Annotated in this window: 56 protein-coding genes and 1 pseudogene (2 of these 57 cut by a window edge); 29 read left to right on the top strand and 28 right to left on the bottom strand. The window is 60.3% G+C overall.

Annotated elements, in window-relative coordinates; genetic code table 11:
- On the bottom strand, window positions 1-710 hold the 5' portion of the coding sequence (locus tag AC0L4F_RS17790) for a UTRA domain-containing protein (RefSeq protein ID WP_280520652.1). It extends 37 nt beyond the left edge of the window; only the first 710 of its 747 coding nucleotides appear in the window; it begins with the start codon at window positions 708-710; the stop codon falls past the left edge of the window.
- Window positions 711-774: 64 nt separating this feature from the next.
- Between AC0L4F_RS17790 and AC0L4F_RS17795 the strand changes: the two genes are divergently transcribed.
- Genes AC0L4F_RS17795 through AC0L4F_RS17805 form a run of 3 tightly spaced genes read left to right on the top strand, consistent with a single transcriptional unit; the run spans window position 775 to window position 3,340 of the window.
- Window positions 775-1,929, top strand: coding sequence for an LLM class flavin-dependent oxidoreductase (locus AC0L4F_RS17795; protein WP_244690715.1), 1,155 nt, complete (start codon window positions 775-777; stop codon window positions 1,927-1,929).
- Window positions 1,929-2,819, top strand: coding sequence for an aldo/keto reductase (locus AC0L4F_RS17800; protein WP_244690717.1), 891 nt, complete (start codon window positions 1,929-1,931; stop codon window positions 2,817-2,819). Before AC0L4F_RS17795 ends, AC0L4F_RS17800 begins: the two co-directional genes overlap by 1 nt.
- Window positions 2,819-3,340: a flavin reductase family protein gene (locus tag AC0L4F_RS17805; protein WP_244690719.1), complete on the top strand. Its 522-nt coding sequence runs from the start codon at window positions 2,819-2,821 to the stop codon at window positions 3,338-3,340. Before AC0L4F_RS17800 ends, AC0L4F_RS17805 begins: the two co-directional genes overlap by 1 nt.
- A 95-nt stretch (window positions 3,341-3,435) precedes the next feature.
- Here the strand turns inward: AC0L4F_RS17805 and AC0L4F_RS17810 are convergent, their stop codons facing one another.
- The 11 genes from AC0L4F_RS17810 to AC0L4F_RS17860 all read right to left on the bottom strand — a co-directional run bounded on the left by AC0L4F_RS17810 (window position 3,436) and on the right by AC0L4F_RS17860 (window position 15,840).
- Window positions 3,436-4,605, bottom strand: a complete 1,170-nt coding sequence (locus tag AC0L4F_RS17810; protein WP_244690721.1) for a mandelate racemase/muconate lactonizing enzyme family protein — start codon at window positions 4,603-4,605, stop codon at window positions 3,436-3,438.
- A gap of 12 nt (window positions 4,606-4,617) precedes the next feature.
- Window positions 4,618-6,045 (bottom strand): aldehyde dehydrogenase family protein, encoded by a 1,428-nt coding sequence (locus tag AC0L4F_RS17815; RefSeq protein WP_244690723.1) that lies wholly within the window; start codon window positions 6,043-6,045, stop codon window positions 4,618-4,620.
- Between the two features lie 128 nt (window positions 6,046-6,173).
- The gene (locus AC0L4F_RS17820; RefSeq protein ID WP_244690725.1) at window positions 6,174-6,953 is read right to left on the bottom strand and encodes an HpcH/HpaI aldolase family protein; all 780 of its coding nucleotides are present in this window, start codon (window positions 6,951-6,953) and stop codon (window positions 6,174-6,176) included.
- A 103-nt stretch (window positions 6,954-7,056) separates the two neighbouring features.
- Complete coding sequence (locus AC0L4F_RS17825; RefSeq protein ID WP_244690727.1) at window positions 7,057-7,800, bottom strand: SDR family NAD(P)-dependent oxidoreductase; 744 nt, start codon at window positions 7,798-7,800, stop codon at window positions 7,057-7,059.
- A complete protein-coding gene (locus tag AC0L4F_RS17830) occupies window positions 7,797-9,422 on the bottom strand; it encodes an SMP-30/gluconolactonase/LRE family protein (RefSeq protein ID WP_244690729.1) in 1,626 nt (541 codons plus the stop codon). Before AC0L4F_RS17830 ends, AC0L4F_RS17825 begins: the two co-directional genes overlap by 4 nt.
- A gap of 53 nt (window positions 9,423-9,475) precedes the next feature.
- Complete coding sequence (locus tag AC0L4F_RS17835) at window positions 9,476-10,597, bottom strand: ABC transporter ATP-binding protein (protein ID WP_244690731.1); 1,122 nt, start codon at window positions 10,595-10,597, stop codon at window positions 9,476-9,478.
- Between the two features lie 12 nt (window positions 10,598-10,609).
- Entirely contained in the window at window positions 10,610-11,443 is an 834-nt protein-coding gene (locus tag AC0L4F_RS17840) for a carbohydrate ABC transporter permease (RefSeq protein ID WP_244690733.1), read from the bottom strand.
- Window positions 11,444-11,456: 13 nt separating this feature from the next.
- Window positions 11,457-12,404: a carbohydrate ABC transporter permease gene (locus AC0L4F_RS17845; protein ID WP_244690735.1), complete on the bottom strand. Its 948-nt coding sequence runs from the start codon at window positions 12,402-12,404 to the stop codon at window positions 11,457-11,459.
- Between the two features lie 68 nt (window positions 12,405-12,472).
- On the bottom strand, window positions 12,473-13,735 hold the full coding sequence (locus AC0L4F_RS17850) for an ABC transporter substrate-binding protein (RefSeq protein ID WP_244690737.1): 1,263 nt from the start codon (window positions 13,733-13,735) through the stop codon (window positions 12,473-12,475).
- Between the two features lie 34 nt (window positions 13,736-13,769).
- A complete protein-coding gene (locus AC0L4F_RS17855) occupies window positions 13,770-14,942 on the bottom strand; it encodes a mandelate racemase/muconate lactonizing enzyme family protein (RefSeq protein WP_244690739.1) in 1,173 nt (390 codons plus the stop codon).
- Complete coding sequence (locus AC0L4F_RS17860; RefSeq protein WP_244690741.1) at window positions 14,935-15,840, bottom strand: dihydrodipicolinate synthase family protein; 906 nt, start codon at window positions 15,838-15,840, stop codon at window positions 14,935-14,937. Before AC0L4F_RS17860 ends, AC0L4F_RS17855 begins: the two co-directional genes overlap by 8 nt.
- A gap of 98 nt (window positions 15,841-15,938) precedes the next feature.
- On the opposite strand from AC0L4F_RS17860, the gene AC0L4F_RS17865 reads away from it, so the two are divergent.
- Genes AC0L4F_RS17865 through AC0L4F_RS17880 form a run of 4 tightly spaced genes read left to right on the top strand, consistent with a single transcriptional unit; the run spans window position 15,939 to window position 19,515 of the window.
- Window positions 15,939-16,847 (top strand): 2-dehydro-3-deoxygalactonokinase, encoded by a 909-nt coding sequence (locus AC0L4F_RS17865; protein ID WP_244690743.1) that lies wholly within the window; start codon window positions 15,939-15,941, stop codon window positions 16,845-16,847.
- Entirely contained in the window at window positions 16,844-17,191 is a 348-nt protein-coding gene (locus AC0L4F_RS17870; RefSeq protein WP_244690745.1) for a VOC family protein, read from the top strand. The genes AC0L4F_RS17865 and AC0L4F_RS17870 overlap by 4 nt, the downstream gene beginning before the upstream one ends.
- A 12-nt stretch (window positions 17,192-17,203) precedes the next feature.
- Window positions 17,204-18,088, top strand: coding sequence for a DMT family transporter (locus tag AC0L4F_RS17875; RefSeq protein ID WP_244690747.1), 885 nt, complete (start codon window positions 17,204-17,206; stop codon window positions 18,086-18,088).
- Window positions 18,085-19,515: a sulfatase family protein gene (locus AC0L4F_RS17880; protein WP_244690749.1), complete on the top strand. Its 1,431-nt coding sequence runs from the start codon at window positions 18,085-18,087 to the stop codon at window positions 19,513-19,515. The genes AC0L4F_RS17875 and AC0L4F_RS17880 overlap by 4 nt, the downstream gene beginning before the upstream one ends.
- 65 nt (window positions 19,516-19,580) lie before the next feature.
- Here the strand turns inward: AC0L4F_RS17880 and AC0L4F_RS17885 are convergent, their stop codons facing one another.
- From AC0L4F_RS17885 to AC0L4F_RS17925, 9 genes are all read right to left on the bottom strand, one after another.
- On the bottom strand, window positions 19,581-20,342 hold the full coding sequence (locus AC0L4F_RS17885; RefSeq protein ID WP_244690884.1) for an SDR family oxidoreductase: 762 nt from the start codon (window positions 20,340-20,342) through the stop codon (window positions 19,581-19,583).
- Window positions 20,343-20,344: 2 nt separating this feature from the next.
- Window positions 20,345-21,379: a zinc-dependent alcohol dehydrogenase gene (locus tag AC0L4F_RS17890; RefSeq protein WP_244690751.1), complete on the bottom strand. Its 1,035-nt coding sequence runs from the start codon at window positions 21,377-21,379 to the stop codon at window positions 20,345-20,347.
- Window positions 21,376-22,110 (bottom strand): mandelate racemase/muconate lactonizing enzyme family protein, encoded by a 735-nt coding sequence (locus AC0L4F_RS17895; protein WP_348524123.1) that lies wholly within the window; start codon window positions 22,108-22,110, stop codon window positions 21,376-21,378. The genes AC0L4F_RS17890 and AC0L4F_RS17895 overlap by 4 nt, the downstream gene beginning before the upstream one ends.
- On the bottom strand, window positions 22,047-22,478 hold the full coding sequence (locus AC0L4F_RS17900; protein ID WP_280520654.1) for an enolase-like domain-containing protein: 432 nt from the start codon (window positions 22,476-22,478) through the stop codon (window positions 22,047-22,049). Before AC0L4F_RS17900 ends, AC0L4F_RS17895 begins: the two co-directional genes overlap by 64 nt.
- Window positions 22,475-23,401 carry an ABC transporter permease gene (locus AC0L4F_RS17905; RefSeq protein ID WP_244690753.1) on the bottom strand — a complete coding sequence of 309 codons (927 nt, stop codon included), beginning with the start codon at window positions 23,399-23,401 and terminating at the stop codon, window positions 22,475-22,477. Before AC0L4F_RS17905 ends, AC0L4F_RS17900 begins: the two co-directional genes overlap by 4 nt.
- Before the next feature lie 73 nt (window positions 23,402-23,474).
- The gene (locus tag AC0L4F_RS17910; protein WP_244690755.1) at window positions 23,475-24,446 is read right to left on the bottom strand and encodes an ABC transporter permease; all 972 of its coding nucleotides are present in this window, start codon (window positions 24,444-24,446) and stop codon (window positions 23,475-23,477) included.
- Window positions 24,443-25,963 (bottom strand): sugar ABC transporter ATP-binding protein, encoded by a 1,521-nt coding sequence (locus AC0L4F_RS17915; RefSeq protein ID WP_244690757.1) that lies wholly within the window; start codon window positions 25,961-25,963, stop codon window positions 24,443-24,445. The genes AC0L4F_RS17910 and AC0L4F_RS17915 overlap by 4 nt, the downstream gene beginning before the upstream one ends.
- Window positions 25,964-26,027: 64 nt before the next feature.
- A complete protein-coding gene (locus AC0L4F_RS17920) occupies window positions 26,028-27,002 on the bottom strand; it encodes an ABC transporter substrate-binding protein (RefSeq protein WP_244690759.1) in 975 nt (324 codons plus the stop codon).
- Between the two features lie 53 nt (window positions 27,003-27,055).
- Window positions 27,056-28,516 carry an aldehyde dehydrogenase family protein gene (locus tag AC0L4F_RS17925; protein ID WP_244690761.1) on the bottom strand — a complete coding sequence of 487 codons (1,461 nt, stop codon included), beginning with the start codon at window positions 28,514-28,516 and terminating at the stop codon, window positions 27,056-27,058.
- A 145-nt stretch (window positions 28,517-28,661) separates the two neighbouring features.
- On the opposite strand from AC0L4F_RS17925, the gene AC0L4F_RS17930 reads away from it, so the two are divergent.
- From AC0L4F_RS17930 to AC0L4F_RS17975, 10 genes and pseudogenes are all read left to right on the top strand, one after another.
- A complete protein-coding gene (locus tag AC0L4F_RS17930) occupies window positions 28,662-30,278 on the top strand; it encodes a GMC family oxidoreductase (RefSeq protein WP_244690763.1) in 1,617 nt (538 codons plus the stop codon).
- Between the two features lie 24 nt (window positions 30,279-30,302).
- Window positions 30,303-31,019, top strand: a complete 717-nt coding sequence (locus tag AC0L4F_RS17935) for a FadR/GntR family transcriptional regulator (RefSeq protein WP_244690765.1) — start codon at window positions 30,303-30,305, stop codon at window positions 31,017-31,019.
- Between the two features lie 218 nt (window positions 31,020-31,237).
- On the top strand, window positions 31,238-32,761 hold the full coding sequence (locus AC0L4F_RS17940; RefSeq protein WP_244690767.1) for a sulfatase family protein: 1,524 nt from the start codon (window positions 31,238-31,240) through the stop codon (window positions 32,759-32,761).
- Between the two features lie 180 nt (window positions 32,762-32,941).
- Window positions 32,942-34,243, top strand: coding sequence for an ABC transporter substrate-binding protein (locus tag AC0L4F_RS17945; RefSeq protein WP_244690770.1), 1,302 nt, complete (start codon window positions 32,942-32,944; stop codon window positions 34,241-34,243).
- 25 nt (window positions 34,244-34,268) lie between these two features.
- Window positions 34,269-35,183: a carbohydrate ABC transporter permease gene (locus AC0L4F_RS17950; RefSeq protein ID WP_244690772.1), complete on the top strand. Its 915-nt coding sequence runs from the start codon at window positions 34,269-34,271 to the stop codon at window positions 35,181-35,183.
- Window positions 35,180-36,001, top strand: coding sequence for a carbohydrate ABC transporter permease (locus AC0L4F_RS17955; RefSeq protein WP_244690774.1), 822 nt, complete (start codon window positions 35,180-35,182; stop codon window positions 35,999-36,001). The genes AC0L4F_RS17950 and AC0L4F_RS17955 overlap by 4 nt, the downstream gene beginning before the upstream one ends.
- The gene (locus AC0L4F_RS17960) at window positions 35,998-38,034 is read left to right on the top strand and encodes an alpha-amylase family protein (protein ID WP_244690777.1); all 2,037 of its coding nucleotides are present in this window, start codon (window positions 35,998-36,000) and stop codon (window positions 38,032-38,034) included. The genes AC0L4F_RS17955 and AC0L4F_RS17960 overlap by 4 nt, the downstream gene beginning before the upstream one ends.
- Window positions 38,031-39,092, top strand: a complete 1,062-nt coding sequence (locus tag AC0L4F_RS17965; protein WP_244690779.1) for a LacI family DNA-binding transcriptional regulator — start codon at window positions 38,031-38,033, stop codon at window positions 39,090-39,092. Before AC0L4F_RS17960 ends, AC0L4F_RS17965 begins: the two co-directional genes overlap by 4 nt.
- Window positions 39,079-40,172, top strand: a pseudogene (locus AC0L4F_RS17970) (ABC transporter ATP-binding protein). Before AC0L4F_RS17965 ends, AC0L4F_RS17970 begins: the two are co-directional and overlap by 14 nt.
- Window positions 40,169-41,329 (top strand): mandelate racemase/muconate lactonizing enzyme family protein, encoded by a 1,161-nt coding sequence (locus AC0L4F_RS17975; protein WP_244690782.1) that lies wholly within the window; start codon window positions 40,169-40,171, stop codon window positions 41,327-41,329. The pseudogene AC0L4F_RS17970 and the gene AC0L4F_RS17975 overlap by 4 nt, the downstream one beginning before the upstream one ends.
- A gap of 20 nt (window positions 41,330-41,349) precedes the next feature.
- Here the strand turns inward: AC0L4F_RS17975 and AC0L4F_RS17980 are convergent, their stop codons facing one another.
- The 5 genes from AC0L4F_RS17980 to AC0L4F_RS18000 all read right to left on the bottom strand — a co-directional run bounded on the left by AC0L4F_RS17980 (window position 41,350) and on the right by AC0L4F_RS18000 (window position 45,069).
- Window positions 41,350-41,682, bottom strand: coding sequence for an L-rhamnose mutarotase (locus AC0L4F_RS17980; RefSeq protein ID WP_244690784.1), 333 nt, complete (start codon window positions 41,680-41,682; stop codon window positions 41,350-41,352).
- Between the two features lie 89 nt (window positions 41,683-41,771).
- The gene (locus AC0L4F_RS17985) at window positions 41,772-42,602 is read right to left on the bottom strand and encodes an amidohydrolase family protein (RefSeq protein ID WP_244690786.1); all 831 of its coding nucleotides are present in this window, start codon (window positions 42,600-42,602) and stop codon (window positions 41,772-41,774) included.
- Complete coding sequence (locus AC0L4F_RS17990) at window positions 42,599-43,546, bottom strand: aldo/keto reductase (RefSeq protein ID WP_244690788.1); 948 nt, start codon at window positions 43,544-43,546, stop codon at window positions 42,599-42,601. Before AC0L4F_RS17990 ends, AC0L4F_RS17985 begins: the two co-directional genes overlap by 4 nt.
- Window positions 43,547-43,558: 12 nt before the next feature.
- The gene (locus AC0L4F_RS17995; protein ID WP_244690790.1) at window positions 43,559-44,758 is read right to left on the bottom strand and encodes a UxaA family hydrolase; all 1,200 of its coding nucleotides are present in this window, start codon (window positions 44,756-44,758) and stop codon (window positions 43,559-43,561) included.
- Entirely contained in the window at window positions 44,755-45,069 is a 315-nt protein-coding gene (locus AC0L4F_RS18000) for a UxaA family hydrolase (protein ID WP_244690792.1), read from the bottom strand. The genes AC0L4F_RS17995 and AC0L4F_RS18000 overlap by 4 nt, the downstream gene beginning before the upstream one ends.
- Window positions 45,070-45,253: 184 nt before the next feature.
- On the opposite strand from AC0L4F_RS18000, the gene AC0L4F_RS18005 reads away from it, so the two are divergent.
- The 7 genes from AC0L4F_RS18005 to AC0L4F_RS18035 all read left to right on the top strand — a co-directional run bounded on the left by AC0L4F_RS18005 (window position 45,254) and on the right by AC0L4F_RS18035 (window position 50,919).
- The gene (locus AC0L4F_RS18005; RefSeq protein ID WP_244690793.1) at window positions 45,254-45,970 is read left to right on the top strand and encodes an ATP-binding cassette domain-containing protein; all 717 of its coding nucleotides are present in this window, start codon (window positions 45,254-45,256) and stop codon (window positions 45,968-45,970) included.
- Window positions 45,963-46,952: an ABC transporter permease gene (locus AC0L4F_RS18010; protein WP_244690794.1), complete on the top strand. Its 990-nt coding sequence runs from the start codon at window positions 45,963-45,965 to the stop codon at window positions 46,950-46,952. Before AC0L4F_RS18005 ends, AC0L4F_RS18010 begins: the two co-directional genes overlap by 8 nt.
- Window positions 46,953-47,011: 59 nt before the next feature.
- Window positions 47,012-47,923: a sugar ABC transporter substrate-binding protein gene (locus tag AC0L4F_RS18015; RefSeq protein ID WP_244690795.1), complete on the top strand. Its 912-nt coding sequence runs from the start codon at window positions 47,012-47,014 to the stop codon at window positions 47,921-47,923.
- Window positions 47,924-47,982: 59 nt separating this feature from the next.
- On the top strand, window positions 47,983-49,011 hold the full coding sequence (locus AC0L4F_RS18020) for a zinc-binding alcohol dehydrogenase family protein (RefSeq protein ID WP_244690796.1): 1,029 nt from the start codon (window positions 47,983-47,985) through the stop codon (window positions 49,009-49,011).
- The gene (locus AC0L4F_RS18025; protein ID WP_244690797.1) at window positions 49,012-49,788 is read left to right on the top strand and encodes an SDR family NAD(P)-dependent oxidoreductase; all 777 of its coding nucleotides are present in this window, start codon (window positions 49,012-49,014) and stop codon (window positions 49,786-49,788) included. It begins immediately after the preceding gene.
- A 3-nt stretch (window positions 49,789-49,791) separates the two neighbouring features.
- Window positions 49,792-49,959 carry a hypothetical protein gene (locus AC0L4F_RS18030; RefSeq protein WP_244690798.1) on the top strand — a complete coding sequence of 56 codons (168 nt, stop codon included), beginning with the start codon at window positions 49,792-49,794 and terminating at the stop codon, window positions 49,957-49,959.
- 66 nt (window positions 49,960-50,025) lie between these two features.
- Window positions 50,026-50,919 carry a GntR family transcriptional regulator gene (locus AC0L4F_RS18035; RefSeq protein WP_244690799.1) on the top strand — a complete coding sequence of 298 codons (894 nt, stop codon included), beginning with the start codon at window positions 50,026-50,028 and terminating at the stop codon, window positions 50,917-50,919.
- Window positions 50,920-50,967: 48 nt separating this feature from the next.
- Here AC0L4F_RS18035 and AC0L4F_RS18040 read toward each other — a convergent pair whose 3' ends face one another.
- Window positions 50,968-51,669: a GntR family transcriptional regulator gene (locus AC0L4F_RS18040; protein WP_244690800.1), complete on the bottom strand. Its 702-nt coding sequence runs from the start codon at window positions 51,667-51,669 to the stop codon at window positions 50,968-50,970.
- A gap of 19 nt (window positions 51,670-51,688) precedes the next feature.
- Complete coding sequence (locus tag AC0L4F_RS18045) at window positions 51,689-53,146, bottom strand: sulfatase family protein (RefSeq protein ID WP_244690801.1); 1,458 nt, start codon at window positions 53,144-53,146, stop codon at window positions 51,689-51,691.
- Between the two features lie 127 nt (window positions 53,147-53,273).
- Between AC0L4F_RS18045 and AC0L4F_RS18050 the strand changes: the two genes are divergently transcribed.
- The 5 genes from AC0L4F_RS18050 to AC0L4F_RS18070 all read left to right on the top strand — a co-directional run.
- Entirely contained in the window at window positions 53,274-54,221 is a 948-nt protein-coding gene (locus AC0L4F_RS18050; protein WP_244690802.1) for a Bug family tripartite tricarboxylate transporter substrate binding protein, read from the top strand.
- Between the two features lie 67 nt (window positions 54,222-54,288).
- A complete protein-coding gene (locus AC0L4F_RS18055; protein WP_244690803.1) occupies window positions 54,289-54,792 on the top strand; it encodes a hypothetical protein in 504 nt (167 codons plus the stop codon).
- A gap of 13 nt (window positions 54,793-54,805) precedes the next feature.
- Window positions 54,806-56,290, top strand: coding sequence for a tripartite tricarboxylate transporter permease (locus AC0L4F_RS18060; protein ID WP_244690804.1), 1,485 nt, complete (start codon window positions 54,806-54,808; stop codon window positions 56,288-56,290).
- A gap of 23 nt (window positions 56,291-56,313) precedes the next feature.
- The gene (locus AC0L4F_RS18065; protein ID WP_244690805.1) at window positions 56,314-57,243 is read left to right on the top strand and encodes an amidohydrolase family protein; all 930 of its coding nucleotides are present in this window, start codon (window positions 56,314-56,316) and stop codon (window positions 57,241-57,243) included.
- Window positions 57,244-57,245: 2 nt separating this feature from the next.
- Window positions 57,246-57,287, top strand: partial view of a UxaA family hydrolase gene (locus tag AC0L4F_RS18070; RefSeq protein WP_244690806.1) — the 5' end (the start) only. It continues 1,122 nt past the right edge of the window; 42 of the gene's 1,164 nt are visible here — the first part of the coding sequence; it begins with the start codon at window positions 57,246-57,248; its stop codon lies off the right edge, out of view.

The raw sequence follows: 57,287 nt of genomic DNA on the forward strand, positions 1-57,287 counted from the left end.
TCGAACCATGTGCGCGAAAATTCCACGGCTGCGGCGGGTTCGGCCCAGCTGAACCGTTCGATATAACCCACCGTTGCGCCGGGGGGATGGGAAAACGCCGCCAGCGCCCATTCGGGCACCTGACCAATCGACACCCGGTCCTCGGCCCGGCGGATCCAGAACCCCAGTCGGGCCTTGTAGTAGCGATAGAGCGAGTCTGACAACAGCGCCGGGTCGATGATTCCCGCCGCGCCGTCCAGCCAGATTTCTTCGACCGCGATGATTGTATCATTCAGATAGCGCAGCCGCCGGACCCGCGATGCATGTGTCGCACTGCCAAACGTCGGCAGATCCGCAGGTTTGTCCATGTGATCCACCGCCAGCACATCGGCGCGCGGCAACCCGCCGCCCTGGGGCAATTCAAGCCGGAACATCGCATAGATGCTGCTGCTTGGCGCGCCGTCGCGGATGTAATTGCCAGAGCCCTGAACACGTTCCAGCATGTCCTTTTTTTCCAGCTCGCGGAGCGACTTGCGCAATGTTCCGACCGAAACCCCCAGCTCTGCCGCCATCTCGCGCTCTGGCGCGAGCCGCTCGCCGTCGATCAGACGCCCGGCCGCGATATCGCGGATCAGCATTTCCGCAATCTCGATATAGACAGGCAGGGCAGTGGCGTTGCGGGCGGATCTGGGCACGGGCTTCACAGGTTTGCAGGAAAATTGATACACCATTGATCTACATCAAAGCGCCTGTTATGCAAGTGGAAATACAATTCCAACCCCCGGAGCCACCCATATGACAATCGTTCCCGTCACCTCTGCCGATCTCGACGCGGTCGAAGTGTCGTGGTTTTCCGCGCTCTGCTCGGATGACTATCAATTCCTTGGCGTGCCGGATGGCGCGTTGCGGTCAAGCTGGGACCATTGTTCGGCGATCGTAAAAGAGGCCGAGGCGCAAGGGTTCCGCAATATCCTCTGCCCGTCATCCTATCAGGTGGGTCAGGACACCCTGTCCTTTGTCGCCGGATGTGCGCCGATCACCGAAAAAATCAACATGCTGGCCGCCGTGCGCTGTGGCGAGATGCAGCCCATCATGCTGGCGCGGACGCTGGCGACGCTGGACCACATGTTGAAGGGGCGGTTGACGGTCAATATCATTTCGTCCGATTTCCCCGGCCAGAAAGAGGACAGCGCCTATCGCTATCAACGCTCGCGCGAGGTGGTGGAAATTCTGAAACAGGCCTGGACGCAGGACGAAATCAATTACAAAGGCGAGGTCTATGATTTTGCCGGGCTGACCACCGATCCGGTGCGCCCTTACCAGACCGGTGGTCCGCTTCTCTATTTCGGCGGCTATTCCCCCGATGCGCTGCAACTCTGCGGCGAACATTGCGACGTGTATCTGATGTGGCCAGAGACCAAGGATCAACTGGCCGAGCGGATGAAAGCGGTGCATGCGGTGGCCGAGGAAAAGGGCCGCACGCTGGATTATGGTCTGCGCGTCCACATGATCGTGCGCGATACCGAGGCCGAGGCGCGTGAATATGCCGATTACATCGTGTCGAAACTGGATGACGAATACGGCCAATTGATCCGTGACCGGGCGCTGGATTCCACCTCGCTTGGGGTGTCGCATCAGGCCAAGGCGCGTGAGCTGGCCGATAAATTCGGCTATGTCGAACCCGGTCTGTGGACCGGTGTGGGCCGGGCGCGGTCCGGCTGTGGTGCGGCGCTGGTCGGATCAACCGATCAGGTCATGAGCAAGATCGAAGACTACCGCAAGATGGGCATGCGCGCCTTTATCTTCTCTGGCTATCCGCATCTGGAAGAGGCCCGCCATTTTGGCGCCCGCGTGCTTCCCAACCTCAACACCTGTTCGCTGCCACATGCCTATGGCCGCGTCCCCGACACCACCCCGGCGACCCCGCTGGGCACAGGAGAACGCCGCTGATGGATCGCGTACAAATCACCAAAGACCTTGATTTCAGCCGCATTGTTTATGGCATGTGGCGCTTGGGCGACGATGCCGATACCACGCCCGCGCATGTCGAGGCCAAGATCAAATCCTGTCTTGATCAGGGGATTACCACGCTGGATCAGGCCGACATCTATGGCGGTTATGCGGCCGAGGCGGTGTTGGGCTGTGCATTCCGCGCCAACCCCGGATTGCGCAACAGCGTCGAGATCGTGACCAAATGCGATATTGTCGCGCCGGTGGGGCGTTATGCCGATGTGCCGGTGAAATACTATGACACCAGCCGCGCCCATATCGAAAAATCCGTCGACCTGTCGCTTGCCGACATGGCCATCGACCATATCGACCTGTTGCTGATCCACCGTCCCGATCCCTTTATGGACCACCATGAAACCGGGGCGGCGCTGGATGATCTGGTGGCCTCGGGCAAGGTGCGCGCCGTGGGCGTGTCGAATTTCCGCCCCTGGGACTGGTCCCTGTTGCAATCGGCAATGAAGACCCCGCTGGCCACCAACCAGATCGAGATTTCTCTGGCCGAGATCGCGCCCTTTACCAATGGCGACCTCGCGTTTCACCAACAGCACGGCAATCCCGTGATGGCATGGTCGCCGCTTGGCGGTGGCAGCCTGATGGCGGCGGACAGCGCCGCAGGCAAGGTTGCGGATGAAATCGCCACCGAATTCGGCGTTGATCGTGCCGCCGTTGCGGTTGCCTTCCTTCTGGCGCATCCCGCGCAAATCCTGCCGGTCATGGGCACCAACAACCTGACCCGCATCGCCCAGATTTCAGACGCGCTGAAGGTCAAACTTGATCGCCAAAACTGGTTCCGGCTGTACGAAGCCGCCCTGGGACAAGAGGTCGCTTGATGAACGCCATGACACATTTCGCTGATATGGATCGGCATTTTTCACCGGCATTGGAAGACCCGCGCGCCCTGCGCGATGCTTTTGGCAAATTTGCCACCGGGGTGACAATCATCACCTGCAACAGCGACGAAGGGCCGGTGTGCATCACCGCCAACAGCTTCTCTTCGCTGTCGCTTGATCCGGCGTTGGTGATGTGGGCGGCGGGCGTGACATCGCGCCGGTTCCCCTATTTCCGCGAAGCCCAGCATTATGCGGTGCATGTGCTGTCAGCAGAGCAAACCGAGCTGTGCTTTGCCTGTTCGCGCGATGCCTTTGCCCTGCGTGATTTGCCGCATGCGACCAGCGCCAGCGGCGTGCCGCTGCTGGCTGGCTGTCTGGCGCGGTTTGAATGCGACGCCTTTGCCAATCATCCCGCTGGTGATCACCGGATCTTTGTCGGTCAGGTCACCAATGTCGGGATCACCGACGGCGATGCGCTGGCGTTTTACGCCGGGAAATTCGGCGAAATGGCCGACCAATAGGCGCCGTTTCGCCGGGGGTTTGCCCCCCCTGTGATGGTGTGCGCCAGAATAACCTGCCGCACCGCAAGTTGCGCGATGCGACGGTCAGATTTCTATCAGATGTCCATTGCGTATTTGCGCAGGAAATCGCGGTCCGGCTCGACCCCCAGACCGGGACCGGTCGGGATCACGATCTTGCCGCCGTTGCGCGCGACCTGACCCTGGATGTTCAACGGTTCCGCCAACATGTGATCGCGGAACCGGTTTTCCGTGGTGTCAAATTCCAACCACGGCTCACGCGGGAACAAACCGCCGGGCATTGGCGGCATCGCCGCCAGCAATTGCAGGTTGGTCGCCACCGCAATGGCCGAGCCCCAGACATGGTTGAACACCGGGGTGAAATGCGCGTGACACAAGGCCAGGACCCGCAGATATTCGGTGATCCCGCCCAATGCGCAGACCTCGGGCTGGGCAATGTCCAACCCGCGATTTTCCAGAATCGCCCGCCAGCCCCAGCGATTGAATTCCGCTTCGCCGCCGGAAATGTTGACCTTTAGCCCGGCGCGCAATTCGCGGTAACCATCATGGTCTTCGGGCGCGACCGGCTCTTCGAACCAGAACGCCCCGAGGTCTTCCAACGCGCGTCCGACATAAAACGCATCCGCAGTGTTATAGGCATGGTTGGCGTCGGCCATGAAATCGAAATCATCGCCCACACCGCGCCGCACCGCTTCGGCCAGTTTGACGTCGTCCTTTGCACCCAGCCCGATCTTCATCTTGGTGGCGGCAAAGCCCATGCCCTTGATCGCGGCGGCCTCATCCACGAACCGCGCCACATGATCCGCCACGCTTTCGCGTTTCAGCATCATGCCATAACCATATGCGCCCACTTCGCTGCGATGGGCACCGCCGATCAATTTGTGGATCGGCTGGCCCGTGATCTTGCCCGCAATATCCCAAAGCGCGATATCGACGCCGGACAGCGATTGCAGCGGCATTCCCTTTTGGCCGTGGTCGCGCAACAGGTTGTAAACCTTGTGCCAGATCACATCGCGGTCCATCGGGTCCATGCCCAGAACCAGCGGCTGAATGACCTTTTCCACAATGGTCTTGTTGGCGATGGCGACATTGCCGGGGCCAAAACATTCGCCCCAGCCGGTGATGCCTTCGTCGGTTTCCACCTCGACAATATGGGCCGTACGCTTGGCATAATATTGCTGCGAATAGCCCAATTCCTCGGGCATGTCGCATTGCAGAACGTGGCTGGTGATACGGGTGATTTTCATCTTTGGGCTCCTTTAAACCAGCGCGCGGCTGATACGTTTGACGACGAGGTAATCGTTCAACGCCAACCGAGAGCAATCATGGCCAATGCCCGATTGTCCGATGCCGCCATGCGGTAGATAGATGTCGTATTTCACCCCGTTGACCTGCACCTCTCCATAGCGCAATCCGTGCGCCATCTGTTCGGCCAGTGCCAGATCGGCGGTAAAGATATAAGAGGCCAACCCGCCTTCGTCGCCTTCGTTGGCGCGGTCGAGGATGGTGTCGCGGTCGTCAAACGGGATCAGGCTGACCACCGGGCCAAAGATTTCATTCTGATAGATCTGCATCTCGGCGGTGACACCGTCCAGCACCGTGGGCGCAAGGAAATGACCCTTTTCCAACCCGGCCGGGCGATCGCCCCCCGCCAGAACGGTTGCGCCCTTGGCCACCGCATCGTCGATCAGACCCTTGACCCGTTTCCAGGCGCGGCCATCAATCATCGGCCCGGTCAGAATATCGGCGTTGCGGTCAAATCCGACCTTGGCCGCCTTGGCGCGCGCCACCACCTTGTCGCGGAATGCGTCATAGACGCCACGTTCGACAAACACCCGGTTCGGGGTCACACAGATCTGGCCTGCGTTGTTGAATTTCACGGTGGTCACAATATCCGCCGCGCGATCCAGATCGGCATCGTTGAACACCAGAACCGGCGCATTGCCGCCCAGCTCCATCGAGAATTTCTTGATCGAGGTCGCGGCGGTCTTCATCAAATGCTTGCCGGTGTTGGTCGAACCGATCAACGTGATGACATTGGGAATGGTCGAAGCCGCCAGCGCATCGGAGGGGCCATAGCCATCGGTCGTCAGGATGTTGACCACCCCGGCCGGCAGGCCGATCTGGTGGCACAATTCGCCCACCGCATAGGCCGACACCGGCGTCGCCGCTGACGGGCGAATGACAATCGGACAGCCCGCCGCCATCGCCGGGGCGATTTTATACGCCAGGTTCAACAGCGGAAAATTCCACGCCAGATAGGCCACGGCCACACCCGCCGGTTCATAGACAATGCGGTGATCATGGGCGCCTTCAAGATCGCGCAGCGTTTCGTCATGCACGCGCTGGATTTCTTCGGCATAGAATTTCAGCGACCGTTCCAGCAGATCGAAATCTTCCTGCGTGCCACCCCAGGGCTTGCCCATCTCCTGATGGATGCAATCGCGCAGCATGTCTTCGTTTGCGATCACCGCATCGCGCAGCTTCAACATCCAGCGCTGGCGTTCTGCAACCGGTGTTGCGGCCCATGCGGGGGCTGCGGCTTTGGCGGCCTGAAGCGCCGTTTCCACATCGTCAAGACCAGCGGCGGCCACGGTTGCAACGCGGTCCTCTGTGGCTGGGTTGATAATATCCAATGTTCCCTGGCCGTCCACAAGACCACCACCAATGTACATCTTCTTGTGCATGACCTGTTTTGGCTCCTCGATCACTTGTTTAATCATAATATGTTTATACGAAACGGGATTGGTTTGTCGACAAAAAAACGCACCCGAAAATCAGGTGCGTTCATGGGTTGTCATGGAAAGCTGGGCCGTCAGCCTTGTTTGATCTTGCCCTGGACCGTCGCCAAAAGCGTGTCGGAACCACGCGCCAGAAGGCCGGTATCTGTGCCGCAGGCCACAAAGGTGAACCCGTCGTTCAACAGGTCGGCGGCAAGTTCCACATCCGAGACCAAAGTGCCCACCGGCACCCCCATATCCATCACCCGGCGCGCCACGGGGCGGATTTCATCCCAGACCTCTTTTGACGTCGGCTGCCCCAACAGACCGATATCCGCGGCGATATCAGCCGGGCCAAAAAACAATCCCGTCACGCCATCAACCGCCGCAATGGCTTCGGCTTGTTCCAGCGCTGCACGGGTCTCGATCTGAAGCAGGACGGCGGTCTCTTTTTCGACGTTTTCCGCGTAATCCTTGACCCGGCCGAACTTCGTCGCCCGCGTTCCGCCGGCAACGCCCCTGATTCCACGGGGCGGGTACCGGGTGGCGGCGACGGCGCGCTCTGCCTCTTCCACGCTTTGAATCATCGGGAACAAGAAGCCCGGCGCGCCAATATCCATCAACCGTTTGACGGCAACCGCGTCGTTCCAATCCGGGCGCACGATGGGCACGGTGTCATAGGGGGCAAAAGCCTGTAACTGGCTAAGAACGCAGGCATAATCATTGTGCCCATGTTCCATGTCGATCAGCGCCCAATCAAATCCCGCAGGCGCGACCACCTCGGCGGCAAAATTGCTGGCCAACGAGATCCACAGACCGACCTGTTTGTCCCCACGCCGCAAGGAATGGGTGAATTCGTTTCTGGGATAATCCATAAGAGGTCCGCCTGTGTATCGAAATAAGAGCGCGCCAAGCGCGCATTATCCATACATTGATATTATCATTATCTCAATACATCAACGCGCCCGTGCCGGTATCCTAGACCACGCCACCATCGACAACGATACATTGCCCGGTGACCATACGCGCCGCATCCGAGGCCAGCCAAAGGGCGCAATCCGCAATATCTTCGGGCCGGATCAGATCGGGAATACATTGCAACGCATGGGTTTCCGCCACCCAATCCGCACCGACCTGACCGGCCACACGTTCGGTCACCACACGCCCCGGCGCGATGGCATTGGCGCGAATGCCCTGCGGCCCCAGATCCCGCGCCAATCCCCGTGTCAGACCGACAATCCCCGATTTTGCCGCGTGATAGGCCGTCAGATTCCCCGCCAGCTTCATCCAGGCGGTTGAGGACAGGTTGACGATTGCACCGCCCCCGGCCTGGGCCATATCCGGGGCGACCAGCCCGGACAAAAGCGCATGATGATCCAGATTGACCGCCATCATCCAGCGCCAATCCTCGGCTGTCAGCTGATCAAAGGGGATGCGCCGATCAACGCCCGCATTGTTGACCAGAACCGTGACCGGCCCCCGCGCCAAGACCGCTTCGGTGTGCATCGCCTTCATCGCCGCGCCATCCGCAAGGTCACAGACCTGCGGTGCGATGCCATGGGCCAAGGCCGCCGTATCCGCCAGCCCATCTGCATTCAGATCGACCGCAGTCACCTGTGCGCCCTGCGCGGCAAATGCCAGCGCCGTCGCGCGACCAATACCCGAGGCCGCGCCGGTGACCATCACATGGCGACCGGAAAATTCAGAATATGTCACGCTCATAATACAACCTCGGACACCGGTTGCCCGGCGACATCTACATCAATGGCAAACAGGGCCCCCGACAGCGGCGCCTCTTCCAGCACACTGGCCGGCAAACGGATCGAGGCGCTGGTGATAAACAGCCGCTTCAAATCCGGGCCGCCAAAACAACAGCTTGTCGGGCGCGGCACCGGCATGTCGATTTCGCGTTTCAACCTGCCGTCAGCCCCGTAACAGGCCACACGCCAACCATCCCAGATCGCAACCCAGAGATTGCCGTCGCTGTCGACACAAAGCCCGTCGGGCTTGCCGTCGGACGGCTCCAGCGACAGGAAACTGCGGCGATTGGACAGCGCGCCAGTTTCGACGTCGAAATCATAGGCAAAGATGATCCCAAGCGCCGTATCGGTGAAATAAAACGTGCGCCCATCCGGGCTCCAGTCCAGACCGTTGGACACCTGGAACCCGCCGTCCACCGCCTTGGCCGCGTTGACGGTATCAAACCGATACAGCGACCCCGACGGCATCGAGGCATCAAGGCTCATCGAGCCGGCCCAGACCCGGCCCTTGGGGTCGGTCTTGGCGTCGTTGAACCGGTTCGAAGGCATATGGGCCTCGGGGTTATAGATCGTGTCCAGCTTGGCCGTGACCGGATCGTAATGTTCCAATCCGTTCTGGGTGACGGCGACCATGCCATTGCCCGGCCCCGGCAGCACGGCGCTGACCAGATAGGGCGCTTGCAACATGCGGTCTTCGCCACGTTTGGGATCATAAGTGTGAAAGGCCGGCGCCGCGACATCGACCCAATGCAACACGCCTTCGCGTGCGTCCCAAACCGGGCCTTCGCCAACGATGGCCCCGGCGGCGGACAGGCATTCAAGCCCTTCTTCGACATGCGCTGTACGGCGCGGATTTGGCGTAATGCTCACAGGGGCGCTTCCGATATTGCCCATGACCCGGCGCGCGGCCTCCATAAGGTCGCGACCGATCACGTGGCGGCGTTCATAAGGCAGGCGGCTGGCCAGCGCGGTGACAACAATCGCGCCATGGCCCATGCCCGGTGGTCCGCTGACCGGCACGGCGATGACAACAACGCCCTCCAGACTGCGAGAATTGGCCAGCGAATATCCCCGCGACCGGCTGATGGCGAAATCGGCCAGCAAGACGGATTGATCGTCCGACGGCAGCCGCCCGATGATGCTGTTGACCTGATGCGGTGGCATCGCCGACAGGATGGCATGGCCCGACGCGCTTTCCAGTGCTGACAATTCACGGCCGATTTCGACGCCAATGGCCAGCGGGTTGGACGGGCGGCGCACATCGACATAGATGATGCGGTCGCCCTCCATCACGGTCAGGCTGACGGTTTCGTTCAATTCCTGGGACAGGCGCAGCACCTCGGCCTCGGCCGCGGTGCGCAGGTCAAAAGACGCCATGGATTTGCCCGCCAGTTCGATCAACCGATGACCCAGCGCATAGGTTTTCAACCGCGTATCATGGCGCACATAGCCAAATTCGATCAGCGCCCCAAGCAAACGATAGAATGTCGCCTTGGGCAGACCCGACGCCGACAGCAATTCTGCCGAGGTGCCGGGCCGTCCGATGTGATCGAGGATTTCCAGGATCTGCAATCCTTTGACCAAGGTGCCGGCCCCTGGAAATCTTTCGGCTATTTTATCGAACCTGTCCAATTGCCCTACCTTGCGACTTCATGTGTATCCGGGTGGAATACATGAATTTTATCCACCGGAAAAGCGAGGCTGAGCGTATCACCGTCGTTGTAGCGATGATCGTCGATCACCCGGATCAGCATGGTCTGGGCATCGCGTTCCTCGTCATTGGCCATGACAGTGCGATCCAGTTCCAGCACATTTTCCCCCGGTGTGTGGAAATGCAGGATCTTTTCCGTGCCAAGATTTTCCACCAGCGACAGACCGACATGCGGGCCGCTGTCACCGACGCGGATATGTTCGGGGCGAATTCCGAACACCATATCGCGCCCCACAACCGAGGCACAGTGATCCGGCAGGGCAATCTCCTGGCCGCCAAAGCGGGTGACGGGACCGCGCGCGCCGGTTTCGACCCGACCATGGAAAAAGTTCATGCCGGGCGAGCCGATAAAGCCCGCCACAAAGATATTCTTTGGAGAGTGGAACAGGTCTTCGGCGCTGCCGATTTGCTGGATCAGCCCGCCGCGCATCACCACGATTTTATCCGCCATGGTCAGGGCTTCGGTCTGGTCGTGGGTGACATAGATCGTGGTCACCCCAAGACGTTTTTGCAGCTTGACGATTTCCGACCGCGTCTGCACCCGCAGTTTCGCATCCAGATTGGACAAGGGTTCATCCATCAGGAATGCCTTGGGCTCGCGCACAATGGCCCGTCCCAGCGCCACCCGCTGACGTTGACCGCCCGACAGGGCGCGGGGCTTGCGGTCCAGATAGGGCGTCAGCTCCAGCACCCGCGCGGCCTCTTCCACGCGGGAATTGATGGCGTCGGCGGGCATTCCGGCCATTTTCAGACCAAAGCCGATATTCTTGCGCACCGACATATGCGGATAGAGCGCATAGTTCTGAAACACCATTGCGATGTCGCGTTTGCCGGGGCCAAGTTCGGTGACATCGCGGCCGCCGATCTGGATTGTGCCGCCCGATGTGGCCTCCAGCCCCGCCAGCATCTTCAGCGCAGTGGATTTGCCACAGCCCGACGGCCCGACAAAGACACAGAATTCACCATCCTCGATATGCAGGTTGAAATCGCTGATGGCCTCGACGCCACCATAGTTCTTTTTGATATGTTCAAATTCGACGGTTGCCATGGTTTTGCTCCGTTACTTCTCGGATCCGGCGGCGAGACCACCGACGAGAAACCGTTCAAGGAAAAGGTAGACGATGATGATCGGCACAGAGGCCATAAGCGAGCCGGCCATGATCACATTCCATTCGGTCACAAATTCGCCCTTGAGCGAGGCAATGCCCATCTGCAACGTCCAGTTTTCATCATTTGTCGTCAGGAAGGTGCGCCCGAACAGGAAGTCAGACCAGCTGACCACAAAGGCATAAAGCGCAGTTGCCGCAAGCCCCGGTGCCGCCACCGGCAGCACGATACGAAAGATCGTGCCAAGCGGCGAACAGCCATCCACCAATGCGGCCTGTTCCAGCTCTGGCGGGATGGTGTCGAAATATCCCTTCAGCATCCAGGTACAGAACGGCACGATCAATGTCGCCTGGGCAATCACCACCGACCAGAGCGACCCCACCAGGCCGACCGATTTGAAGATCGCAAACAGCGGAATGATCATCAGCGTCGCAGGCAGCATTTTCGAGGTCAGGATGAACAGGCCCAATCCGGTGCCACCCTTCAGCCGAAAGCGCGACAGCGCATAAGCGGCAAGGATCGACACCGCCAGCGACATGATCATGGTCGCCAGCGCGATCAGGATCGAATTCATGAACCACATCGCATAGGGATGTTTTGCCAGAATATCGCCAAACACATTCCACTGCGGCGCCGCGGGCCAGAATTGCGGCGGATAGGACCGCAGGTTGGTGGCGGGTTGCAGCGCCGTGACGATCATCCAGTAGATCGGGAACAACAGGATCGCACAGGCCGATATCGCCGCAGCATATAGGCCGAATGTGGCGAGGGGGGATCTTTTTTCCATAGTCTCGCTCTCCTCAGTGAACCGATTTGGCCATGCGGCCCACCAGCGCGCGGCTGATGATGGCACAGAATATCATGGTGATCACACCGACGGTTGCGCCCTGTCCCATGCGGAAGAATTCAAACGATTGTTCGAACGTCAGGATCGACAGCGTGGTTGTCGCGCCAATTGGCCCACCCTGGGTCAGCACGTGGATGATGGCGAAATCGCGGAACACCCAAAGCGTTGTCATCACCAGCGTCACACCAACCACCGGCAACATGTTGGGCATGGTGATATAGAAAAACCGCTGCCATGGGCCTGCGCCGTCCACCTTGGCGGCCTGAATCTGTTCTTCCGGGATGGATTGCAGCCCTGCAAGCAACATGATCGACATCAGGGGATAACCCTTCCAGATCATGACGAAACACACGGCGGCAAAGGCCGCACCGGGGTTCGAGGCAAATTGAATCGGCTCGGCCACAAAACCCAGCTTCAACAGGCTCCAGTTCACGACACCAAACGAACTGTCCAGCATCCAGGCCCAGATCACCGTCGCCACGACCTCTGGCACCGCCCAGGGCAGCGCCACGAACAGGCGCACGGCGGTGCGGCCACGGAATTTCTGATTGACCAGCATCGCAGTGGCAAAACCGATCACAACGGACAATCCGCCCACAACAGCAACCAGTTTGAAGGTCACCCAAATGGCGTGCCAGAATTCAGACGATCCAAACAGCCAGGCGTAATTCTTTAACGTCCAGGGTTCGCCAGTGGCCCCGACGCGGGCAATGCGCACGTCCTGAAGGCTGATATTCACCGACAAAAGGATCGGATAGACAATAATTCCGGCCATCAAAAGGACGGCGGGGGCAAGTAACAGATAGCCAAACTTGGCCCGGTGACGCGGGGCGCTGAAATCAATCGACGGGATCAACCCGGCCAGTGATCTGCCCTGCCGCTGTGTGCTGGTGTCGCTCATGTATTCATGGTCCTTATGTGGCCGGCATCCCGGGGAGGCACAGGATACCGGCCGATCAGACGCTCGGATCAGCCTTTGATCCGGGTGACTTCTTCTTGCAGGATTTTCGCGGCTTCTTCGGGCGAAAGATCCTTGATCATCATTTGTTGGGCCACATTAAAGAAGATTTTCACAACTTCATTGTTTTCCAGCTCCAAGCCTTTGGGAAGACGATCAACATTGGCCGCAGCGGCATCTGCGGCAGCAGCGGCCAGAACTTCGAACGATGGGTTGTCAGCCTTCAACTGGGTGTAATCCAGGCCCGGACGCGGCGCAGGTGTCTTGCCCCATTCGGCAAAGCGTTGCTGATATTTCTGCGATGCTGTCAGCTCGATGAAATCCCAGACCAACTGTTTCTTTTCGTCCGAAATATCCGACGGCATGCCAAGCACATTGGACGTGCCCCCCAGCGGCGGCGTAAACGGCGATTTGGCGATTTTCAGGTGCTGCTGCACTTCTGGCGCGGCACTGCGGAAGGTGTTGTTGATCCAGCCGCCATCGACGGTCATGCCCAGACGCCCCTCAAGCAGGAACTGGCGCACATCGGCCGATGTCAGCTCTTTTGGTGTCAGACCTTCGTCAAACAGCTGCTTCCAGCGGCGCAGACCTTCGATCACTTCGGGGCGGTCAAACGCCGGTTCGCCGTCAAGTGTCCAGCTGCCACCGGCATCCAGCACATAGTTCAGCGCCTCTTGCATCACGCTGGCATCACCCACAAACGGCAGAGCAATCCCCAGCTGGTCGTTGATGCCATCGCCATCGGTGTCTTTTTTCAGCTTGCGCGCCGCATCCAGATAGCTTTCCCAATCGGTGGGAATATCCAGCCCGGCCTCTTCAAACAGCTTCTCGTTATAGGCAAGCACAAACCCGGTATAGAGCAGCATGACACAGACGGTTTCGCCGTCCCATTCACAGGTCGATTGCCCGGCCCAGTCGGTCATGTCCATGCCGGCCTTTTCGATCCACGGGCCCAGCGGCTCCATCCAGCCCTCATTGGCGAAGGGTTGGAATTCAAACGCCGCCAGATGCACGATGTCGGGCGGGTTGCCGCCGGCAAACATGGTGAACATGGTGTTGGCATATTCGTCGCGCGACACCCGACTCATGTTGATGTCGACACCTTCGTGCGTGGCTTCGAATTCGGCGATGATTTCATTCCACCAATCGCCATAGCCCGGCTCGTCCTTCATCCAGCTGACAAAGGTCAGCGTTTCTGCGGATGCGGGCAGCGCGGTCAGCATTGTGCTGGCGGCCAGCAGGGCGCTGATTGCGGTTTTCCTTAGGGTTTTCATGACTTTCTCCTCCAAGTTGTCGTTCTGATAAGTGTTAGATCGTAAGAAGCGGTTTAAGATGCGCCATGCCGTCCTGGTTTGGCGTGACGCCATGACCGGCCGTGTCCGGGATCATGAACTGGCCGTTTTCGACGGGGGCCGCACCGTCCAGCAATGCGGCGTTGGGGCCATAAATGGTGTGCTGGAATTCATGTGCCTCGGCCCCGACGGCAAGCCCCGCCCGCAGGCTGGCAGACATGAAGATGCCCATGCCGATCGTGGCATGCGGGATCACCTGCGCGCCGGATTTGCGGGCGTGTTTGGCGATACGCATGAACTGGGTGATGCCGGTGTGGCCCATTTCGGGTTGCACAATCGCGGCCACACCTTCGCGGGCAATCACATCCCATTCCGTGCGCCATTCCTCGCCAAGTGCCAGCGGACAGGAAATCCCCTGCCCCACCTTGCCTTGGGCGGCGATGTCTTCCGGGGCGACCGGGGCCTCAAGGAACCAGGGATCAAAAGGCGCAATCTCGTTTGCCAGGGCAATCGCTTCGTCGGCGGAACAGGTCCAATGCACATCTACCGCGATTTTCTGGGCATCCCCCAAACCATTGCGCAGGCTTTCGAATTCACCGCGCACATCCCCCGCGTCACTATGGCTGACCGGGATTTTGACCATGTCAAAACCCTTGGCCTGCCAGCTTTGCGCCAGTGCCAGCCGGGTTTCCTTTGTCGGTTCCGGAAGACCGGAGACATAGGCCGGAATATGGCCCGCACCACCCTTGCCCAGGGCGCTCTGAATGCTGTCGCCGCCACTGCGGGAATACAAATCCCACAGCGCAATATCCAATGCCGCCAGGGTATCGGCCAGATAGCCACCCCAATAACCACGCACGCGCTGCAATTCATAAAGCTTGTCCCAGGTTTCATCGGGGCGCATCGGGTCGAGCATTTTGAGGTATGGCCCCAAAAGATCCTCGACCAAAGCCGCGACAATCCCCGGCGCAACCAGACCATAGGTTTCACCCCAGCCGACAGCGCCGTCGCTGTCGGTCAGCCGCACCACAACCGACCGGTCCATCCGCGGATAGACCGTGCCGTTGAACCGGCGCACGATATGATGTGTGCCAAGCGCAAATTCACCGTCCCCCAGATCGCCAAGATAGGCGGTGCCGCGTTTTCGCTCGAAGGCAAAGACATCAATCTTTTCAATACGCTTATGCATCTGCCAGCTCCGGTGTCATGGCGGCGCGTTCATAAAGTTCCAGCGCCAGCTCCTGCAATTCCTTGTCCATCTCGGGCAGAAGTTCGCGCACGTCGTCACAGTCAATCAAGCCGCGATTTTTCAGGATCAGCTTGGTCAACCGCATCCGGTACGGCGCCTGAATCAGCAACAGCGGCAGGCTACGCTCATAAAGCCGCAGCGCCTCGGCGCGGTCATGGGCCGTATAGGCGCGCATCAGGGCGACATGCAGTTCCAGCAATTCGATGGCCGGCATCGTGGCAATCGCGCCGCGATCCAGTTCTTCCAACAGATAGCGCGCGCCACCACCGCCAATCACCCCGTCCAGATCCGGGCCACAGCCCGCCACCAACTGCGACACCTTGGGGCCAGAGGGGATGCCCTCTTCCTTGACATAGCGGATGGCGGGGATTTCCGCGGCCAGGGTCAGCATGTCATCGGCGCTGAGGTCGGCACCGCGCGGCTTGAACAGGTTTTGCAGAATGATCGGGCGGTCCGCGCCCAGGGCATCGGCGATCCGGGCGAACCATGTGCCGGTCTCTTCGCCCATGGCGGGCACGGCCATCGCCATGACGCCATCGGCCCCGGCCTCGGTCGCCATCTTGGCGATTTCGACCATTTCGGCGGGATCGGCAGAGTTCACCCCGGCGATCACCGGCAGGCGATCCTTGGCCATTCGGGCAACAAGACCCAGACAACTGCGCCGTTCATCGGTGGTCAGGAAAAGATCTTCGCTGGCCACACCCGGGAATACGAGAGCCGAGGCGCCGGCCTCGATTGCATGGGTGACCACCCGTTTCAAAGACAACTCGTCCGTCTGGCCATTTTGGTCAAATGGGGTCGGTACGATGGGCAAGACACCCTTTAGCGATCTACTCATAGTGTATTCCCAATATATGCAACTGACGTTTCATAGTTGAAACATAGATGAGAAATTCGTAGCCTGTCAACGCGTTTTGCAGAAAAAGGATTCCAACCATGCCAGACATCTCTTTCATCGCGGTCGATTGGGGCAGCTCGTCTTTTCGGGCTTGGGCCATGGATCAAACCGGTGCCGTGATCGATGGGCGCAACGGGCCGGACGGCCTTAGGACGGTTGAAAATAAACAGTTTTCCAGCGTCCTCGCCCGGCACTGCGCCGATTGGTTCGCCGCCGCGCCAAAGGCCCCGGTCCTGATGCAGGGCATGGTCGGGTCGCGCACGGGCTGGGTCGAAGCGGCCTATGCCCCCTGTCCGGTGCGGTTTTCGCAAATCGCCGAGCAAGCCACAGTTTTCGAGGACAACGGCCGTCAAATCGTGATTTTGCCCGGCGCAACCGCCGAAGATGACACCGGCGGCAACGATGTGATGCGCGGCGAAGAGGTCCAGATCTTTGGCGCAGCGGCGCTGACCGGACGCGACAGCGCCACCATCTGCATCCCCGGCACGCACAGCAAATGGGCCTATCTGGCGCAGGGCGCGCTGACCGGATTTCGCACCTTTGTCACCGGCGAATTGTATCAGATCCTGCTGAACAACAGTCTGGTGGGTGCGCTGGCAACCGGCGACAGCTTCAACGAGGCGGCCTTTCGGCGCGGTCTTGATCGCGGCGCGGCCCAGCCCCTGTCACATGCGGTATTCGCCGCACGCGCCAGCACGCTGACCGGCACGCTCGCCCCCGAGGACGTCGCATCGCTGATGTCGGGTGTCCTGATCGGTTCGGAATGCGCGGCCCAGGACATCACGGGACCGGTGTTGCTGATGGCCAGCGGGGTGCTCGCGCAACGATACGAGGCCGCCTTGACCCATTTCGGCACGGATTTCGACAAGGTTGATGCCGATGATGCCACCCTCGCGGGGTTGACCCATGCCGCGCGCGGTCTCTGGCCGCAGCGGGTTGCCGCATGAGTGACGCGCCAGAGCTGACATTGAACCATGTCGCCATTGCCGCGCCCGATCCCGAAAGCAGCATGGCGTTTTATGCCGCTTTCGGGTTTCAGCCGGGGTTCACCCGCCGCGATGACACCGGCCAGATCACGCTGCAACAAATGTGGCGGGGCGCGGTGTTTGTCGAACTTCTGGCCGACACGGACGCCTGTGCGCCCGGTCATTTCGGCCTGCACACCGCCGACATTGCGCCGCTGCTGTCGCATTTGGCACAGCAGGGGATCACGCCGCTGCATCCGCCCCGGCGCGGGGTTTCCGGCGTGCTGTGGACGTTCTTTCGCGACCCGGCCTGGCAATATGGTTGAGGTAACGTCACCTTGGCCGAGCTGAAATCAAACCGGCTGGGGCTGGACAGCGGCCAATCCTTTGCGCTGGTTGCGCTGTTCAGCGGCGTCGCCTCTGGTGTTGCGCTAAAGACCATCGGCCCCATCCCCTCTGGCGAGGCGATCGCCATCCGATCCTTGCTGGCCTTTGGCTTGATCGCGGCGATCGTGGTCGCGCGCCGCCCTTCCGCAGACCGGTTGATTGGCCGCCGCGGATTGGTGCGGGCGATGCTGGATGCCTTGGCGGGGCTGACCTTTTCGCTGGCGATCTTTGAAATCCCGCTCTCGCTTCTGGCAAGCATCCACGCGACCCTGCCGGTGATTTCGGTGATCCTGTCCGGCATCCTGCTGAAAGAGCGCCTGCGCCCCGGCAATTGGATTGCACTGGCGCTGGCCTGTGGCGGCACCTTGCTGATCCTGCAACCGGGGCTGTCGTTTTCACCGCTGGGGGTGACACTTGCACTGGTTTCGACATTGGCCTATGCCTTCCGCGACATCACCACCAGATTGCTGCCGCCGCAAACCGATACATTTCGTATTGCTCTGATCGCGCTTGCCATGGCGGGGGGTGTGGCGGCGATGCTGCCGTCCGAGGGCGGATGGGTCTGGCCCAGCGCCCTTGATTATATGCTTTTGACATTGGCGGCGATTGGGTTCGTGGCTGCCAATGTGTTGATCATTGCGGCCCTGCGTCGGTCCGAACTCAGCCGCATTGCGCCGCTTCGCTATTCCAGCGTGCTGTGGTCGTTGGCCTTTGACGCCGCGATCTGGGGGTATGTCCCCGGTCTGGCCGGGGCGGTCGGGATCATTCTGATCCTGCTGGCCGGAACCGTTCAGATGCGCACACATTCCACAAAACCACATAGGGACACATTATGACAACTCCGCCCAATATCCTCTTTCTTCTGCCTGACCAGCTGCGCCCGGATTTTCTTGGCTGTTATGGCGCGGATTTTCTGCGCACCCCGGCGATTAATTCACTGGCCGCACATGGCCGCCGGTTTGATGCCGCGATTTCGCCGTCGCCGATCTGTGTGCCTGCGCGGGCCTCGATGTTGACCGGGCAACACGCCCATTCCACCGGAATCATGCATAATATGGGCTGGCTGCGCCCCGACCGCCGCGCCATGGGCATTCAGACCTGGCCCGAAATCCTCTCGGCTGCGGGGTATTACACCGCTGCGATTGGCAAGATGCATTTCTATCCCTGGGATCTGTCCGAAGGTTTCCAACACCGCATCATTGGCGAAGACAAACGCCATATTCATGTGCGCGATGATTATCATCATGCGCTGGTGTCCGAAGGCAAGGCCAAGCTGCACGGCAAGGACATGCCGGGCTATTACGAAACCAAGGGCGCCGGCACCAATCCGTTGCCTGATCATCTGCAACCGGATCGCTGGGTGGCCCATCGGGCGGCGGATCATCTGCGCACGCTCAAGGGCAATCAACCATTTGCCATGATGGTCGGCTTTCCCGGGCCCCATTGCCCCTATGATCCACCCGCAGAGGAACTGTCGCGGGTTGATCCGGCCGCCATGCCAAAGGCGCTGCCGCGCACCGAAGAAAGCGAAAAGCATCTGCCCGGTCTGGTGGCGGGCTACAAACGCGATTGGGCGGATCTGGATTACAGCACGCTCACCGACGACCAAATCCGCGCCATCCGCCATCATTACGCGGTGTCGGTCGAACGGCTGGACGAAGACGTCGCAATGCTGATCGACACCCTGCGCGAGACCGGAAAACTGGACAATACGATCATTGTCTTTGCCTCGGATCACGGCGATTACCTTGGCGATTTCGGCCTGATGGGCAAAGGCTTCTTTCACGAAGCCTCTATTCGTGTGCCGATGATTGTTGCCGATTTCCGCGCGCCAGAGCATGGGGCCGGGGTGGAACCCGCGCCGGTGTCCCTTCTGGACATTTTCTCCAGCTTTATCGACTGGGCCGGGCTGGACCCCGCCCCGCAGGCCCAGGGCCGGCCGCTGGACGACCCGGATGCAAATCGCACGATTGCCGGCGCGACCTCGAATGGCTTCATGCTGCGCGATGCGCGTTGGAAACTGGTGCGCTATGCCAATGGCGTTCAGGCCCTGTTCGATCTGGAAACCGACCCCGGCGAACAGGTCAATGTGATGGACGCCCATCCCGACATAACCGCCCGGCTTGATCTGGCTTTGACCCAAAGCCTGTTGGATGGCTTTGCCGTCGGCCATGCCGACAAAATGGTGCCGGATGCCAAATCGCCGCCCGAAGGGGCGTTTCATGATCGCTATTGGCAACGCCCCTATCCGGCGCACGGCTAAGACCGCCCGCCGGTAGACCGGTGTTTGGTTGGGTCGGCAGAAACCTCTTCTGCCGACCCGTTATCTCAGCGGCCCATCCAGCCGCCATCGACGACCAGGATCTCGCCGTTGACATAATCCGACGCCGGGGATGCAAGGAACACGGCCGGGCCTGCGAAGTCCTGGGGGGTGCCCCAGCGACCGGCGGGGATACGTTCGAGGATGGATTTCGACCGGTCGGGATCGTCCTGCAACGCCTGGGTGTTGTCGGTGGCGATATAGCCGGGTGCGATGGCGTTGACGTTCACGCCCTTGCCCGCCCATTCATTGGCCAGCGCCTTGGTCAACTGGCCGATGCCGCCTTTGGACGCCGCATAGCCCGGCACCGTGATGCCGCCCTGGAAGGTCAGCAGCGAGGCGGTAAAGATGATCTTGCCCCGGCCCCGTTCCACCATGCCACGGCCGATTTCACGGCTGAGCACGAATTGCGCCGACAGGTTGACCTCGATCACCTTATCCCACCAATCGTCGGGATGTTCCGCCGCCGGTTTGCGTTTGATGGTGCCGGCATTGTTCACAAGGATGTCGGGCGCGATGCCGTCAGCCTCCAGCTGGGCGGCAAAGGCGATCACGGCAGCACGGTCCGAGAAATCGCATTGATAGGCGGTGAACTTGCGCCCCAGCGCGGTCACGGCCTGTTCGACCTCGGAACCGGGGGCGAGCGTGGCACTGACACCGACGATATCGGCGCCAGCCTGTGCAAGCGCTTCGGCCATGCCGCGCCCGATGCCGCGCTTGGCACCGGTGACAACGGCGGTCTTGCCGCTCAGATCAAAGCTGCTCAACACGCTCATGCCGTTTCTCCGACCTTGATCAGGCTTTTCAGCGCGGTCGGGCTGGCGTCCAGCGCCTCGAAGGCCTTTTGAATATCGCCCAGCGGGCTGACATCGGTGATGACCGTATCCGCGTCGATCGCGCCCTTGGCCACCAATTCGATCGCCTTGTCGTAATCTTCGGGCTCATAGACCCGCGCGCCGATCAGCTTCAGCTCGCGCCAGAAGAACTGGAACATGTCGACAACCGGCTTTTTCGCATGGATCGCCACCATGCAGATGCGCCCGCGTGTGGCCGCGACGGCGGTCATCGCGTCGACACCGGGTTGCGAGCCGGAGACCTCGAACACGACTTCCGCGCCCTTGCCACCGGTGCGGCCCTCGATCTCGGCCTTCAGGTCGGTTTCCATCGGGTTGACGGTGTCAAAGCCCAGCTGCTCTGCGATTTTCAGACGGTGCGGATTGACCTCGGAGATCACAACCTTGCCGCCCGCATCCCGCGCCACCATGGCAACCAGAATGCCGATGGGGCCGCCGCCGATGACGACAACATCCTCGCCCGCCTGAAGCCCGGCCATGCGCACATCGTGACAGGCCACGGCCACCGGTTCGATCAACGCCGCATGGTCCAGCCGCATCCCGTCGGGCAGGGCGTGCAGGGTGAAGGCCGGCACATTCCACAGCTGTTGCAACGCGCCATCGGTGTCGAGCCCGATGAATTTCAGGTTGTGGCTGATGTGATGATACCCCGCCTCGGTCGCCGGATTGGGCGCGCCGGGGTCCAGCGGGCGCACAACAATGGCGTCGCCTTCGGACCAGCCCTCGACGCCATCGCCCACAGCCGAAATCACGCCGGACATCTCATGCCCGAGAATGCGCTCAAAGCCGACACGGGCGTCCATATTGCCGTGATAGGCATGCAGATCGGTGCCGCAGATGCCGCAATAGGCAACCCGCACCTGAACCTCGCCAGCCGCAGGGGGCCGCGCTTCGATCTCTTTTACTTCAAAAGTTTTGTTGCCGCGATAATAGGCGGCGGTGATGGTGCTCATCCGTTCAAGTCCTCATGTGCTGCGTTCAGTTTATCCCAGTCGAATTCCACGCCCGTGCCCGGTGTGTCGGGGGCCACGGCCATGTGATCCTCGACCACCAGCGGGCGGTGGGTGTATTCGTCGATGGGGAAGGAATGGACCTCGATCCAGCCGGGGTTGGGCTGGGCCGAAACAAGGCTGACGTGCAGTTCCTGCATCCCGTGGCTACAGACCGGCATATTGTGCTTGCGGCTCAGCGCGGCGACCTGAAGCCAACCGGTGATGCCGCCGCAATTGCTGGCGTCGGGCTGGATGAAGGCCAGCCGCGCATCGTCGAAGGCATATTCGAATTCGTGGATCGTATGCAGGTTTTCCCCCATCGCCAGCGGCATGCCTGTTTCCTCGGCAATGCGGCCAAAGCCCTTGTAATCATCGGGGATCGTCGGCTCTTCGAACCAAGTCAAGTCATAAGGCGCAAAGGCACGTGCGGCCGCGATCGCCTGGTCGACGCTCATCGCGTAATTGGCATCCACCATAAAGGCCACGTCGGGCCCGATCAATTCGCGCACTGCCTTGATCCGGGCGACATCATCGGCCAGATCGGGCTGGCCGATCTTGATCTTTACCCCGTTGAAGCCGCGCGCAAGATAGCCGCGCACACTGTCCAGAAGTTTGGGCAGCGGAAAGTTCAGGTCGATCCCGCAGGCATAAGCGCGACAGCGATTGTCGGTGCCGCAACGGCCATTTTCCACAGCGGTTGGCCCGTGCGCTTGCCGCGCAGATCCCACAGCCCGATATCCACCGCCGAAATCGCAAAAGACGCCACACCGCCGCGCGCAACATAATGCATATGCCATTGCATCGCTTCATAAAGCGCCTCGACATCCTCGGCATCGCGCCCCACCAGGAACGGCGCGAGATCATGGGTGATCATGGCCACAATCGCATGGCCGCCGCGCCCGCCGGTATAGCTGTAGCCGGTGCCGTGACTGCCGTCCTCCAGCGTGACGGTGGCGGTGATCAGTTCGAAGTGCGTGTGATCCCCGTGTTTGGCATCGCTCAGAACTTCGGCAAGTGGCACGTTGAACAGGCGTGCTTCGACGGATGTGATCTTGGTCATTGGGTGGCTCCCTTGGAACGTCTGGCCAGGTGGCTTTGTAGCAGGATCACGACAAAGAGGAATCCACCTCTGATCACCATCTGCCAATAGGCGCTGAGGCTGATGACGCCCCGGCCATTTTCGAAATTGAGGATGTTGAACACCAGTCCCAGAAGCAGCGCCCCGGCAACCGTTGCCCCGACGGACCCCATGCCGCCGGTCAAAAGCGTGCCGCCCACCACAACCGAGGCAATGGCCGAAAGTTCCCATCCCACGCCCTCAAGCGGTTGGCCCGCGCCAAACCCAGAGGCCAGAAACACCCCGGCCATCCCGCCGCAGCCGCCGCTGAGGACATAGACAAAGATCTTGGCGCGATTGACGTTCAAACCCATCATGGTCGACGCATCTTCGCCGCCGCCAATGGCCAGCACGGTGCGGCCAAGCGATGTACGCTCCAGCACGATCCAGAGGCCGACAACCACCACAGCGGTGATGACAATGGTCCAGGGCAAGAGGTTGAATGCCTTTTCCATGCCCAGCTTGGTAAAGTTTAACTCCCAGTCGATGGAAATGGTCTGGGCCCCGGAAATGACCAGCGCCCCGCCCTTGGCCCCCAACATGGTGGCAAGTGTCGCGATAAACGGCGGTATCCGCATCAGGACGACAAAAACCGCGTTCAGCCCGCCAATGGCCAGCCCCGCCATGACCGCCCCCGGCAGCGCAACCTGAATGCCATAGGGCGACAGATAGGCCGCCACCACAGAGGTAAAGGCCGCAACCGAGCCAACCGAAAGGTCAATGCCCCCGGTCAGGATGACAAAGCACATGCCAACGGAAATGACGATGAACATCGCATTATAGTTGAGGAAAGAAGAGATATTATAGGCCCCGCCGAAGTTTTCGTAGCGCAGCAATCCAAACAGGATCATTGCAACCAGAACCACCCAGACCCCGAAGGAATGCCCGCCAGGCCTGAAGAAACCGGCGCAGGTCAAATGCGTTTGTGTCCAGCATGGTCTACTCCTTGCGCGCTTGCTGTAGGTATACAGCGGCGATGATGATACCGGCCTTGGCGATCAGCGCGACTTCGTCGGCGATGCCGTTGGCCAGCAATGTGTATTTCACCAGCTGAATGATCACCGCGCCCAGCACGGCGCCAAAGATCGGGGCGCGCCCGCCCTGCAACAGCGTACCGCCCACCACGGCGGCGGCGATGGCGTCAAGCTCCATCAGGTTGCCGATGCGCGCGGCATCAGAAGCCGAGTTGATCGCCACGACAATCAATCCCGCAAGACCCGAAAGCCCGGCACAGATGACATAGGCGCCGATTTTGACCCGGTGGACCGGAATGCCCGACAGCCGCGCGGCGCGTTCATTGCCGCCCACGGCCAGCAATTGCCGCCCGAAGACCGACCGTGTCACCATCCAATAGAGGACCACCGCGATCAAAAGCACCAGCCAGCCCTGAAACGGCAGGCCCAGAACCTTGCCCGTGCCCAGATAGCTGAAGGAAGGATTGGTAAAGGTTTGCAGATTGCCGTTGGTCATCACCTGCGCCAAACCGCGCCCGGAGATGAAGAAAATCAGCGTCGCAACAATGGGTTGCACGTTCAGATAGCTGACCAGCACACCGTTGAACACCCCACAGCACAGCGCCACAAGGATCGGCACGATGATCGAGGCCACCAGCCCCAATGTCGGATTTGCGGCTGCGAATTCTGACAGGAAAATCAGCGGTGCCAGCGCACCGGACAGGGCCATGATCGCGCCGACGCTCAGGTCGATGCCCCCGGTCGAGATCACCAGCGTCATGCCCATCGCCACAATGGCGATTGTCGCAACCTGGCTGATGTTGACGAACAATGTCTGCGCATGCAGGAAATTCGGAGTCACCAACAGGTTAAACAGCAAGATGCCCCCCAGCGCACAGAGGGCGCCGTGGCGAGTCGGGTCAAACCCCGCCCGCATCAAGGTAAGCGTTCGTGTCACGCGGCGCTCCTTTCATGGTGGTGCGCGATAGCGCCGATCAAGGCACCTTCGGTAATGCCGGGGTTTTGCAATTCACTGACCGAGCGGCCATCTTGCAGCACAACAATGCGATCAGCGCCTTCGACAAGCTCTTCGAATTCGGAACTGATCAGAAGCACCGCCAAACCGTCGGCGACCTGTTTGCGAATGATGGATTGGATCTCGAATTTCGCGCCGACATCGACGCCACGGGTGGGTTCGTCCAGGATCAGGATCTCGGGCTCCAGCGCCAACCACCGGGCCAGAAGCACCTTTTGCTGATTGCCGCCTGACAATTCGCGGATCGGCTGTTCCATCCCCGACGTCTTGATCTGCAAGGCCTCAATATAATGTGCGACCAGTTTGCGCTCGCGCTCGCGGTCGACCGCGCCCATTCGGGTGAGCTTCGGCAACAGCGCAAGGGTGATGTTTTCGCGCACTGACATATGCGGGATGATGCCGTCGGCCTTGCGGTCCTCGGTCAGGAACCCCATGCCAAGCGCAATCGCCTGTGCCGGCGTGTCCAGCGCCGCGCCGGAATGATGCCGCACCTGGCCGTCGCTCAGCGCATCAAGACCAAACACCGCCCGCGCCGCTTCTGTCCGGCCCGATCCCAGCAACCCGCCAAGACCGACGATTTCGCGTTTGCGGATGGTAAAGGATGCATCGCGCAGACCGGATTTGCTGCGCAGGCCCTTGGCCTCCAGCAAAACTTCGCCCGGTTCACCATGTCCACCCGACAGCGCCGTCAGGCCAGCGGCCTGAATTTCGCTGGCATCGCGGCCCAGCATTTCCGAGACCAGCCCCAGCTTTGTGGTTTCGGCCACGTCATGGGTCGCCACGGTCTGGCCATCCCGCATGATGGTGACCCGGTCGCAGATCTGGTACAATTCGTTCAGGAAGTGCGAGATATAAAGCACCGCCACGCCCGAGGCCTTCAGCCCCTTGACCACGGAAAACAGCGTTTCGATTTCCTGATCATCCAGCGATGATGTGGCTTCGTCCATGATCACCAGCTTGGCATCCAGCGACACCGCCCGTGCAATGGCGACAAGCTGCTGGATCGCGGTGGAATAGCTGCCCAATTGGCGCGTCACATCCACGTCGACGCCAAACCGCGCAAGGATTTCACGGGTGCGCGCATGGGCGGCCTTCCAGTCGATCAGACCCAGCCGCGTGCGCGGCTCGTATCCCATGACGACGTTTTCAGTCACACTGCGCAGCGGAACAAGGCTAAGTTCCTGATAGATCGTGGCAATCCCGGCATCCTGGGCTTCGCGCGGGGTGGTGATCGCCAGCGGCGTGCCGTTCATCTGCACATCACCCGCGTCGCGGCGATAGACGCCGGTCAGGATCTTGATCAAGGTCGATTTGCCAGCGCCATTCTGGCCGATGATTGCATGGACCTCGCCTGGGCGGATCGCAAGGCTGGCATCCTGCAAGGCAACAATCCCGGCAAAGGATTTCCCGATGCCCGTCATTTTGATAAGGTCAGTCATGTGGTATCCGATCAATGAAGTGGCCGGAGGACGCGCAGGGGTCTGCGTCCTCCGGCCTGATGCCTTAGTAGGCTTCGTCGATGTGGTCGGCGGCGTTGTCCTGTGTGAACACGCGGTCCTTGACCTGAACCCAGCCGGGGATCTCTTCGCCAGCTGCGTATTTGTTCATCACTTCACAGGCGAGCGGCCCGAAGAAAGGCGAGCTTTCCACTGTGACGCCCATCTTGCCATCAATGATCGCCTGAAGCGCATCACGTGTGCCGTCGATCGACACGATGGTCACGTCTACGCCCGGCTTGCGCCCGGCCAGTTCCAGCGCCTGAATGGCCCCGATCGCCATTTCGTCGTTGTGGGCATAAACCACATTCACGTCCGGGTGCGCCTGAAGCAGGGTTTCCATCACCTGCCGACCCAGATCGCGGGCGAAATCGCCGGTCTGGCTGGCCACGATTTCGAACCGGTCATCTTCGGCGATACGGTCATCGAACCCTTTTTTGCGATCATTCGCAGGCGAGGACCCGGTGGTGCCTTCCAGCTCGACGATCACACCTGCATCGCCGTCGAAATTCTCGATCAGCCATTCTGCGGCGCGCTTGCCCTGGTCAATGAAGTCAGAGCCGAGGAAGGCCACGAAATGCTCGCCCGGTTTTGCAACATTCGGATCAACCGAACGGTCAACAAGGAATGTCGGGATGCCCGCGGCCTTGGCTTTCATCACAGCAGGGATCAGCGGCTTTTCTTCGCGCGGCGGCAGGAACAGCACGTCGATGCCCTGGGCAATCATCGAATCCACGTCAGCAACCTGTTTCGCGGCAGAACCGGCCGCATCGGTGGCGATCAGATCCCAGTTACAGGCCTCTGCCGTGTCGTGAAAGGATTTGGTTTCCGCAATGCGCCATGGGTTGTTGGATTCCATCTGCGCAAAGCCGACTTTGTAGCGCTCTTTCTGCGCCAGTGGCGGTGTGTCCGCCGTGGCGATCCCGGCACTGAATGCCACCAGCGCCGACAGCGCAGTGCCCAGAATAATACGTCGTTTCATGTCATTTCCTCCCAGAAATTGCGGCGTTTCTTGTTTGGCCGCGGCGAACCGGATCAACCCCAGTTCATGTAAAGGGTCTGCTTGCGCAGATACCCGTCGAAACCATATTTGCCGTCTTCTCCGCCCAGTCCCGAATGGTTCCAGCCATTGTGAAAGGCCTGAAACTGTTCACCATTTGCGCGGTTGACATAAATCTCGCCAAAGTTGAGCCGATACGGCGTCTGCATCAGGCGGCGGTGATTTTGGGTGAAGATATAGGCCGAAAGCCCATATTCGGTGTCATTGGCCAGCCGCAGCGCCGTGTCGAAATCCGGCACGCGCACCGCTGGAACCACGGGGCCAAAAACCTCTTGTTCGATAACGGGCGAGCTATTGTCCTTCAGTTCCAGCACGGTGGGGGCATACCAATGGCCCTTGGCATATTTGCCTTCGGTCAGTGGCCCACCCTCAAGCAGAACTTCGGCGCCCTGCGCGACCGAGGCGTCGACAATCGACTTGATCTTGTCGATCTCCGGTCCGCTGACCTTGGGCCCCATGTCCGGGTCTGTCATCGGATCACCGATGCTCAGCGCGCGCGAGGCCGCAACGAATTTCTCAAGGAATTCGTCGGCGATGTCCTGATGCAGATACATCCGTTCGTTGCAGGTGCAGATCTGGCCGCAATTGGTGTAACGCGCGGTCACCGCCGCCGCCACGGCCTTGTCGATTTCGGCGTCTTCCATCACGATGAAAGGGGCCTTGCCACCCAGTTCCAGCCGCAGAACCTTCATACCGTCGGCTGCGGATCGGAAAATCTCGCGCCCGGCGCGGTTGCTGCCGGTCATGGTGATCAGGCCGGTGCCCGGATGATCCACCAGCGCCTGTCCCACAACCGCGCCGCGCCCGGTCACCACATTCAGCACACCGGCGGGAATGCCCGCCTGTTCCGCCAAAGCCGCGATGAAAAGACCCGAAAACGGCGTGATCTCATGTGCCAGCAGAACAAAGGTGTTGCCCGCGACCAGCGCCGGACCAATTTTGCGCGCCGCCAGTGCGGCAGGATAGTTCCAGGCCGTCAAACCGACCACCACACCATAGGGATGGCGGCGGATATAGATTTCTTCGTTCGGGTTGTCAGAGGTGATGATGTCACCCTCGATCCGCCGCGCGCCTTCGGCAGCATGTTCAAGGAACCCGACGACGGCGCCAACCTCGCCCCGCGCTTGGCTGATCGGCTTGCCCTGTTCGCGGGTGATCAGCACCGCAAGATCCTCTGCCCGTTCCGACACCAGGCTGGCCAGCTTTCGCACCGCGCGGCCGCGTTCAATCGCCGGGCGTGCGGCCCATGCGGGCTGGGCGGCCTGCGCGGCAGCAACGGCGCGCGCGGCATCATCCGCCGTGCCATCGGGAATCGTGCCGATAAATGACTGGTCGGCGGGGTTCTCGACCTCGATCACGGCATCCGGACGGGGCGCAACCCACTGACCGCCAATGAGCATCTGGGCATCGAGGGTTGTGGCGGGTGCGAAATCCATTTGTCATCCTTTGGTACGACTAAAGTTATCGAAACATCCGCTCAAAAACCGCATCCGTCAACAGAATATTTCAGTTCTTGCAAATTTTTTGATATTCTGCCTTCATGACAGAAGATTTTGGTACGTCTAAATATGGGAGGCCGTTATGCAGGAATTTGACCATATCGTCATCGGTGGCGGCGCTGCCGGATGTGTGGCCGCCGGGCGACTGGCCTCGGACGGGGGGGCAAAGGTGCTGTTGCTGGAGGCAGGGTATTCCAACCGTCATCCGCTGCTCGACATGCCGCCCGGCATCTTCAAGATGATCAATGGCACCCGCTTCATGCGATATCACAAGACCGTGCCACAGGCGCATCTGGATGGGCGGGTGCATGACATCCCCCAGGGTCACGTGCTGGGCGGGGGGTCATCCGTGAATGCCCAAGTCTATATGCGCGGGCGGCCCTCGGATTACGACGAATGGCACCAGCTTCTGCACGGCTCCAACAATCCCGTCGACTGGAGCTGGGAGGCCGTTCTGCCGCATTTCCGGCGGATGGAGGGCAACAACCGGCTGATGAACACGCATCACGGCGCGGATGGCCCCCTGTTGGTGTCGGACCCGGGGCATATCGACGGCATGTCACGCCGGTTTGTGCAGGCGGTTCAGGAACTCGGCCTGCCCTTCAGCCATGATTTCAACGGCCCCCAGCAACGCGGCGTCGGATTTTATCAATTCATGAATCGCAATGGCCGCCGGTCCTCTGCCGCTTATGCTTTTGTCACACCACAAGAGAACAACCCGAATCTGACAGTCCGGCTTCAGGCCGAAGTGTCGCGGATTGATGTCGAAAACGGGCGTGCGGTCGGGGTCACCTATCGCGACAAGACCGGCGAACATCGCGTCAGATGTTCCGGTGAGGTCGTGCTCTCTGCCGGGTCGCTGATCACGCCGAAATTGCTGATGCTGTCCGGGATTGGTCCGGCGGACCATCTTGCCGAACACGGCCTGCCCTGTATTGCCGACCTGCCCGGCGTGGGTCAGAACCTTGTTGATCATCCCGAAGTGCCGATCATTTCGCGCGCCAACGGACCTTATGGTTATTATAAACAGGGCGACGGCTGGCGCATGTTGCGCAACGGGTTGCAGTTCAAACTGTTTGGCACCGGGCCTGTCACCTCGGCTGGGGTCGAAGCAGGTGCCTTTGTCAATCCGGCGGACCCTGATGGCGAACCGACAATTCAGGCCTTTTGCGTGCCCATTGTCTATGTGGATCGTGACACCCGCGATCTGGTCGAAGACGGGCACGGGCTGACCATCACCACCGTTGTGGTCAAACCCCGGTCGCGCGGCGAAGTGCGGCTGGCCTCTGCCGATCCTGCCGCGATGCCGCTTGTATCGCCCAACCTGTTGCAAGACCCCGCCGATATGGCGGATATGATCGCCGGTCAGCGGTATTTCCTGCGCGCATTTGAACAAAGCCCGCTGGCCACGCATATCGACCGGGTGATGCTGCCCGCGCCCGAGGACCGCGACGATGCCGGCCTGCGCGCCCATTGCAAACGCTTTGTGAAAACCAACTATCACCCTGCCGGAACCGCCCGCATGGGGCGCGACAATGATCCCATGGCGGTTCTTGATCCGCGGATGCGGGTGCGGGGGATCGACGGATTGCGCGTTTGCGACCTCTCGGCTATGCCGAACATCAACGCCGGAAACACCCAAGCCCCGGCAATGATGCTCGGGGACAGGTGCGCCGATCTGATAATGGATGTAATCTAGGCACAGCCGAGGACGGAGACCTTCATGCCAGAGATCAGCGTTAACAAATCGGGCCGCGCCGCAGATACGGTGGTGCGCCAGCTGTCAGAGAAAATTCAATCTGGCGAATACACCGATGGCACCCCCCTGCCGCCAGAGCGGCTTTTGATGGAAGAATTCGGCATCAGCCGGACCGTGGTGCGCGAAGCGGTTCAGGCGCTGTCCAAACAAGGCATGCTTGAGGCCCGCCCCCGCCACCGCCCGATTGTGCGCAAGCCCGGCTATGACGCCGCGATTTCGGCGATGGAAACCGTGGTCAGCCATCTTTTGAACAATTCCGGCGGTGTGAAAAACCTGTTCGACACCCGCATCCTGGTCGAAGGCGCCCTGGTCCGGCAGGCTGCGCAACAGGCACAACGCGACGACATCGCCGCGTTGAAATCCGCGCTTGAGGCCAACGGCGCCGCCATCGACGACAGCGAGGAATTCTATCGCACCGACCGCGCCTTTCATGCCCTGCTCTATGAAATCTCGCACAATCCGGTGCTGCCCTCGCTGCACAAGGCCTATGTCACCTGGCTTGCGCCGCAATGGTCGCGAATGCCGCGCCTGCCCGAACGCAACCGCGTAAACTATGAGGCGCATGTGCGGATCTTTGACGGTATCCTGATGCGCGACCCCGACGCCGCCGAGGCCGCACTGCGGACGCATCTGGAACAAGCCTGGAGCCAGGTTTGCGAAACCTTTGGCGAAGATCTCTGATCTGAACATCCTATCGGGCAACACCGGACTGAGCTGAACTGGACTGCGCTGGGCTGGACTGAGTTGAGCTGGGCCGCAAAACGCACCGGCATTGCACCCGGCCGACGGCATTCAAAAATGCGGAATTGCATTTATTGCAATAAAATCTAAATTCTCCGCACCGGCCATGGCCCCGAACCGCCATACCGGCCCTTTTTCAGACAAATGGATGTGAATTGATGACCGACAGCCAAAAACGTGCCCCCAATATCCTCTTCATCATGTGCGATGACCATGCCGCACAGGCCATTGGGGCCTATGGCTCGCGTTTGAACGAGACACCGAACATTGATCGGATCGCGCAGGACGGTGTTCGGCTGAACAATTGTTTTGTCACTAATTCGATCTGTACGCCCAGCCGGGCCGCGATTTTGACCGGTCAGCACAATCACATCAACGGTGTGACGACGCTGGACACGCCATTTGACACGCGCCGCCCGCATCTGGGCAAACATCTGCAACAGGCGGGCTACCGCACGGCGATGATCGGCAAATGGCATCTTGGCGAAGGGCCGGACCATGAACCGACAGGCTTTGATCATTGGTCTGTTCTGCCGGGCCAGGGCGATTATTTCGACCCCGAATTCATCGGCCCCAAGGGCCGCGCGCGCGAGCCCGGATATGTGACCGATCTGATCACCGACAAATGTCTGGATTGGATGAAGCAGGACGATGACCGGCCTTTTTTCCTGATGTGCCATCACAAGGCCCCGCATCGGAATTTCGCGCCGCATCCGAAAAATCGCGGGCTGTACACCGACATTGATATTCCGGTGCCCGACAGCTTTGACGACGATTATGCCACCCGGTCGCAAGCGGCAAAAGAAGCGCGCATGCGGGTGCGCAATGATTTTGAATATGAAGATCTGGGTCTGGCGCAACCCGAAGGCGGGGCCGAGGTCGGCGAAATCCATTTCGAGGGCAAACCGGGGCGCAAGGTGCCGCACCCCGACGACCCGACCGGGCTGCGCCTGATCGACACCAACACCGGCGAGGTGTTCACCTTTGACAGCGAACGGGAATTGGCGCTGTTCAAATATCGCCGTTACATCCAACGCTATCTACAATGTGTGGCCTCGGTGGACGAAAGCGTCGGTCGGCTGCTCGACCATCTGGAGGCAACCGGACAGGCCGAAAATACCATTGTGATCTATACCTCGGATCAGGGGTTTTTCCTGGGCGAACATGGCTGGTTCGACAAACGGTTCATGTACGAAGAATCGCTGCGAATGCCGTTTTTGATTCGCTACCCCAACGGGTTGGCGGCCGCCGAACGCGACGAGATGATCTGCAATGTCGATTTTGCGCCGACGCTGCTCGATTTTGCCGGGGCAAAAGTGCCGAGCTATATGCAGGGGCGCAGCTTTCGACCCTGTCTTGAGGGCACCACGCCCGAGGATTGGCCAGATGCGGTTTACCACCGGTATTGGATGCACCGCGACAACAGCCATCAAGCCTTTGCCCACTATGGTCTGCGCAACCAACGCTACAAGATCATCCATTGGTACAATGACGGTCTGGGCCATCTGGGAACGGGCGAAAAGACCGATCCGCCGGAATGGGAATTGTTCGATCTCGAATCAGATCCAAGCGAATTGGTGAACCTGTGGGATGCGCCCGAACATGGCGAGGTCCAGGAACGGATGCTTGCGGCGCTGGAAAACCGAATGCAGGAAATCGGCGACATCCCAGAGCACCGTTAGGTGCTCTTAATGGGTTGTAAGTAAAGTCAAAAATCCTCCTCCATCCAGATAATGTACAAAAAAGCAAAAAAAACACTTTACGCATTTTGAGTTCAGTCATAACGTTATGGCGACGACAGGGAGACCAGCGTGCCAGCCAGGGAACGGCACCAGGACATCGTCGCAATGGAGGAGGAAAATATGACTTTTACCCAGAAATCCGGCGTCGGACGGCGCACCATTCTTGGCGCGCTTGCTGCGGGCACAATGCTAAGCCCGTTCGGGATTGGCGCGGCACATGCTGCTGACATCTCGGGCGAGTTGGTGATGATCAACTGGCTTGCCGGCGCCCAGGGCGAGATGATGGAGGCGCTGCAGGCGGATTTCGTCGAAAAGAACCCCGACATCACCTTTCGCAACATCGTGCCGACGTCGTCCGGCGACACCCGTGGCGGCATCCGCACCGTTCTTTTGGGCGGCGAACAGGCCGATCTGTTGATCAACACATGGCCCGCCTTCCGCCAGGAGCTTCTAGATGCCGGGATGATCCTGCCGGTCGATGAAGCCTGGGAAGAAAACAACTGGGGCGATCTGCTGGCCGACAGCTGGAAGGATCTGTCGAGCATTGATGGCGTAAACTATGGCGTCACCTACACATTTGGCGACCGTTCGGGCATTTGGTACAAGACCGATTCAATGGAAAAGGCCGGCATCACGCCGCCCGAAACCTGGGACGATTTCATCGCCGGATTTGACAAGCTGAACGCAGCCGGCATCACGCCGGTGTCGATCCCGGCCAAGATCTGGGCCCATGCGGAATGGTTTAAATCGACGCTTCTGCGGGTGGCGGGCGCGGATTTCATGTCCAAACTTGCCAGACACGAAGTGCCCTGGACCAGCCCCGAGGTTGTGACCACTTTCGAAAAACTGGCCGAGATGCTGAATGCGAACTGCTGCACCGACCCCAACACAATGCTGGCCTCGATCTGGCGGGATTCGGCGGACACCACGCTTTTGACCGGGGAATCCGGCTATATGCTGATCGGCATGTGGCTGAACACCCGCGCAAAACAGGAATACGGCTTCGAGCCGGGCAAGGATTTCGACATCTTCCAATATCCGGCCATGGGCATGGGATATGACAATCAGTCGATGGTGGACGCCAAGGAATTCAACGTGTTGTCGTCGGTCAAGAACGTCGATGCGGCCAATGCATTCATGGGCTACATGCTGACACCCGACGCGGCCAAGATCATGGCCGATTTCGGTCTCGCCTCGCCATCCAGCGCGGTTGATCCTGCGATCTATGACCCGGTTGTGCAGCGCGCGGTCAACGAGGTGCTGAAAGCCGAAAAAGTGCATTTCGTGCTGGGCGATCTGTTGCCGGGTGATCTGGTGCATGAATACCGGATTCAGATCCAGAAGTTCCTTCAGGATCCGTCGGACGAGACCATCGCAGCGGCGGTCCAGAAGATCGAAGACGTCGCGAACGATTCCTACTGAGATGACGGACACAACGACAAGTTCAGTGGACGGGCCGAAAGGCCCGCCCATCGGCGCGCTGCGCTTGCCGCGCCAACTGAGCCAGAGCCGCGCCGCCTATATCCTGTTGGCCCCGCTGTTGATATTTTTCGGAATTTCCGTGGTCTATCCGGTGGTGGAAACGATCCGGCTCAGCTTCTTCGAGATCAAGGGCCTTGCCCCGCCCAAGGCCGTGGGTCTTGGCAATTATCTCAAGCTTTTTTACGATGAGAATTTCATGCGCGCCCTGCGCGTTACGTTTTACTGGTCCTTCTCTGCCACCTTCTTTTCGGTGATCATTGGCTGGGCGCTGGCCATGGCCTGTGCGCTGAAGCCCCGCGAAACAATGGTGTTTCGGGTGTTGATCTTTGCTGCCTACGGCGTGAGCGAGGCGGTGGTCGGCTTTATCTGGTTGGGGATCTATCGGCCCGACTATGGATTGCTGAACGGTATTCTCGGCGGCATGGGGCTGGAGCATCTGCAACAGGCCTGGCTGGGCAATCCGGCCACCGCGCTGACGGCGGTGATCGTGGCCTATGTCTGGACCCAGGTCGGGCTGCCGTTGATGATGTGCTTTGCCTCGATCCAGTCGATCCCGCGCACCTATTTCGAAGCGGCCTATATCGACGGTGCCAAACCGATGTCGATGATGCGCCATATCGTGATGCCGCTGTCGCTGCCCGGTGTGCGCGTGGCGATTTTCATCAACCTGCTGCAAAGCCTCAAGGCATTTGACCTGATCTATATGCTGACCGGCGGCGGGCCGGTGCGGACAACGGAAACCGTCGGCTTCTTCATGTTCCGGGAATCGATGCTGAACTTCAAACTGGGCTATGGCGCGGCAAGCACCGTGGTGCTGTTGGTGGCGGTTCTGATCGTGTCGATCCCGCTGATTGCACAACGCACGAGGGCAGTGAAATGATCGGCAAGACACCAATCTGGGTTCTCCCCATTGTCGCGATTGTGGCGCTGATCTGGATCGTGCCACTGTTGGGGTTGGTCATCATCTCGATCCGGCCCATGGCGGAAACCACGCTGGGCTGGTGGTCCATGGCCGAGGTGACATTCACCCTGGATGCCTGGACCACGGTTTGGGACAAATTCCCGCTTGCCTATGCCGCCTGGGTATCGACCAAGATCGCCGTGATCTCGACCTTGATCCCGATGGTCATGGCACCGGCCGCGGCCTATGCGTTTCACTACCTCAGCTTTCCGATGCGCCGCGTGTTGTTGTTGATCATCGTCAACGCCTTTGTTCTGCCCAATCAGGTGGTGGTGATCCCGCTGTTCCTGCTGTGGCGTGATCTGGGCATGATCGACAACATGTGGTCGGTGATCATTCCCTTTGCGGGTCTCAGCTTTGCCTGGTCGGTGTTTCTGGTGAAAAACTATCTGGAAGACTTCCCCAAGGATCTGATCGAAGCGGCACAGATTGACGCCTGCGGCCCGATTGCACGCTTCTTCTATATCGTGCTGCCCAACATGCTGACGCCGATCGCCGCTGTGGCCATCCTGCAATTCATGTGGACCTGGAACGGGTTGCTGCTGCCGGTTGTCTTCCTGCGGGACGAGCTGCCGCTGCCGGCATTGTTGGCGCGGGTGCAGGGCGTTTACGACAACAATTTCGATCAGGTTGCCGTCGCGGCCATCATCACAACCATCGTGCCTTTGGTCATCTTCGTGGTGTTCCAACGCTATTTCACCGCCGGGGCGCAGACCAAGACCGGGAGCAAAGAATGAACCGTACCTTTTCGCCGCTGCGCTATCGCCAGATCCACCTGGATTTCCACACGTCCGAAGCGATCAATGGCATTGGCGCGGATTTCGATGCCGAGGTTTTCGGCGACACCTTGGTAAAGGCCAATGTCGACAGCATCACCATCTTCGCCCGTTGCCACCATGGTTGGAGCTATTATCCAAGCGAGGTCGGCCCGGTCCATCCCGGATTGGCACGCCCGGATCTGTTGGGGGAAATGGTGGCGGCCTGTCGCGCCCGCGACATCGAAACGCCGATCTACATCACCGTGCAATGGGATGAATACATTGCCCGCGAACATCCCGAATGGCGGGTGATGAGCGCGACAAATGCCTCCAAACACCCCAGCACCGATGTGTCGGCATCACGCCAGTTGACCGCGACATGGCACACCGTCTGTTTGTCACATCAGGGATTTCGCGACTATATCCTGGCCAGCGGCCAGGAAGTGGCCCGCAAATACGCCCCGCCGGGTCTGTTCTTTGATATCGTCAACACCTTTGATTGTGTCTGCCCGACCTGTGTAAAAAACATGGAGACCGCCGGGCTTGACCCCGAGCGCGCCGAAGACCGGGCGGAAAATGACCGCGCCACGCTGGATGCATTCCGCAAACAGATTTCCGACGCGCTCTGGGCGGAATTCCCGGATATGCGGATATTCTACAATGCCGGGCACATCCACAAACGTGATCCGGGCCGGTATGACACCTATTCCCACCTCGAAATCGAAAGCCTGCCAACCGGGGGCTGGGGGTGGAACCACTTTCCCTCAAACGCGCGATATGCGGTGCCCAAAGGGTTTGACACGCTGGGCCAGACCGGCAAGTTCCATACCATGTGGGGCGAATTCGGCGGGTTCAAATCGGCGAACTCGCTGGATTACGAATGCGCCCAGATGGCGGCGCTTGGCACCAAATGCCTGATTGGTGACCAGCTGCACCCCGATGGCGTGATCAATGCCGATACCTATGCGCGGCTGACCCCGGCCTATGCCCGGATCAAGGCGTTGGAACCCTGGCTGAAGGGTGCGCAGCAGCTTTCCGACATCGGCATCCTGTCGGTGGAACATTTCGGCAGCCACGGCGCGCGCAAGAACAATCAATCCGACGATGGTGCGACGCAGATGATGCTGGAATTGCATCTGCCATTTGACATGCTGGACAGCGCATCCGACTTTGACGCCTATCCGCTTTTGATCCTGCCGGATGATATTCCGGTTGGCCCGGACCTGGCCGCGCGGTTGAAATCCTATCTGGCCCAGGGCGGACGGATCATCGCGTCGGGGCGGTCCGGTCTGTCCCCCGATGGCGGCTTTGCCCTGCCCTTCGGCATTGACGATCTTGGCGGGGAAACCGCGCTTGATCCGACATATCTCACGGCGGCGGGGCTGGATCGGCGCATTCCCGAAAGTGCCGTGGTGGTCTATGCCCCGGCGCGCAAGGTCGCGCTGGCCGGTGGTACGGCTCTGGGCGAGGTGACGCCGCCCTATGCCAACCGCACATGGCGCAGCTTTTGTTCGCATCAGCATTTCCCGGACGATCCCAACGCCGCCGCGATTGGCCCCGGCATCGTGGCGACGGATCAAACCGGATATCTGGCCTGGCCGATTTTCGACACCTACAAGCGGATCGGCCAGCCGATCTATAAATACGCGGTTGCGGCGCTGATTGATCGCTTGCTGCCCAGCCGCAGGTTGGTGACAGATCTGCCTTCCAACGGGCGGGCCAGCGTCACCCGGCAAGAGGACCGGACGATCCTGCATCTGCTGTATGGCGGCCCACAGGTTCGCGGTGTCGGGGTGGACGATCTTCAGAACGGCCACCGCCATATCGAGGTGATCGAAGACATTCCGCGCCTCGGGCCGCTGACCGCGTCGGTGGCTTTGGATCAAAAACCGGCGCGGGTGGTGACCGTGCCAGACGGCACAGCATTGGATTGGGACTGGCAGGATGGCCGCGCCACTGTGAACCTGGACGGGTTGCACATTCACCGCGCCATCGCCTTTGAAACGACATGACAGGCCCCCGACACCGCCCCGTCACCATCATCGAGGTCGCCAAGGCCGCCGGGGTGTCCATTGGCACAGTGTCCCGGTTTCTGAATGACCTGCCGGTAAAGCCGCAAAACCACAAATCGGTGTCCGAAGCCGTCGAACGGCTTGGCTATCGCCGCAATGCGCTGGCCACCGCGATGAAGGCCACGCGCACCGGTTTGATTGGTGTTCTGGTGCCCAATCTGGACGAATTTCACAGCGGTCTGGTCACCCAATTGACCAAAGAGTTGCGCGGCATGGGCATGATGAGCGTCAGCCATTGCCACGACAACAGCCATGATACCGTCGCCGAGGCGCTGGATTTCTTTCGCAATTACCGGGTGGATACGCTGGTGATGGGCGGATCAGAGGAGCATGTGAATGCGATCCGCGCCCTGATCGATTCCGGCACGCCGGTTGTCACCTATGACAATCCGCAGGAAAACATGACCCTGAACGGGGTCGAGGTCGACAATATCGCCGGCGCCATAGCCGCCACAGAGCATCTGATCAACGCCGGGCACAAACGCATCGGGATTTTGACCGGCACGCTTGGCAGCCTGACCAGCTCTGATCGGCTGGAGGGGTGGCGGCGCGCGATGATGGCCGCCGGGCTGGAACCGTCAGAGGATCTGATCCACGAAGGCCATTGGTCACGGGCCGGCGGCGCATTGGGCATGGCGCATTTCCTGGATATGGCCGATCCGCCGACGGCGGTCTTTGGCTCCAACTTCCGCACAACCACGGGTGCAATCAAACTCTTGCGCGAACGCGGCGTTCACATCCCGCAGGACATCTCGATTGTCAGTTTCGACGATGCCGAAGTGTTCCGCATGGCAACGCCGCCGATCACGGTGGTGGCCCAGCCCATTGATCTGATGGCGCGGACGCTGGCCGCACGGGTGGCCGAAAACTGTGGCATGCGCCAATCCGAAACCCCGGACGACCACAGGGTCGTTCTGACCTGTACACTTATTGACCGCGCCTCTGTCGCGCCACGCACGGCACAAAACGAAGGAGCCCAATCCAATGTCGGCACTTGAACTCGCAAGCTTTACAAAGTGCTACGGTGCGCAAGAGGTGATCCATTCCATTGATCTGGAGATTGAGGAAGGATCGTTCACCGTCTTTGTCGGGCCATCCGGCTGTGGCAAATCCACCATGCTGCGCATGATTGCCGGGCTGGAGGAAATCACCGGCGGCGAATTGCGCATCGACGGGGCGCGGATGAACGATGCCAACCCGGTGCAACGCGGTGTGACCATGGTGTTCCAGAACTATGCGCTTTATCCGCATATGACGGTGCGCAAAAACATCGGGTTCGGCCTTAAAATGCTGGGTGTCCCGCGCAAACAGATTGATGAACAGGTGCAAAAGGCGGCGCAATCGCTTCAGATCGAGGCGCTTCTGGATCGCAAACCCGCGCAGCTTTCGGGGGGCAGCGCCAGCGCGTCGCCATTGGGCGCGCCATCGTGCGCGAACCACGGCTGTTCCTGTTTGATGAACCTCTGTCGAACCTTGATGCGGAATTGCGGGTCGCGATGCGGGTCGAACTGGCCAAACTGCATCAGGATATTGGCGCGACCATGATCTATGTCACCCATGATCAGACAGAGGCGCTGACATTGGCCGACAAGATCGTGGTGCTGCGCGATGGCCGGATCGAACAACAGGGCAGCCCGATGACCTTGTACGAAGATCCGGCCAATGAATTTGTCGCCGGCTTCATCGGCAGCCCGCGCATGAACTTTCTTGCGGGCCGGGTGTCCGGCGGCGAGGTGGTGCTGGATGTCGGGCCGCGCGTGCCGTTTCAGGCCGAAAGCTCTGGCTGGTCAGAAGGCGCGGTGGTCAAGGTCGGGGTCCGACCCGAGCATCTTGTTCCCGGCACCGGCGGCGCATTCCAGATCGCGGCACATGTGGATGTGGTCGAAAATCTGGGCGGCACCCGCTATATCTATGGCAGCCAGACCAATGGGTCGAGCGTGATCGCCGAAACCCGCGACCCGCGCCCGCCCCAACCGGGCAGCAGCGTGACATTGTGCGCCTGCCCGGAGCATCTTTTGGCCTTTGATGCCGACGGCAACCGGCTTCGGGGTACATTGGGCCGGGGGGCCACCGCATGAGCCGCAAGATCGCCGAAGTTCGCCCGATCCACGCCCGTATCGGCAACCGCAATCAATTGCTGCTGAAAATCACGCTGGAGGATGGCACCTATGGCTGGGGCGAAAGCGGGCTGACCGGTCGTGACCTCGCCGTGCAGGGGATGCTGGAACATTTCACCCCGATCCTGATCGGTCAGGATCCCTTTGCCATCGGGCGCATCTGGCAGGAACTGTACCGCAGCCAGTACAACGAGGGCGGCAATGTCATCGGCGCAGCGCTTGCCACCATCGACATCGCATTGCATGACATCAAAGGCAAATGTCTGGACGTCCCGGTGTACGAACTCCTCGGCGGGCAACAGCGCCATTCGGTGCCGGGGTTTGCCTCGACCGCGCGGGAACCGGACGAGGTGATGATCGACGAGGCCAAGCTCTTGGTCGATCAGGGCTGGAATTGTTTCCGCCTGTCACCGGCGCAACATTACACCAAGGATATCTATGACGCCCGCGCCTCGATTGCGGAAACCGCGAAATGGATGATCCGCGCGCGTGAGGTGCTGGGCACCGGGCCGATGATCGGACTGGATTACCATCATCGCCTATCGGTGGCCGAAGCGGCAATGTTCTGTCAGATGATGCCGCCGGGCACCTTGGATTTCCTCGAAGAACCGATCCGCAACCAAACGCCCGAGGCCTATGCCGCCCTGCGCGCCCAGACCCCGGTCAATTTCGCCATCGGCGAGGAATTCGCCAACAAATGGCAGGCCCTGCCCTATGTCGAGCGTGATCTGGCCCAGTTCATCCGCATCGACATCTGTGTCGTTGGCGGGTTGACAGAAGCGATGAAAATCGCCGGTTGGTGCGAGGCGCATTATGTCGACATCATGCCGCACAATCCGCTGGGGCCGATCTGCACCGCTGCCTCTGTGCATTTTGGCGCGGCGATTTCCAACTTTTCCTATCTGGAATGCCGCGACACCCCGGTCGAGGCCTGCGGCTTTGACGTGCCAGAGGTGTTTGTCGACCAGATCCGATTGGATGGCGCGGCCTATCCGGTGCCGGACCGCCCCGGTCTGGGGGTTGAGGTCGACGAAAGCAGGCTTTTGCCGCCCACCCCGGTGGCCAAGGTGGGCCGCCCGCGTCTGCGACGGCCCGACGGCGCGGTGGCCAACTGGTAAGCGCCTGCTCCGGTAACCGCCTATTCCAGATAGAAAACATGCTCCATCCCGGCCCACCACTCGTCATCCTTGCGGCTGTCGAGTGGTGATTGCATCGGCCCGCACACCGCCCACCATTCGCGGGTCACCGGGTCTTCGCCGATGGCCGCCATGTCAGCGGCGAAATCGCTGCCGGTGTATTCCCAATATCCAAACATAAGATTTTCCGGTTCGCGCAGGAAAATCGAATAATTCGTGATGTTAGAGGCTTTCAACCGCGTCAGGACATCCGGCCAGACATCGGCATGCAATTCCTTGTAACGCGCAATATCGGCCGCCTTGATGCCAATCACAAAACCCATGCGTTGTGTCATTTCGTCCTCCCCGGACTGTGTTAAGAATTTGGACTGTGTCAAAGTCTGACCCATTTCAAAGTTTGAACTGTGTCAGAGCCTGAACTGGGTCAAAGACCGTAGAACCGTGCGGCAGTGCCGCCCCAGATCGCGTCTTTTTCAGATGGCGAAAGCGGCTCTATCAATGTGGCGGCGGTGTCCGCCCACACCTGATAATCGCTGGCAAGGTTGACCACCGGCCAGTCGCTGCCAAACATCACCCGCTCGGCGCCAAAAACCGCCAGAACATGCGACGCAAACAGCCGCAGGTCGTCGATGTTCCATTCGGGTCCGATTTCGGTCACCATGCCCGACAATTTGCACCAGACGTTGGGCCGCTCTGCCAGGCGGGCCATCCCTTCCAGCCATGCCGTATCCGGCTGGGTGGCATTGCCCATCTTGGGCTTGGCAACATGGTCGATGACAATCGGCAGATCAGGATAAGTTTCGGCCAACTGGTGAATGGCTGGTAAATGACGCGGCTGGATCAGCGCATCAAACCGCAGCCCACAGGCCTGCATATGCGCAAGGGCGGGCTGAACCGCGCCCTGCAAAATCCAATCGGTTTGCTCAATGTTCTGCAGCATCGGCCGCAGACCTTTCAGATGATCATCGGCGCGCAGCCGATCAATCGTCGCAATCGCCTCGGGGTCGGCCAGATCGACCCACCCCACCACGCCGGCGATGAAATCAGTCTCGGCCGCCAGCTGCAAAAGAAACGCGGTCTCGGCCACGCTGTCGGTCGCCTGCACCAGGACGGTGCGATCAATCCCGGCACGCGCCAGCAGCGGCGCCAGATCCGCAGGCGCGAAATCGCGAAAGATCGGCGCGACACTGTCATTGGGCCAGTCATAATCGCCACGGGCCAGCGTCCAGAAATGTTGGTGTAAATCGATTTTCATGGCGCAATCTCCAGCTCTGACCATAGCGCATCTGGCAGGTCCGCCCCGAACTGCGCCACATTCCTGGCAAGCGAGCTGACCTTGCCGGTGCCGATCAATGTCGATGCCACCAAAGGATGGCGCGCCGGAAATTGCAAGGCGGCGGCGGCCAGTGGCGTGTCATGTTGCTGGCAGATCGCCTCAAGCCTTGCGGTGCGCTCGCGAATGTCCTGCGGGGCGGGCGCATAATTATAATGCGCGCCCTCGACCGGACCGGTCGCCAGAATGCCAGAGTTGAACACGCCGCCCATGACAAAGCGAATGCCATGGAGTTCGGCCAGCGGAAACAGCCGCGCTTGCGCCGACCGGTCCAGCAATGTGTATCGCCCGGCCAGAAGGATCAGATCAATCGGCATCTTGCCGATCAGCTCTTCGCAGATCTCCACCGTGTTGACGCCAAGCCCGACAGACGACACCACGCCCGAGGCTTTCAGTTCTTCCAGCGCGCGCACACCGCTGTCCAACAATTGCGCCCGATGTTCGGCTGTGTCGGTGCCTGCTCCGGGATCGCCGATGTCATGCACATACAGAATGTCGATTCGGTTCACCCCAAGCCGCTGATAGCTGTCTTCGACCGACCGCATGATGCCATCATAGCTGAAATCGAACCGCTGGCGGAACGGCAGCGCACTGTGAAACCCGTTCACCACCTCCGGCGGATTGCTGTCGGGGCTCAGGATTCGGCCCACCTTGGTCGAAATGACCCAGTCCTGCCGCTCTCGCAGGAACCGGCCCAATCGGTGCTCTGACGCGCCGTGGCCATAATGCGGTGCGGTGTCAAAATAGCGGATCCCGTGATCCCATGCGGCGGCCAGAACGTCCTGTGCTTCGGCATCGGACACCGGGCGATACAGCCCGCCAAGCCCGCCACAGCCAAAGGACAGGCGGTAATTCTCTGTCAACATATGTTGTTTCTCCTACACGTGGCAGCCCGGTTCGGGTCCTGCCGCAGTCTTGTATGTCAGAACAAATTCAACGTGCCCCAGGGCCTCGGATTTGCTCTGCGCGCCCTGTCCCAGGGCAATGATCTGATCATGGATTTCATCGCCGACCTCATCCAATGTCGCCGCGCCGCGCAGGATACGCCCGGCATTCACATCCATATCGGCCGCCATCCGGTCATAGGTTTCCGGGTTGGCACAGACCTTGATCACCGGCGAAATCGCCGACCCCACGACCGAACCGCGCCCGGTCACAAAGATCACCGCATGCGCCCCGCAGGCGATCAATTCGATAATCTCGGCGGTGTCATTGATGTTGGGAAAGCCGAATTTCGGCGCGCCATCCGGCACCACATCCAGCAGATAGAGCCCCCCGCCCGGCGCCCGTTGCGCGGGCTTGATGATGCCGGAAATCGGGCTGGACCCGGATTTGGCATAGGCGCCCAGCGACTTTTCCTCGATCGTCGACAAACCGCCAAGCGCATTGCCGTTGGAAAACGATCCATAGCCCATCTGCGCATAATAGCGCGCGGCCTTTTCCACGGTTGCGATGATTTCCGGCCGCAACGCCGGGTCGCTGACCCGGTCGGCCATGATATGTTCACAGCCGATCAATTCGCCGGTTTCCTCAAAGATACAGGTCGCGCCCTCGGACACGAACCGGTCAAATGCCCGCCCCGCAGCCGGATTTCCCGTCAGCCCAGAGGTCGCATCCGAACCGCCACAGATCGTCCCGATGACAAGCTCCGACGCCTCCATCGCGACCTTTGGCGCATCCCGCAACGCGTCGACCTGCGCCGTGACCCATTCCCGGCCCTGCGCAACCGCAGCGGCGGTTCCGCCCGTCGATTGAATGGTGACAAGGTTCACCGGACGCCCCGACGCCCGCACCAGATCAGCCAGTTCCTGTTTGCGAAAATTCTCGCATCCCAGCGACACCAATTGCACCGCGCCCACGTTCGGATGGGTGCAAAGCGCCTCCATCATCTCTTGACCATAATCGGACGGAAAACAGCCGGAAAAGCCGATCACCTGTACATCGGTTTCGTCAAAGGGCCGGGCTATCTTGGTACAAACGTGATGCGCGCATTCCACAAGATAAGCGACAAGAACGGTATTGCGGATGCCCTTGCGCCCGTCGGCACGCGGCCAGCCTGTCATTGCAGGAACACTCATGCGTTGGTCCCTTCGATGTCTTGAATGACGGTATAGCGGCTTGCCAGATTGTGCAGATGCACGTGATCGCCAGCCCCGATATCACAGGACGCCCGGCCAATCGGCGCGCCGTATTTCAGCACGTCATCGCCTGCGGAAATGTCCCGCAACGCCAGCTTGTGACCCAGCGCCAAATTGCGCGGCACCCGAATCCGGGCGTCGGCGATCTCGATCATTTCACCTTTGGTCAATGGCCGAATGGCGACGACAATATTGTCGCGCGGATGCAAATGAAGCAGGCCAGATACTGGCCCGTCAGATTGGTCTGTCATGTAAGCCCCCCGATATCATGCACTAAATGAAAAAAATAATCCTTTGACAAGATGCGAATATGTTTATTATGCAATTTAGACACAAACGCCTGAACAACGGGCGATCGACAGACGGAGGGGGGTCCGGGATGGCGACAAAACCGGTAATGGAGGCCCGCGGGATCTCCAAGCACTACGGGGAATCGTGGCGCTTGACGCGGTGGACCTGACATTGGAAGAGGGGGAGGTCCTGGCCGTTGTCGGCGACAACGGGGCCGGGAAATCCACATTGATCAAGGCGCTGACCGGGGCCATTCCCCGCACCAGCGGCACAATCCAATTCGACGGCAAGGATGCCCAGATCGACAGCCCGACAGACGCCAAGGCGGCCGGGATCGAAACCGTGTATCAGGACCTCGCGCTGGTCAATGAAATCTCGATCACCCAGAACGTGTTTCTGGGCCGCGAGATCCTGCGCGATGATTGGTTGGGCCGCATCTTTGGCGTTCTCGACTTCAAGAAGATGGACCGCGAAATCCGCGATCTTTTCACCAAACTCGACATCCGCATCACGGATATCTATCGCGATGCTCAGGCCTTTTCCGGCGGTCAACGTCAGGCTGTGGCGCTGTCCAAAACGGTGATGTTCGGCAAGCGTATTGCCATTCTGGATGAACCCACCGCCGCGCTGGGGGTCCGCGAAAGCCAGATGGCGATGGATCTCGTGCGTTCGCTCAAGGATCACGGCCTGTCGGTCATCATGATCACCCACAACATGCAGCATGTGTTGAATTACTGTGACCGCGTCATGGTGTTGCGGCTGGGCAAATTGACCGCCGTGCGCAAGGTCAGCGAGGTCGACGGCGACACGCTGGTCGGCCTGATCACCGGCACTTTGGAAGGAGACGCCAAAGATGGCTGATGCACAAAACAGTTCTACCGCCGTGTCCAACCCCGGTGCCACATCGCGCACCTTTGACCGGTTGATCCATGAATTCATGCAGATATGGCAGGTGGTTGCGGCGCTGGCGCTAATCTATCTGGTGTTCTTTGTCCTGTCGCCGCCCTTCCGCAGCTTCGACACCCTGCTGTCGATCTTTGGTCAGGCCTCGATCTTGGCCGTGCTGGCCTGTGGCACGACCGTGGTGTTGATTTCCGGCGGGCTGGACCTTTCGGTCGGGTCGATCTTTGCGGTTGTGGGCGTGTCGGTCGGCATCCTGCTGGCCGAGGTCAACCTGCCGGTCTGGCTGGCGGTTCTTGGGGGCTTGGGCATCGGTGCGGGGCTGGGCGCGCTTAATGGTATCGTGCAGGTGGCCACCGGGGTTCCGGCCTTTATCGTCACTCTGGGCGGGCTCACCGCCTATAAGGGCCTGGCCGAGATCCTGGCCAGCGGGCGGGATCTGTCGCGCTTTCCCGACGGATTCCAAAGTCTCGGTGCGGGGTATCTGGTGCCGATGGCGATCATGTTTGCCGCCGCCATCCTGACCGGCCTGTTCCTGACCCGGACCCGGCTGGGCAGCCGCGCCTTTGCCATCGGCGGCAACGAAGAGGTCGCCCGCCTGGCCGGTGTTCCGGTCAAGCGCAGCCGGATCTATTACTACATGCTGGGGGGCACCCTGGCCGCGCTGGCCGCGATCATGGAGGTTGCAAAGCTGAACTTTGCCATGCCCGCACGCGGCCAGAGTTACGAACTTTTTGCCATCGCGGCCGTGGTCATCGGCGGCACCAGCCTGTTTGGCGGTCGGGGTGGCGTCGGCAAGACCCTGATCGGCATGCTGATCATGCAGACCATCACCGTCGGCCTGTCCTACATGGGCGTCGGCACATCCTATCAACGCATTGCCATCGGCATCATCATCATCGCTGCCGTCTATTGGGACGTCTGGCGACGATCCGCGCGGTAGTTTCACCGCAAATCACAAGCCCCAAAAAGGGGCATCATCACCACCAGGGAGGAACTGAAATGACACTGAACAAATTCAAAACCGCACTTGCGGCCACAACGCTGACGCTGGCCGCGACGACGGCTGTCTTCGCCGAAGACATGCGCATCGCCTATACAGGCTATTCCACCGACAACACATTCTGGATCGGTGTCGCCACAGCCGCCGCAGCCGAGGCCGAAAAGCAGGGTGTCGAATTCATCGACATGACCGCATCCTCGCCGGATTCCGCAGCGCAAAAGGACGCGGTCGACCGCGCCATCGACATGGGCGTTGATGGCATCATCATCGGCTCGGTCGACAACCGCGCCTTTGACGCCTCGCTTGATGCGGCGGCGGCCAAGGGCATTCCGGTTGTGGCTGTCGACACCGGCATCGACCATGACCATGTCTCCAGCCTTGTGCAGACCGACAACCTTGCGGCTGCGGGCATCGCGGGCGATTACATCGTGGGCCAGATCGACGGCGGCAAGGTGCTGATCCTTGGCGGCTCAGCCGGGCACCAGACCGGCAACGCCCGCCGCGACGGGGTCAAGAACGCAGCCGAGGCCGCAGGCCACGAAGTGATCTTCCAGATCTGCGACTGGCAGGATGCCTGTGCCTTTGAAACCACCACCAACTTCCTGCAATCCGACCCAGAGATCAAAGCGATCTTTTCCGCCTGGGATCCCGGCGCGCTGGCGGCGGTGTCTGCGGCCAAGGCCCTGGGCAAGCTCGACAAGCTGGTGATCGTGGGCTTTGACGGCAACCCTGCCAACCTGGTGGCCATCGCCGAAGATGAACAATCGGCAACCATCAAACAGGACAACACCCGCATGGGCGTGGAATCGGTGCAGAACCTGTTGAACATCATCAAAGGCGAAGAAGCCCCCGCCGTGGTGCCAATCGACGGGATCCTGATCACCGCCGACAATGTGGCCGACTACCAATAAACCCGACGATGGCGGGCGCGCCACCGCGCCCGCCGCATTCCTTCGAAGAAAGACCGCAGATGAAATCCCTTGCCATTGACACGATCGGTCACACCGCATTTCGCGACATCCCCGCCCCCACACCCGGCCCGGGTGAGGTGCTGGTCGATGTCCGCCACGTCGGCCTGTGCGGCAGCGACCTCAGCACGTTCAATGGCGCCAACCCGCTGGTGGAATTGCCGCGTATTCCGGGGCATGAAATCGGCGGTGTCATCCTTGAATGCGGCCCCGATGTTGCGGCGGAATACACGCCCGGCGCGCGGGTCGTCGTGATCCCCTATACCACCTGTGGCAAATGCCCCGCCTGTCGGCGTGGACGCATGAACGCCTGTCAGTTCAACCAGACGCTGGGTGTCCAGCGCGACGGCGGCCTTTGCGACCGGATTGCCGTACCTGCCGACCGGCTGATCGTGAATGACACGCTACCCTTGCACCAATTGGCGATGGTCGAGCCGCTTTCGGTCGGGTTCCACGCCGTGGCCCGGGGCGATGTCACCGCAGACGACACCGTGCTTGTGCTGGGTGGCGGTATGATCGGCGTCGGCGCGGTGCTTGGGGCGCAGGCCCGTGGCGCAGATGTGATCGTCAGCGAAATCTCTAGCCGCAAATCCGAAACCCTGCGCAAGCTGGGCGCCAAAGCGGTGATCAACCCGCTTGAAACCGATCTGGCACAGGCCGTCGCCGATCTGACGGGGGGGCGCGGCGCAGACGTCATCATCGAAGCGGCAGGCGTGGCCCAGACCTTTCGGCTGGCGGTCGACCTCGCGCCGTTTACCGGGCGGATCGTCTATATCGGCTATGCCAAGGGCGAAGTTGCCTATGAGACCAAGTTCTTCAACCTGAAAGAGCTGGACATTCGCGGCTCGCGCAATGCCACCCGCACCGATTTCGACGCTGTCATCGCCTTTATGCAGGCACATCCCGACATGGCCGATCTGCTGATTTCCAAGGTGTTTCCCTGGGATCAGGCGACCGCAGCTTTTGATCACTGGGTCGCGCATCGCGATGAGACCTTCAAGATCATGATCGATTTTGAAAAGGACAGTTGATTGACCTCTGACATACTGGCCCGCACCTACGGGCTGCATGGCAAAACCGCTCTGGTCACCGGTGGCGGATCGGGCATCGGCAAGGCGATCGCGACCTGTCTGGCCCAAAGCGGCGCGCGGGTGGTGATTGCCGGACGCCGCGCAGATGTGCTGGAAACCGCAGCCGCCGAAATCGGCCACGATTGCGCCACCGCCACACTGGATCTTAGCGATCTTGCGACCCTGCCCGCGGCCGAAGCCGCCATTGCGGAAAAATACGGCCCCATCGACATTCTGATCAACAACGCCGGAAACACGGTCAAGAAACCCTTCGAAGAGGCCGACATGGCCGATTTCGACCAGATTTTTGATGTGCATGTGCGCGGCGCGCTGGAACTGACCCGCTGCGTCATCAAACGGCTTCTGGCCGAGGATCGCCCCGGATCGGTGTCGTTCATTTCGTCGATGACCGCCTATATCGGCCAGCCGATGGTGCATGGCTATACAATTTCCAAAACCGCAATCAACGGTGTGGTCCGGGGGCTTTCCGCCGAATTTGCCGCGCGCGGCATTCGGGTCAACGGCGTCGCACCGGGCTGGATCGACACCGACCTGTATCGCAAGGCCACCCAAGGCGACATTCCACGCCAGCAAAAGATCCTGAACCGGATTCCGATGCAGGCGCTGGGAACACCAGAGGACATCGGCTGGGCCTGTGCGTTCCTGTCCTCACCAGCTGCGAAATATATCAATGGCCAGGTCATCCTTGTGGATGGCGGTGGCGCGACGGGGTTTTGAACAATGACCGACACTGATCTTTTTGCCCGCATCAACACTGAACTGTTCAGCGCCGAAGACGCGGCCATCGCCGCCGCGTTTGAAAAGGTGGCCACCGAAAACAAGGTCGCAACGGCGATCCGCAACGGCATGAGCAGCCAGGAGGCCTTTGCCACCTTCGGTGTTATGTGATCCCCGCCTCTGGACTTGCCCGGAGCCAGGGCGATACTCTGTCCGGTAACCTGGAGGACAGCCGGCATGTCGCGTGACAGCAGCACATTCAAGGAAAGCTACAATCAGGCGCTTGATATTGTTCGAAGCGCAGGGGTGTCGGGCGCGCTTCCGACCGAAAGTGCGCTGTCCAAAACGCTTGCCGTCAGCCGCACAACCGTGCGCGCCATTTTGACCAACCTCGACGAGGCCGGGATCATCAAATGGGAAGGCCGCCACAAGCTGGTGCTGCGCGCGCCGAAAAAATCGGATTATTTCGGCAAATCCGAAACCGCATCCGCCACTGAAAAAGTGTCATCGCAGTTCATGGAATACGTGCTCAACAGCGACCTTGCCCCCGGCACGGCACTGCACGAATCCGATCTGAAAAAGGAATTCAATGCCAGCTCCTCGGTCATACGTGAATTCCTGATCAAGTTTTCACGCTTTGGCCTGATCACCAAGGAACGCAACCGGTCGTGGATGCTGCGCGGGTTCACCCGTGATTTTGCCGAGGAACTTTTTGACGTCCGCGAAATGTTTGAATTGCGGGCCTTTGATCACCTGCTTCGACAGGGTGCCGGATCAGACAGCCATCAGGCGGTGATAGCACTGGCCCCGCAACACGAAGAAATTCTGGCCCAGATCGACCGCGATTATCTGGCCTTTCCGCGGCTGGACGAACGGTTTCACCGCGCGCTGATCGAAACCTATGACAACCGGTTCATGACGGACTTCTTCGAAGTCGTGGCAATGGTATTTCACTACCATTACAGGTGGAACAGGGTCGACGAAAAGGAACGCAACCGCGACGCCATCCTGGAGCATCTGACAATCATCCGGGCGCTGGAATCCGGTGATCTGGAGGCCGCGAATACCGCGTTTCGCAAACATCTGAACAATGCCAAGAACACGATGACCAATTCCGCGCTCTGGGATTGAGGGCGCGACCAGACCGTCACGCGGCCCAATACGGCCCACGCGCGGGTCTCAGTACTCAATCGCGTCCAGAAACCTTTGTTGTGCGGTGCTGAGATGGTTTTCCAACAGATGCGCCGCCTTGTCCGCGTCCTTGGCGACAATCGCATCCAGAATTTCCAGATGCTCGGCAAAGGCTTCGCCGTGGCTTAGATACCGGGGCGGCAGTTGCAGGCGCACAAGCATCTGTTTGGTTTCGAGATTGCGAAAAATATCGTCGATCAAACTGCTGCGCAGGGCGCTTAGAAACGTCTGATGCAAATCCCAGTCCAGCTTGGTCCGCCGCCGGACCAATGCCTGGCGCTGCGCGGCGGTGTCCATCGGCGCATCCATGATGTCGCGGGTCTTTTGCCGCAGCACATCAATTTCCGCCGGGTCATGATCAAGCGCATAGGCCCGAACGGCCGGCACTTCGACAATCTTGCGCAACTGATAGATTTCGCGCACCTCATCCGCGGTGATTTCATGCAGGACAACGCCCTTTTTGGCGATCAGCTCCACGATGCCCTCGCCTTCCAAACGTTTCAGCGCCTCGCGGACGGCGGTGATCGTCGATCCCGTGGCCTCGCAGATTTCGCGTTGCGTCACCAGACGCCCGGGACGGAACACCCCCTGCATCAGGCATTTCAAAAAGCGTTCATAGGCCCCCGATCGTTGAACTGGGGCCTGTGGGGTCGCTTCGTCGTCGATGGGCTCTTGCAGTTCACTCGGCACGCGCAGTCTCCAATATCTTTCATGTTGTGATCAAAATGTTGTCGTCCGCCTCGAAGGTCCAGACGTGGTTTTCCTGTGGGCTGGTCGCACGGGCCCAGGTCTTTAACAGGTCTTTGCGCGCTGCGCGCCGATCCATCAAGCCCGCGATCTGCGCCGGATCCCAATCCTGCATCAAGCTTTGGTGCATTTCGGCTTCGCGCGCGGCATGTTCCGGCTGTCCAGCAAGGTTGGTATCCTCTTGCGGGTCGGCCTGCAAATCGAACAGCATCGGCGGCGCATCGTCGAAATGGATGTATTTCCAGTGATCCCGCCGCAACATCCGTTGAAACCGCTGCCGGCGTCCGGGCCAACGCGCCAGACCGTCGGTGTAATATTCCGACAGGACATCACGTGGCACGGGCCCACCACCGTCAAGCACCGGGCAAAGACTGTGCCCGTCACTGAACGGCAGCGCCAGCACGCCGGCAAGATCAATCATCGTCGCGGACAGGTCACAAAGGCTGCAAATCTGGTCGCTTGTGCCCGGGGCCACATGGCCGGGCCGGGACATGATCAAGGGCACCCGCGCGGCGTCCTCAAAGAAACATTGCTTCCACCACAGGCCTTTGTTGCCCATCATCTCGCCGTGATCGGACGCATAGATCACCAGGGTATCTTCATCCAGCCCGGTCTGGTGCAGCCGGTCCAGCAATTCGCCGATCATCGCGTCCATCACCTCGACAAGCGCGTAATAGGCCGCCAGGGCGCGGCGCGTGTCCTGTGCCGTGACCGCACAAAGGCCGCTGTGATCGCGCCACCAGGCAAAATAGGGATGATCCGGCACCGCCCCCGATGGCACCGTCGCAGGCAGGATGTTCAGGTATTTTTCCACCAGTTCCGGCGCGGCGACATAGGGCTGATGCGGCAGGATATAGCCGACATGCAACAAAAAGGGCCGGTCGTCATCATCCGCACCCAACCTGTCCAACTGGGCCAAGGCGGCATCGGTCACGTCACGATCATGACTTTCATACACGCTGTGACCGCGCCCCGACCGCGCCAGGCTGATGCCATGCGGTCGGGTTGTATCGGCCAGCGGCCCCATGTCATGGCCCTTGGCGCCAATCCAATTGCTGGAATGATCACCGACCAGCCGGGTCTGAAAACCGCGCAACTGATCCGGGCCGATGGAATGCAGGCGCCCGACCTGAACCGTGCGATAGCCCGCCGCGCCAAGCGCATGCGCATAGGTCGGGATATCGCTGGCCAGCGTATCGGAATTGGTGAAACACCCGGTGTGTGACGGCAACATCCCAGTCAAAAGCGACATCCGCGCCGGCACGCACAACGGGCTGGGCGTGTAGCAATTGGAAAAGCTCTTCCCGCGCGCCACCAACCGGTCAAGATTGGGCGTCGAGACCCACGGATTGCCGTGCGCGCCCACCATGCTGTGCGCATGTTGATCCGATAAAATGAACAGGATGTTGGCGGCGCACATGCCGGGGGTCTCCTTCAAAAAGCGTAAAAGATAATTGACTCGGCAGCCCGACTCTGTCAAATCTTTTCTGAGAGCTTAGTTAGGATCTCTAAAAAGACCACAGCTTGAAACCACCGGGAGGACACCAATGTTTCGCAGGAATTTCATCGCCTTGGCCACCACAGCCCTAAGCGCATTGCCACTTGTTGCAAGCGCCGAGGACTATCCGAGTCAGCCAATCAAGATCATTGTGCCCTTTGGCCCCGGTGGCGGCAGCGACACCGTCGCACGTGCCTTTCAGATCGCGCTTGAGGAAACCGGCGCACTCGGCACCAACGTGGTCGTGGTGAACATGCCCGGCGCGGGTGGATCGCTGGGCGGCACCGCCGTGGCCACCGCGGAACCCGACGGATATACCCTTGGCATGTGGCACTTCGGCATGCTGACGTCGAACGCGCTTGGCATCTCACAGGTGACGCCCGACGACATCGAAACCGTGGCCCTGACCGGGCGCTGGAATTCCATCCTGATCGCCCGCGCCGATTCCGGGTACGAAACGCTGAAAGACCTGATTGACTATGCGCTGGAGCATCCGGGCGAAGTGACCGAGGCCACCGCACTGGGTTCCGCCCCGCATATCCAGCACGAAATGCTGAAATCCAAGGTCGACGGGCTGGACATCCGGCTTTTGCAATCCGGTGGCGGTGCCAAACGGCTGGCGGCGATCCTTGGCGGACATGCGGATGTCACCATCCACTCGATGGGGGAATATGTCGGCAGCCCGAACCCCGATATCACCGCGCTGGTGCAATTTTCGCCGGACCGTCACCCCGCCATGCCCGATGTGCCCACCGCCAAGGAGCTGGGATATGATCAGGTCTGGAGCAACTATAACTGGGTATTCGCCCCCAAAGGCACCCCGCCCGAGCGGTTGGAAATCCTCGAAACCGCGTTCCGCACCGCTTACGAATCCGAAAGCTTCCAGGCCATGTTGGCACAGCGCGCGCTGACCAATGAATTCCTGACAGCGGACGAAGCGCCGGCGGTCTATGGCCCAACCTACGAGGAAGTAAAGGCCGCAGCGGCCAACATGTAAGCGCCCCAAAATCGCAATCGAATGCAAGGCCGCGCCACCCAAGGCGCGGTCCCGAGAGAGGATTGTCATGGACGACAAGAGCAACGACGGGCTGATCAGCCTGATTGCCGCCCTGGGCGCTGCGGGGATCGCGGCGGCGTTTTATGCTGCGGCGCTGACCCTTCCCGCCCCGCGGTTCGAACCGATGGGGTCGGCCGCTGTCCCCAAAATGATTGCCGGGGTGATCTTTCTTTGTGCTGCATTCGAAGTGGTGCGGTCCCTTCGTCTGTTGATGGCCGACCGCGCGCCGCTTGCCGCGCTGCGCCACCCGGACCCCGACACATTGCGCCGCACCGCCGCCGCTGTCGGATATATCCTGTTTTTCTTCGCGCTCATTCTGGTTCTGCAAAGCGCGGTTGTGCCCTTCATGATCATTGCCACCGTCCTGTTCTGGGTCGGCGCATTGGTGATCGGCCTGCCCCTGACGCGCCCGATGCTGCTGGGTCTGGGCCTTGGCGGGCTGGCCTTTGGCGTGGGGCTGGAACTGGTCTTCACCCGGATCTTCTTCGTCAACATTCCGGCGGTATTCTAAGATGGATTTCCTGATGACAGCCGGGGCAACCCTCTTTGCCCCCTTCCCCCTGATGATGATGCTCCTCGGTGTTTTCCTTGGCATCGTGGTCGGCGCCATTCCCGGTCTCAGCGCCACAATGCTGATCGCGCTGGCGCTGCCGATGACCTATCTGATGAAGGACACCGACGCGATGACGCTGCTGGTTTCGATGTATGTCGGCGGCATTTCCGGCGGGCTGATTTCGGCCATCCTGATCAACATGCCGGGCACGCCTTCGTCGATTTTCACCACGCTCGACGGCTTTCCCATGGCACGCCAGGGCAAGGCCGCGCGCGCATTGGCGCTGGGTGTGCTCAGCTCGCTGGTGGGCGGCGTGATTTCCTTTGTCCTGCTGCTTGTCGTGGCCCCGCCACTGGCCTCGATCGCGCTGCGATTTGGTCCATGGGAATTCTTCGCCATGGTGATGATGGCGCTTGTGCTGATCTCGTCGCTGGGCGGACGGTCGTTTTCCAAGGGCATCATGGCCGGCTTTCTGGGAATGCTGTTTTCCCTCCCCGGCATTGACCCGACCAGCGGCAATATCCGCTTCACCTTTGGCATCCCTGCCCTGTCCGCCGGTCTCAGCCTTTTGCCGGTGCTGGTCGGGACATTCGCGCTCAGCCAGGTGATCCAATCCGCGGGCGGCGGCATTGTCCCGATGGAAAGCAAACGCGTCGGCCTGCGCGAATTGACCGGCCAGCTGCGCGGCTTTGGCGCGCACAAATGGAACATGCTGCGGTCTTCGCTTTTGGGCACCTGGATCGGGCTGCTGCCCGGCATCGGCGGCAATATCGCCGCGATGGTCGCCTATTCCGCCACCCGCAGCCTGTCAAAAACCCCGGAACGTTTCGGCAAAGGCGCGGAAGAGGGGCTTGTCTCTACCGAATGCGCCAACAATGCCTCGATCGGCGGGTCGCTGATCCCGTTGATCAGCCTCGGCATTCCCGGCTCGACCGTTGACGCCATCCTGATCGGGGCGCTGCTCATTCACAATGTTCAGCTTGGGCCGCTGCTGATCGTCAACAACCCGGAAATCGTCTTTTCCATCGTCATGACCTACGGCATCGCCAATTTCGTGATGTTCGCGATGATGATCAGCTTCATCCCCTTTCTGGCACGGCTGGTGGAAATTCCACGTGCACTCATTCTTGCGGCGGTCTCGGTCTTCTGCGTGATCGGCACCTATGCGGCGAACAACCGTATTCTCGATGTCTGGGTGCTGCTGTTCTTTGGCGTGCTGGGGGCGATCCTGATGCGGCTGAAACTGCCGCTCGGCCCCTTTGTCATCGGCTTTGTTCTGGCGCCGATTGCCGAGGCCGAGATGCGCGCCGGGATCATGCTGTCGAACGGCAAAATCCCTTCGCCTGCGGATTATCCCATCGCCGCCGGGATGCTGGTCGTCGCCGTGTTGGTCGCCGTTTTGCCGGTGATCATGCGGATGCGGAACAGCGCATCGCTGAAACGCCACACACAATAACTGACACACGAAGAGGACAGACAATGACCCCCAGCAATTTCACACGCCGCGCTGCGCTTGCCACAGGGGCCGCCGCATTGGCCACCACCATGATGCCCCGGGGTCTGATGGCCCAGGGCGGCACCGGCGGGATTGATGCCCATTGCCATGCCTGGTCGAATGACCTCGATGCTTATCCGATGGCCGAGGGGCGCACCGCCGCCGACCTGAACCCGGCCGAGGTGCCAACAGACGGCTTGCTCGCGGCGCTGTCCCCAATGGCGGTGGGGCGCGTCGTTCTGATCCAGCACATCTGGTATCACGGCTTCGACAGCTCCTACCTCACCGACGCGGCCAAGGCTTCGCCCGGCACCTTTGCCGTGGTTGGCGCCGTAGGCGAGACCGAGGCAAACGGCCCCGACATGATGGTCGAAAAGAAGGCCGAGGGCGTCAAAGGTTTCCGCGTGCGCGGCTTTGGCACCGCCGATTGGGTCGACGCCCCGGTGATGAACGCGATGTATGACATGGCCGCACGCGAGGGGCTGAACATCTGCCCGTTGATCCGCAACAACGCCAATATGGACAACGACGCGCTGCTGCATCTGGCCGCGCTCAGCGAAAAACACCCCGACACAATGGTGGTGATCGACCACATGGGCACCGTGATGCCCGGCGATACCGAACAGCTGAACCGTCTGACCGCACTGGCAAAATACCCCAATGTCCAGGTCAAGATTTCCGGTTTCAACAAATTCGACCTGCCGCCCTATGACGCCCTGAAAGGCCAGATCGCCACCCTGATCGACGCCTTCGGCACCGAGCGGCTGATGTGGGGCTCTGACCTGCCGGTGCTGGAATATGAAGCGCCGCATAATCTGAAAGCGGCCTTTGATCTGGTCAACGAGGGGCTTGGGCTGACGCAGGCGGAAAAAACCGACCTGCTTGAAACCACCGCAGAGCGGGCGTTCTTCTGATCATGTCGGACAGGGACACATTTCTTGGCTATCCCCGGCCTGTC

This window comes from Marinovum sp. J2-8, from assembly GCF_055808435.1.

Excerpts from the sequence above, each read along its gene's own strand:
- AC0L4F_RS17920 (WP_244690759.1), bottom strand. The coding sequence starts at position 27,002 with ATGAAACGACGTATTATTCTGGGCACTGCGCTGTCGGCGCTGGTGGCA.
- AC0L4F_RS17825 (WP_244690727.1), bottom strand. The coding sequence starts at position 7,800 with ATGAGCGTGACATATTCTGAATTTTCCGGTCGCCATGTGATGGTCACC.
- AC0L4F_RS18065 (WP_244690805.1), top strand. The coding sequence starts at position 56,314 with ATGACCCCCAGCAATTTCACACGCCGCGCTGCGCTTGCCACAGGGGCC.
- AC0L4F_RS17915 (WP_244690757.1), bottom strand. The coding sequence starts at position 25,963 with ATGACTGACCTTATCAAAATGACGGGCATCGGGAAATCCTTTGCCGGG.
- AC0L4F_RS17960 (WP_244690777.1), top strand. The coding sequence starts at position 35,998 with ATGAACCGTACCTTTTCGCCGCTGCGCTATCGCCAGATCCACCTGGAT.
- AC0L4F_RS17850 (WP_244690737.1), bottom strand. The coding sequence starts at position 13,735 with ATGAAAACCCTAAGGAAAACCGCAATCAGCGCCCTGCTGGCCGCCAGC.
- AC0L4F_RS17945 (WP_244690770.1), top strand. The coding sequence starts at position 32,942 with ATGACTTTTACCCAGAAATCCGGCGTCGGACGGCGCACCATTCTTGGC.
- AC0L4F_RS17815 (WP_244690723.1), bottom strand. The coding sequence starts at position 6,045 with ATGCACAAGAAGATGTACATTGGTGGTGGTCTTGTGGACGGCCAGGGA.
- AC0L4F_RS17805 (WP_244690719.1), top strand. The coding sequence starts at position 2,819 with ATGAACGCCATGACACATTTCGCTGATATGGATCGGCATTTTTCACCG.
- AC0L4F_RS17860 (WP_244690741.1), bottom strand. The coding sequence starts at position 15,840 with ATGAGTAGATCGCTAAAGGGTGTCTTGCCCATCGTACCGACCCCATTT.
- AC0L4F_RS17965 (WP_244690779.1), top strand. The coding sequence starts at position 38,031 with ATGACAGGCCCCCGACACCGCCCCGTCACCATCATCGAGGTCGCCAAG.
- AC0L4F_RS18030 (WP_244690798.1), top strand. The coding sequence starts at position 49,792 with ATGACCGACACTGATCTTTTTGCCCGCATCAACACTGAACTGTTCAGC.
- AC0L4F_RS18035 (WP_244690799.1), top strand. The coding sequence starts at position 50,026 with ATGTCGCGTGACAGCAGCACATTCAAGGAAAGCTACAATCAGGCGCTT.
- AC0L4F_RS17845 (WP_244690735.1), bottom strand. The coding sequence starts at position 12,404 with ATGAGCGACACCAGCACACAGCGGCAGGGCAGATCACTGGCCGGGTTG.
- AC0L4F_RS17865 (WP_244690743.1), top strand. The coding sequence starts at position 15,939 with ATGCCAGACATCTCTTTCATCGCGGTCGATTGGGGCAGCTCGTCTTTT.
- AC0L4F_RS17955 (WP_244690774.1), top strand. The coding sequence starts at position 35,180 with ATGATCGGCAAGACACCAATCTGGGTTCTCCCCATTGTCGCGATTGTG.
- AC0L4F_RS17985 (WP_244690786.1), bottom strand. The coding sequence starts at position 42,602 with ATGAAAATCGATTTACACCAACATTTCTGGACGCTGGCCCGTGGCGAT.
- AC0L4F_RS18055 (WP_244690803.1), top strand. The coding sequence starts at position 54,289 with ATGGACGACAAGAGCAACGACGGGCTGATCAGCCTGATTGCCGCCCTG.
- AC0L4F_RS18000 (WP_244690792.1), bottom strand. The coding sequence starts at position 45,069 with ATGACAGACCAATCTGACGGGCCAGTATCTGGCCTGCTTCATTTGCAT.
- AC0L4F_RS17930 (WP_244690763.1), top strand. The coding sequence starts at position 28,662 with ATGCAGGAATTTGACCATATCGTCATCGGTGGCGGCGCTGCCGGATGT.
- AC0L4F_RS17855 (WP_244690739.1), bottom strand. The coding sequence starts at position 14,942 with ATGCATAAGCGTATTGAAAAGATTGATGTCTTTGCCTTCGAGCGAAAA.
- AC0L4F_RS17795 (WP_244690715.1), top strand. The coding sequence starts at position 775 with ATGACAATCGTTCCCGTCACCTCTGCCGATCTCGACGCGGTCGAAGTG.
- AC0L4F_RS17820 (WP_244690725.1), bottom strand. The coding sequence starts at position 6,953 with ATGGATTATCCCAGAAACGAATTCACCCATTCCTTGCGGCGTGGGGAC.
- AC0L4F_RS17880 (WP_244690749.1), top strand. The coding sequence starts at position 18,085 with ATGACAACTCCGCCCAATATCCTCTTTCTTCTGCCTGACCAGCTGCGC.
- AC0L4F_RS17810 (WP_244690721.1), bottom strand. The coding sequence starts at position 4,605 with ATGAAAATCACCCGTATCACCAGCCACGTTCTGCAATGCGACATGCCC.
- AC0L4F_RS17940 (WP_244690767.1), top strand. The coding sequence starts at position 31,238 with ATGACCGACAGCCAAAAACGTGCCCCCAATATCCTCTTCATCATGTGC.
- AC0L4F_RS17800 (WP_244690717.1), top strand. The coding sequence starts at position 1,929 with ATGGATCGCGTACAAATCACCAAAGACCTTGATTTCAGCCGCATTGTT.
- AC0L4F_RS18060 (WP_244690804.1), top strand. The coding sequence starts at position 54,806 with ATGACAGCCGGGGCAACCCTCTTTGCCCCCTTCCCCCTGATGATGATG.
- AC0L4F_RS17835 (WP_244690731.1), bottom strand. The coding sequence starts at position 10,597 with ATGGCAACCGTCGAATTTGAACATATCAAAAAGAACTATGGTGGCGTC.
- AC0L4F_RS17980 (WP_244690784.1), bottom strand. The coding sequence starts at position 41,682 with ATGACACAACGCATGGGTTTTGTGATTGGCATCAAGGCGGCCGATATT.
- AC0L4F_RS17900 (WP_280520654.1), bottom strand. The coding sequence starts at position 22,478 with ATGACCAAGATCACATCCGTCGAAGCACGCCTGTTCAACGTGCCACTT.
- AC0L4F_RS17975 (WP_244690782.1), top strand. The coding sequence starts at position 40,169 with ATGAGCCGCAAGATCGCCGAAGTTCGCCCGATCCACGCCCGTATCGGC.
- AC0L4F_RS17840 (WP_244690733.1), bottom strand. The coding sequence starts at position 11,443 with ATGGAAAAAAGATCCCCCCTCGCCACATTCGGCCTATATGCTGCGGCG.
- AC0L4F_RS17935 (WP_244690765.1), top strand. The coding sequence starts at position 30,303 with ATGCCAGAGATCAGCGTTAACAAATCGGGCCGCGCCGCAGATACGGTG.
- AC0L4F_RS17995 (WP_244690790.1), bottom strand. The coding sequence starts at position 44,758 with ATGAGTGTTCCTGCAATGACAGGCTGGCCGCGTGCCGACGGGCGCAAG.
- AC0L4F_RS17990 (WP_244690788.1), bottom strand. The coding sequence starts at position 43,546 with ATGTTGACAGAGAATTACCGCCTGTCCTTTGGCTGTGGCGGGCTTGGC.
- AC0L4F_RS18015 (WP_244690795.1), top strand. The coding sequence starts at position 47,012 with ATGACACTGAACAAATTCAAAACCGCACTTGCGGCCACAACGCTGACG.
- AC0L4F_RS17925 (WP_244690761.1), bottom strand. The coding sequence starts at position 28,516 with ATGGATTTCGCACCCGCCACAACCCTCGATGCCCAGATGCTCATTGGC.
- AC0L4F_RS18045 (WP_244690801.1), bottom strand. The coding sequence starts at position 53,146 with ATGTGCGCCGCCAACATCCTGTTCATTTTATCGGATCAACATGCGCAC.
- AC0L4F_RS18010 (WP_244690794.1), top strand. The coding sequence starts at position 45,963 with ATGGCTGATGCACAAAACAGTTCTACCGCCGTGTCCAACCCCGGTGCC.
- AC0L4F_RS17870 (WP_244690745.1), top strand. The coding sequence starts at position 16,844 with ATGAGTGACGCGCCAGAGCTGACATTGAACCATGTCGCCATTGCCGCG.
- AC0L4F_RS18050 (WP_244690802.1), top strand. The coding sequence starts at position 53,274 with ATGTTTCGCAGGAATTTCATCGCCTTGGCCACCACAGCCCTAAGCGCA.
- AC0L4F_RS17890 (WP_244690751.1), bottom strand. The coding sequence starts at position 21,379 with ATGAGCACCATCACCGCCGCCTATTATCGCGGCAACAAAACTTTTGAA.
- AC0L4F_RS18020 (WP_244690796.1), top strand. The coding sequence starts at position 47,983 with ATGAAATCCCTTGCCATTGACACGATCGGTCACACCGCATTTCGCGAC.